Here is a 57,671-nt window from a genome sequence, read left to right as displayed (position 1 = left end):
CGGCCAGTTGGACGCCCTGCCGGTGGCCGTGTCGCTGCGCGCCTTCTACCACGTCACGGTGTCCGGTGAACCGGAATGCGCCCGCTCCACCGCCCGCGCGCTGGTGGCGCAGGCGGTCACCCTGCACTCCCCCGACGACCTGGTCGTGGCCGTGGTGGCCGCGCCCGCGGCGGTGGAGCGCTGGGACTGGACCAAGTGGCTGCCGCACAGCCAGGTGGCCGGGCAGGTGGACGGGGCGGGCACCCGGCGTCTGTTCGGGGACGACCTCGGCGAGTTGGAGGCCCTGCTCGCCCCCCGGCTGGAGGGCCGGCCGAGGTTCAGCAGGGAGGGCCGCCCGCTGCTGGACCAGCCGCACGTGCTGGTGGTGCTGGACGGCGGCATGGTGCCGCCCACGTCGGCGTTCGCCGCCGCGGAGGGCCTGCAGGGCGTCACCGTGGTCGAGGTGGTCGCCGGTGAGCTGGACCAGCCGCGCGGCGACCTCTCGGTCGTCGTGCGCCCGGACCGTCTGTGGCTGGACTCCGGTGGCGGCATCGCCTACGAGGGCACGCCGGACGGCATGCCGCCGACCGCGGCCGAGGCGCTGGCCCGTCAGCTCGCGCCCCTGCGCATGGGTGGCGGTGACGACGACGAACCCCTGCTGTCCAACCTGGACTTCACCGACCTGCTCGGACTGGGCGACGCCGCCTCGGTCGACGTCCGGCGCACCTGGCGCCCCCGCTCCACGCCCGAGCGGCTGCGGGTGCCGATCGGCGTCGGCGAGGACGGCCGGCCGGTGATGCTGGACCTGAAGGAGGCCGCCCAGGACGGCATGGGGCCGCACGGCCTGTGCGTGGGCGCCACGGGTTCCGGCAAGTCCGAGCTGCTGCGGACCCTGGTGCTGGGACTGGCCGTCACGCACTCGTCCGAGACGCTCAACTTCGTGCTGGCCGACTTCAAGGGCGGCGCGACCTTCGCCGGCATGGCCCAGCTGCCGCACGTCGCCGCGGTCATCACCAACCTGGCCGACGACCTGACCCTGGTCGACCGCATGGGCGACGCCGTACGCGGCGAACTGCAGCGCCGACAGGAGCTGCTGCGGTCGGCCGGCAACTACGCCAACCTCCACGACTACGAGAAGGCGCGCGCCGCGGGCGCCCCGCTCGAACCGCTCGCCTCGCTCGTCCTGGTGATCGACGAGTTCAGCGAACTGCTCACCGCCAAGCTCGACTTCATCGACATGTTCATCCAGATCGGCCGCATCGGCCGGTCGCTGGGCGTGCATCTGCTGCTGGCCTCCCAGCGGCTGGAGGAAGGGCGGCTGCGGGGGCTGGACACCTACCTGTCGTACCGCATCGGCCTGCGTACGTTCTCGGCGGCCGAGTCCCGTGCCGCGCTGGGTGTTCCGGACGCGTACCACCTGCCGTCCGTGCCCGGCTCCGGCTATCTGAAGTTCGGCACGGAGGAGATGGTGCGGTTCAAGGCCGCCTATGTGTCGGGCGTCCACCGCACGGGCGGGCCGGACGCCTCGGCGAGCCGGCTGTCCGTGGAGCGGCGGCCCGCGCTGTTCACGGCCACGCCCGTGCCGGTGACGTACGCGGCCCCCGAACCGGGCCGGGACCCGCAGCCGCGGGGGGAGGACGACGCCCTCGCCGACACCGTGCTGGACGTGATCGTGCAGCGGCTGGAGGGTCAGGGGGTGCCGGCGCACCAGGTGTGGCTGCCGCCGCTGGACCGGGCCCCGGCGCTGAACGATCTGCTGCCGGCCCTGGCCGTCACCGACCGGCGCGGCGCGCACGCCGCCGAATACACGCGGCTCGGCGGGCTGACGGTCCCACTCGGACTGATCGACAAGCCGTACGAGCAGCGGCGCGACGTCCTGTACCAGGACTTCTCCGGCGCCGCGGGGCACATGATGGTGGTGGGCGGCCCCCAGTCGGGCAAGTCCACCCTGCTGCGCACGCTCGTCTCCTCGTTCGCACTCACCCACACGCCCCACGAAGTGCAGTTCTACTGCCTGGACTTCGGCGGTGGCGGCCTCACCGCGGTGAACGACCTGCCGCACGTCGGCGGGGTGGCGTCCCGGCTCGATCCCGAGCGGGTGCGGCGCACGGTCGCGGAGGTGGCGGGCATCCTCAACCGGCGCGAACGGTTCTTCCGCAGCCACGGCATCGACTCGATCGCCACCTACCGGCGCCGCCGCGCGGCCGGTGACCTGCCCGGCGAGGTCTGGGGCGACGTCTTCCTGGTCGTCGACGGCTGGGGCACGTTCCGCAACGACTACGAGGGGCTGGAAGGCGTCGTCCACGACATCGCCGGGCGGGGCCTCGGCTACGGCGTGCACGTGGTGCTCTCCGCGTCGCGGTACATGGAGGTGCGCGCGGCGCTCAAGGACCAGATCCTGGGCCGGCTGGAGCTGCGGCTGGGCGACGCCATGGACTCCGAGTTCGACCGCAAGGTCGCGCTGAACGTCCCCGCGGGCGTGCCGGGACGCGGCCAGGTCCCGCAGAAGCTGCACTTCATGACCGCGCTGCCGCGCATCGACTCGCAGTCCGAGGTCGACAGCCTTCCGCAGGCGACGGCCCAGCTCGTGCGGACGGTGAGCGGCGGCTGGCAGGGACCGCCCGCCCCCGCGGTGCGGCTGCTGCCGCGCAAGCTGCCCGCCGACCAGCTGCCCAAGGGGTTCGAGTTCCCGCAGCACGGCATCGCCATCGGCATCGACGAGGCCGCTCTGGAACCGGTCTTCGTCGATTTCGACACGGACCCGTTCCTGCTCGTGTTCGGCGACAGCGAGTCGGGCAAGACCAACCTGCTGCGGCTGATCGCCAAGCAGATCGCCGAGCGCTACACGCCAGCCGAGGCGCGCATCGTGGTCGGCGACTACCGGCGCACCATGCTGGAGGCGGTCTCCGAGGATCACCTGCTGGAGTACGCGCCCATGGCGTCGGCCATGCAGGTGCACATGGACGCCATCGGCCAGTTCATGGAGCGGCGGGCGCCCAAGCCGGACATCACCCCGCAGCAGTTGCGCGACCGCAGCTGGTGGAGCGGCCCGCAGCTGTTCGTCGTCGTCGACGACTACGAACTGGTCGCGTCCGGCTCCGGCAACCCGATGACCCAGCTCGTGGAGCACCTGCCGTTCGCCCGGGACGTGGGCGTCAAGTTCATCGTCGCGCGCAGCTCGGCGGGCGCCTCGCGGGCCATGTACGAGTCGTTCCTGCAGCGGCTGAAGGAGCTCGGCGCGCAGGGCGTGATCCTTTCGGGTGATCCGAGCGAGGGCGACATCCTGGGCAGCGTACGGGCGCGCCCCATGCCTCCCGGACGTGGCGTGTTCGTGTCACGCAAGCGCGGGACGCCGCTGATTCAGGTGGGCTTGCTTCCGCAACGCCACTAGGGTGATCGGACCCGGACGCCGAAACGGGGGCGTGCGGAGAGAACGGGGAGGTTGCAGCGGTGAGTTCGCACGGGGGCGGCGGCGCGCCGGACACGGGCAGGGCGTTCGACACGTTGTCGGGGGTGAACCCCGCGATGGCGCTGGACATCCAGCACAAGGCCATGGCGGGCTTCAAGAAGCGCGTCGACGACCTGCTGCGGGAGCTGGGCGAGTCGGAGGCAGCACCGGCCAAGGTCGGCCGGGACCGCCTGCAGCGGGCCCAGTTGGGCTCCGCGGAGTTCAAGGAGGCGCAGTTCCTCTACGACTCGTACGCCGTCGTCCACGACGAACTGGAGAAGCTGTCCAAGGCCCTGGGCACGCAGATCGAGAGCATGGGGCTGGCGGTGCACGCCTCGCGGGTGGGCTACGAGAACCTCGACGCGGACATCAAGGCGCGGATGAGGGCGGTCAACGCGGAGGCGGAGAAGTACTACGTGGCGGGCCGGGACCCGTACGCGGAGCGGCCGGCGGGTACGACCGATGCGACCGGTGCGACCGGTGCGACGGGTGAGACCGGTACCGGTGGTACGAGAGGCGCTGCCGGCACGCCGGAACCCTCCACCACCGAGGCGGGAGAGTACTGATGGCCGGGCAGACAGGCCGCGGAACACCGCAGCCGGGGCGTACGGACTTCGAGTCCATGACGCACGAGCAGTTGGCGGCGCTGCTGGACTCGGCGAGCTCGGCTGGCGCGTCCCAGCTGGCGACGAAGCTCGCCAAGGCCTCGTCGACGATCACGAAGATCGGCGACGACCTCATGACGTACGTCAAGGGCCTCGAATGGCAGGGCGAGGGCGGCGACGCCTTCCGCGACTGGGGCGGGCAGAGCGCGGCGGCGACCCTGCGTCTGGGCCAGTACGCGGAAGTCGCCTCCCGCTGGATGGCGACGGTCGCCCAGGCGGTGGCAGAGGCGAAGGCGTCCATGCCGGCCACGTCCGAGACCACCCGGGCCGAGGCGGACCTGGCCAACGCGCGCAAGGCCTTCGCCACGACGCAGGAGCCGGGCGCACGGAACGACCCCGACGCCCGCAAGCTGGCCCAGACGGCCCAGTCCGACGCGGCGGCGGCACAGCAGCGCATGGAGGCGACGCGGGCGGAGGCGATCCAGCAACTGCGGAAGCTGGCGCAGACGTATGAGTACTCGGCGCAGCAGGTGAACAGCGTGGAACCACCTACGTTTGCGCCGCCGGCCAACCACTTGCCTCCTGGCGCTTGGCAAACTCCGGAACACTACGTCCCCCTGGAGGCAGGCGGCCCCGGTTCGACGACCGGGGCAAGCTCCCATCCCGCCGGCAACGTCCAGAAGAGCGAAGTACCCAACCCGACGGGCACAGGCACTACTGACAGGCAAACAGCCCTTACCTCCTCGTCTAGATCGCAGCATGCTCAACCACAGCCCGCTGCCATGAATATTGATGGTGTCACTTCCCTAGCCGAGACGCCGAACACTGCGCCTCTCAGCACAACTGTGCCGCAGAACGGAAGTGGGCCGCGTCTGGATGGCTCTTATCCCGTACAGCCGGTCCTCGGCCAGCCGATGAGGACCGGCCAGGTGAGGGTGCCGGGGCCCCAAAGCCCTCCACGGACTCCAGCACAAGTCCGTCCCTCCCTCCTTCCGGGACAGACAGGCGCCAACGGTAGCTTCCCCCGTCATCCGCGCGAAACCGGCATCATCGGTGGCCGCCCGGTATCCCCCAACGCCGGTCGGCCCTCAACCGGGCTACCACGAGGAACGGTCATTGGTGGGGACCCAAGTCAAGGACGCATGCCGCTTGGGCCTGTGGCCTCTCCCAGCAGCAACATGGGCGCAGGCAGTGCCTCGGGGCAGAGCACAGCACATGGACCTCGGCGACTTGCTGAAACCGGTGGCGTCGTGGGCAGTAGACCGGTTCAACCGGGCGGCACCAGCCCACGACCTTTTGCCGCCGGTGGCGCCGGTCTGGTCCGCCCACAGAAGGCCACGGATCCAAGTAACGGTTCAGTTGCCGGTCGGGCCGGAGGCACTGTGAACTCGATTCCAAAATCTGCCTTCCGTCGCGACATCCAGCAGGGTCAGAGTCAGCGGCGGCCGGATTACCTCGTTGAAGACGACGAGACTTGGGCCAGCACTCTCCGCCGCACCGTTCCTCCCGTCGTTGACTGAGCCGTCGGGGCACCTCGTTCAGGGAAGGCACATGTACAGCAGGAATCGCGCACGGCGCCCCTTTTCAGCAGCATCGGCAGCTCTCGGCCTGCTGCTGGTCGGCGTTGCCGCTACGCCCGCCCACGCTGAGTCGGTACGCGACAGGCAGTGGCACCTCGACGCCATGCACGCCGACGAGATGTGGCAGGTCAGTACGGGACGTGGCATCACCGTGGCAGTCATTGATTCCGGTGTCGACGACACCGTCGCCGACCTGACAGGCCAGGTCCTAGCTGGGAAAGACTTTTCCGATCAGCAGGGCGACGAGCATACCGACATCGACAATCACGGAACAGGCATGGCTGCACTCATCGCGGCCACTGGAGAGCGCGGCTACCTACACGGTTCTCACGGCTTGGCGCCAGGATCCAAAATCCTTCCCGTCCGGATGCGTTACAGCACGGAGGACTACGGGCAAGTCGACAGCCGTGCGCAGTACGCCCATGTGCTGAGTGAGGCAATTCGTTACACCGCGCACTCTGAGGCCCGAATTATCAACATCTCAATGGGAGTCGCAAACACCCCCGGCAGGCAGAACGCCGGAACACCCGAACTCGCCTCGGCTGTCCGATACGCAATTGCCAAAGGGAAGCTGATTTTCGCCGCCGTGGGAAACACCGGCGATAAGGACAACTCCATGCTATTTCCTGCAGCCACTCCCGGCGTCGTAGGCGTGGCGGCAACCGACAAGAACGGTAGGTCTCTGCAGCAATCCCAAAAGGGCCCCCAGGTCGACCTCGCCGCCCCTGGCGATGGCATCATCAACGCATGTACGGGAGGCACTCAGCTTTGTACAGGTAGTGGTACGAGTGCCGCCTCAGCGCTGGCGTCAGCTTCTGCCGCGCTTATCTGGGCCCAGCACCCCGACTGGACAAACCACCAGGTGCTGCGAGTCTTGTTGAATACCGCCGGAAAGCCGAAGAGCGGCGCTAACCGCACAGACTCCATCGGCTACGGCATTGTCCGTCCGCGAATCGCTTTGAAGACCCCTGGCAACTTGGGGCCCGCGGACGAGTACCCAATGGCCGACTTGGCTGCGGCAGCCTCTCAGGGACCGCCGAACGAGGCTTCACCGTCCGCGGGCCTGGGAGGCGACCGCACCGCGATCGTCAAACCGAAGCCAACGAGTACCGCCTCCGTTGAAGGTGACGGCGTCGACAGTTCGTGGCTGGCTCTGGGCATGGCAGCAGCCGCACTTCTCACAGCCGCAGTCACAATCCCCACTCTTCGAGCCCGGCGCCGACGTTCGGCCTCGGTACGGGTGGACCCGGCGCCCCCTCCTCTCACGCCGCCGTATCAAAGCCACACCTACAGCCCTTCGCTGGGGCACGGCTCATCGTCTTCGCCCGCCAGCGGTAGCGAACAGAGCCAGCGCCCTTGAAGCAAGGGGCCTAGCAGGATCAACTGTCAGTGACAGCACGCAAGGGATCAACGTGTCATTCGACGAGATGTGGGGCCAAGCCCGAAGCGACGCACTTGCGCGACAGAGAAGCAGCATGCGACTCAACCAAGTATCGAGCTCCGGGCGCGGTGGAGAAAACGGCAGCGACTACACGGTGACTTCTCCCGACCTGAAGTCCGTCGGTAACGAGGCGCAAGAGCTTTATCACGGCTTTGAGAGAGATGCGTTCCACGCAGGAGCCAACACCTACACAGCCGCGAACAACCTCAACGAGGATAACTTCAAGATCGGCTCGGCCTTGTGGACTGCGTGGGATACCTGGCGCAGCCAGGCGGAAGCACTACTGAGCGCCTGCGGTCACATCCATAATCACCTTGAGGTTACGGTCTCGACGCATGTGAGAGGCGAAGAGGCGCTAGTCACAAACCTGTCCGCCGAACAAATCGACAAGCACTTCAAGTAGGTAGGGCTGCATTGTGCTGACCTTCGAGCACCTTTTGACCGTCCGTCTAGGCAGCCTCCAAGAGTCGGTCGACGACTGGACTGAGACAGTGGCAAAGCTCGAAAAATTGGAGGAACAAGCAAGGAAAGGACTCCTCAGAAAGGCTGGCAAAGCGGACTGGAAAGGCGAGAATGCTGGCGTCACCCTGCCCTTCGTGAGGAAGACCGCGAAGGAATTCAGTGATGCAACGTCGGAGGCTCGAAGCATTCGAAACATCCTTCGTGACGCTCTGGCCGAGTTCGAGAAGGCGAAGAAGACCCTTAAAGAGGTCGTCGACGGGGCAAGCGGAAAGGGACTGCGCATCACCCCGGACGGCAACGTCGAGCACCTGATCCATCCCGAGCGCCGGGAAAAAGACTTCACAGGCCCGGAACCCTCCGAAGAGGACTTCGGCAAGGTGCGGAGCGACATCAAGACGGCCATCGCCAAAGCCAACGAGGCCGATGAGACTGCCTCGCGGGCCCTGCTCGCCCTTGTAGGCAAGGACAAGCACAACTTCGCCGGCACCAACTATGACTCCCTCAAGCAAGCGGGCAGGGCGCAGGATGCCCAGGACGCCACGGCGGCCGCCAAGATCGTCGCCAAGGGAGACGACGCCAGTCCCGGAGAAATCGCCCGCTTGAACAAGTACTTCAAAGAGAACAGGGGTGACCAATACTTCGCCGAGCGCTTTGCCCTCGAGGTCGGAGTCAAGGGCAACCTGGAGTTCTGGGCCGACATGGGCGACCCGAGTGACGGTTCCAGGCTAGCTATGGAGCACCCCAGAAGGATCAGAGAACTTCAGGAGAACTGGAGCCTGACGCTGGCCGCTGCAACGCACTCCGACAGCACAGAGATGACACGATGGAAGTCGGAGATGATCAAGGTCGGCGGTGACGTCATTCACACCCGGGGGACATCGGCGTACGGTTTTCAGGTTATGAGCAACCTCATGCGCGAGGGAACGTACGACAAGAGGTTCCTCCATGACTTCGGCCATGCTGTCGTTGTTACCGAACGACGAATTACCGGCGATGGAGGGATTTCGCCGAATCAAGCTTGGAATTCAGGGCCGGCTATGAGCCCGAAACTGAATTGGGCCGGTAAAGATACGGGTTCAGATCCTATGGCTGGCTACCTGGAGGCGCTCGGCCATAATCCCGAGGCATCACTACAGTTCTTCAACGGTTCAACCAAGATGGAAGGTGAAAAACTAAGCAACTGGGACTATTTCTTGGGTGATGGCAAACAGGCCCGCGACTGGCCAATAGGAGTGGACGGGAAGGCAACAGGATTCGACAACCTCGGTCACGCCCTTGAGTCAGCCACCCTGGGTTACGCATATGACGAGAAGAACCCAGGTGTCCCACCCACGAAGACAGCAGAACAGATAAGCGAGCGCGAGGCACGTACAGCACTGGTCTCGAAGATCGTAGAAAACTACAGCTCGGCAGATTCAATCGACAAACATTCGGGAGTGCGCGACAGCCTGGCGAACATTGCGGCCGGTCACATCGACAGCCTCAGTTACTCCATGGCTAACTGGGGTGGTAGTGGTGAGCTGACCGATAGAGACAGTCTGTTCAATCAAGACGACAAGCACCTTCGGGACATAGGTGAGTCCAGTACGGCCAACTTCCTGAGGTCCCTTGCCTCCGACAAGGATTCCTACAGCACCGTCTCAGCGGCACAACAGACTTATGGCGCAAGCCTCATGGCAGCACAGGGAGACCATCGGAGTAATGCGCTTGATGCAGGACTTCACAGCGTCTCAATGCACGGACTCCTGGATCAAGCAAGGTCTGAAAGCATCGGGGAGGAATTCGCTGAGAAGGCGAAGGAACGAAACAAGGAATTGGAAAAACAGGGCGAATGGCGCAATTTCGCGGCTGGCGCGACCGTAGGTGTGGTTGTAGGCGTAGCGTCCGAACTCATCATTCCCACAAGAGCAGCTGCCGCTATCGCTGTCCCGCTGGCTTTCGAAGTTGCTGGTGGCGCCGCTGAGACATACATGGCAACGCAGACAATCGATTGGCTTGATGAGAATGAGTTCAAGAATGACCAACAAGCTGTGGAAGGCATTCAAAAGGCCAGACTGGATGGACAGCGCAACGCCATGACTCCTCTTCTTAACTATGCCGATCAGCACGATATGTCACCAACGGAGGTGCGGGAATTGGTCCGCCGAGCTCGCGGAACTTACCACGATGGCGGAGAATATGCCGACACCGATGATGTTCGGGGGTGGTGATGATGCGGAGAATGTTCTCTTCTTTCCTATCGCTATCTGTCTTGTTCAGCCTTGGGGCATGCACCGTGGAGAATTCCTCCGAACAAGAAGACCGAGAAGCAACTGCATGCAAGAAACTCCTCGGCGCATCCGGCGTAAGTTGGGTACAAAGTAGGACTCGCGGAGAAACGGGCGTTTCATCTTCGACCGAGAGCTTGGGGAGCGCCAAGTCCCTGTTCCACAAGCAGGCGAAATCCTGGGTATCCTCAAGCGAGAGAATCCCCGTCTTCGCTGACTCCGAACTGTGTCGGATTGTGGAAAAGTCACAGCCCTCAGCAGGCAGCCTTTCGATTAGGTACGGCGCTTCCGTCACGGCGTTTGATCACTCCTTCGGCGGAGCCGAAGTCGTGACTCTCATCAACAGCGACGTCAAGCTAGTGCACGGCAAGGGCTCATCCGGAAAGCGCAAATACTTCGTATATGTGAGATGCCAGGTAGAAGGCGCGTCGGCCGATCAGAAGGACGAAGTCCCTCTGGAAGGGGTTTTGACGGACACCCTCACCAGCTCAGGTAGCGCTGACGAACACCTGAAATATCTCTTGCGCTCCGCTAGTGAAGTGCTTCCAGCATTCCAGTGCCAAAACAATCCGCATGTACCAACAACGGTTCCTCCCCGCACCGAGTGAGGCTGCAACCCCGGCCACTCCACGGCCGCCTGGAGCGCCGGCTTCGACACTCGGCCGCTGCCTCCGTCACCGTTCGATGCGGCCATTCAGTGTCTAATGCTGGTCTGTCAAGTCTGAGATGCGTAGGGGGCGAGTCCCAACTACAGGCTCGCCCCCTCCACGTTCCGCGCTGTGAACCGTGTGTCAGCTCATCAGCATGCGGAAGCGGGCCGCGTTGCCCTTGTCCGTGTCCTGGTAGCCGAGGACCGAGTCGTCCAGGAGCTGGGCGATGCGGGCCAGCTTCTGGCACATCTGGTCCATCTCCGTGCTGCTGCTGCGCTGGATCTCGCCGTAGGCGGTCTTCGCCTCGCCTTCCCACGTCTCGGCGACGGCCTTGACCTTGCGCATGAGGGTCTCGAGGCCCTCGTTCAGCTCCCGCGCGGTCTTGCGGACGTCGATCGCGGCCTGGGTGACGGTGTCGTAATTGACGGCGGTGCGGTCGTAGTTGACGCTCATGGTGCGTACTCCTCGAAGGCGTTGGGCGCGCTGGTCAGGCGAGGTCGGTGATGCGGCTGGAGACCTGGTACGAGTTGTCCACCTTGCGGATCTCCGAGACGCGCGACTGCTCGTGCTCGCTGAAGCCCTTGACGCTCATCCGCATGACGTCCTCGAGGTCGACAAGGTTGTCCTGGAGCTTCTTCAGGTGCTGGTTCACACCGCGCTGCACGGCGTCGAACTCCTTGCCGGCCGCGCCCTGCCAGCCCGACTGGATCATGTCCACGACCGTGTTGAGGGAGGTCACGCGGCTGCTCACGTCCCGGTGGAAGTCCCGGATCTTGTCTGCGAGGTCGGTCAGATCCTGGTCGCTGTAATCGACACTCATGGTCTCTTGCCCTCCTGTAGAAACACCGCCTGGCGGGCAAGACTCGCTCCGAAACCCCGCGCGACGCGTGGTCGCAGCGTCGCACCGCCCCCGTGCCGTACCACACTTGTGGCACGTGGGAGCACTCTAGTCACTCGGTTCGAGGGTTCCAACTGCAAAGCCACTCAGGGGTAGTTCGTGGCCAGTATGGTGACTGGCGATCGTTGCTGAGCAGTCGAAGGGATCTCCGCCATGGCCGGTGTGCCGGACGAGGACGTCAAAGCACGCAAGGAGCGGGAGCGGGACGAGCTGTACGGGCTCGACATCTCGGGCGTGGAGTGGCATTGCGCTCCGGGAACGGAGGAGCACGAGGAACGCGTGGAGATCGCCTACCTCCCCCACGGAGCCGTGGCCATGCGCTCGTCGCTCGACCCGGACACCGTGCTGCGGTACACGGAGGCCGAGTGGCGCGCCTTCGTACTCGGGGCGCGTGACGGCGAATTCGATCTGGAGCCGGCGCCGGGCGGCGGCGTCACCGCCTCCTGACGACGCTTGTCGCCCTGTGGTGCGTGAGGGGCATCAGGGGCCGCCGCGGCGGCGCCGGTGCAGATCTCGCAGGACCACGGCCGCGCCCGTGACCACCACGACCAGGGTCACGGCGACGCCCAGGGCGTAGGCGGCATACCGCTCGTCGCGTTCCGCCGGGGTCTCGGCCAGGGAGAACGGCGCCACATCCGGCGCCTCGGCCCTGGCCACCCCCGGGTCGGGGGCCGGGGACGACGGCGGGTCGGCCAGGTCGGGCTCCTGGACGGCGCGGACCGGGTCGACCACGCCCCAGCCGACGAAGTCGTCACGGCCGTTGACGGACCGCTCGGCCGTGCGCTCGATCTGCGTGACGATCTGCGCCGGTGACCACGTGGGGTGCTTCTCCTTCAGCAGGGCCGCCACCCCGGCGACGAACGGCGCCGAGAAGCTCGTACCGCTGTCGGTGCACTGCCCGCCACCGGGGACGGTGGAGACGATGTCGACGCCCGGTGCGGCGACCCCGACGAAGCTGCCGGGCTGCGAGAAGGCCGCGCGTTCGTTGTTCCGGTCCGAGGACGCCACGGCGAGGACGCCGTCGAAGGCCGCCGGGTACGTCTCCTTGGGCTTGCCGTCCAGGCCGTCGTTGCCCGCGGACGCGACCACGACCACGTCTTTGTCGAGGGCCTCGCGCACGGCCCGGGCCAGTCCGGACGACCCGGACAGGGGCTGGGTGGTGTCCTGGGAGATGTTGATGACGTCGGCGCCCTGGGCGACCGCGTGGGTGATGGCCTGGGCCATCGTGTCGGAGTCGCCGTTGCTGTCGGCGTCGTTCTGGCGGATGGGGATGATGGTGGCCGCCGGGGCGAGGCCGACGAAGCCGGTGCCGTCGGCCGGGCGGGCGGCGATGATGCCGGCCACCTTGGTGCCGTGGCCCACCTCGTCCTCGGTCGGGTCGCCGCCCTTGTCCAGCAGGTCGCGGCCGGCCGCCTTGTCGACGGCTCCGGCCAGCTGCCGGTTCGTGTCGTCGACGCCGGTGTCGATGACGGCGACCCGCACCCCCTTGCCCTTCTCGGTGCCCTCCCACAGTTCGTCCAGCAGCACGCGCTGCAACGACCAGGGGCGTGCCGTGAACTTCTGCTTGCTGGGGAACGTGCACGCCCCGCTGCCCGCCAGCCCGGTGGGCGCTCGCAGTCCCTCCGGCGCCGGAGCGGCGGGGTCGGGCGTGGGCGGGCAGGCGCTCAGGGCCGTGAGCGCGAGCGCCGCGGTGAGCAGCACGGTCTTCGTCGGGCGCACCGGTGCGGAGCTCCTGTTCTTCGGTGCCCGGCAGGAGGGCACGCCGTCGGGGCGGGACGGCACGGGTCACGAACCCTGGGGCTGGCGGGCGCTGTTGGTGTCGAGCCGCGGGCCCTTGGCCAGGAACTCCGACCACACGAGCGGCACCTTGGCCGGCCGGACGTTCTGGTAGCCGAGCTTGACCTGGGCCTCGCTCGGCTCCGGGCTTCCGTCCGACGGCTTCCGGTCGCCGTCGGCACCGATCTCCGACGTGTCGGCGTCGCTGTCCCCGTTGGCCTGGACGGCGTAGCGCAGACCGGTGTCGGTGACCAGGAAGAGGGCACCGGACTCGGTGGCGGACCCCTGGATCTGCGTGTACAGCAGCCCTGTTCCGGGCGTGGCGTAGGTGCTGGTGCCGTCCGATGTGATCCGGGCCGGGTAGTCCTTGCCGGCCCAGGTGCTGAGCGTGGTGGCGCCGTTCTCGTCCACCGCGCGCAGGACGCTGCACACCGTGTCACGCCCGTCCCCGGACGCGGAGTTGACCTGGTGGAGGCGGCGGTCCGGCCAGTCGGCCCGCTGGCCCTCGAAGGGCTCGGGGTCGGCCGTGAAGTCCTGCAGGCCGACGCTGCGGGCCTTGCCGTTCATGTCGAGCCGGGCGGTCTGAGGGGAGTTGATGAGCAGCCAGGCGGTGAACTCGCTGACGGGCTGCACCTTGCCCGGCAGGACGACGTGGAACCTCGTCCCCTCGCCCGTCTCGGTCTCCAGTACCGTGCCGACGCGGTTCTCGTCGGCCGACAGGGCGCCCGGGACGTTCGCGGGGGAACCGACACCGGGCGGCAGCTGCGGGAAGGCGATCGCGTCGCCCGTGTGCAGGGTCGCCAGCCACTCCTTGGTGACGAGCTGCGGCTCGCGCGACCCGACGAGCGTCTCGGTGAGCGGGTCCGACTCGGTGCCCGTCACGGGGTAGGCGCTTCCCCCGGATTCCACCAGGTAGCGCCGGCCCGTCCGGGTCTTCACGTACAGCGCCTCCCCGCCGGTCAGCCGGTCGCGGCCGTCGGTCTTCGCCGCCTCCCCGGACGCCAGGACGAACGTCGCCTCCTGGACGGTGTCGCCCTTGCCGCCGGGCTGTTCGCACACCGCCCAGCGCTTGGCCCGGCCGGCCTCCTCGGGCGAGGGCAGCCGGTCGGGTGCGTAGGGGATGCCGAGGATGGGGCCGCGCGGTGGCTTGCCGGCGTCGAGGATGTCGTCGCTCACCTGGATGACCTGGTAGCTCGCGTCGTTCATGAGCAGCCGGGCGGAGGCCAGGTTCAGGACGGGGTGCAGCCGGGTGGTGCCGTCCGTCTTCAGGACGACGTACCGGGTGGTCGACTGTTTGCCCACGATGACCCGGGTGCCGGGCTTGTCCCAGCCGGAGGGCGCGGTGGGCTGGAACATCCCCCAGGCGCCGAAGGCGGCCAGGGTCAGGGCGCCGGCGACCAGGCTCGGCACGACCGCTCGCAGCGGTTTCGGAGCGCCCTCCTCCGTCCCGGTCGGGGAGGGCTGGAGGAAGGCCGCCAGCAGGCGCCGCTTCGCGAACGTGTAGGCGTTGAGCTCGTCCCGCCGTGATGCCATCAGTGACCGTCTCTCCCCGTGTCGGTCCCGGAGGTCGTCGTCCCCACCCTGCGTTGTCGGACCGGGCCCCTACTATGCCTGGTGATCGCGCGGGCTGTCGGAGCGGGTACGGTGGCCGGACCGTCAAGAGCCCGGCGCGGTGCCGTCATTGCTGCCGACGCGAGGAAAACGGGGGACTCGGGGATGGCTTCCACAACACGGGTGCGTGCGCGTGGCCGCGGGCGCCCCCAGGCGACCCCGGCGGCGGGCGCCGCGCCCGGTCCGGGCGCTTCCGCGACGGTGGCGCCCGCTTCCGCGCCCGGCGCGCATCAGCTCCGCCTGCGCCGCGGCCCCGGCGGATCGTCCCGGCTGCAACGGGTCGTGCTGGTCGAACTGGCCTCCGCTGCCGTGCTGGCCGGCTGGGTCGTCGGCACCGCGGGGCTCGTGGTGGCCGCCGTGCTCGCCGCGGGGCTGCTGGGCCTCGCCTTCGTGCGGCGTCGCGGCCGTTCCGTGCCCGACTGGTGCGCCACCGCGTGGGCGCTGCGGAACCGGCAGAAGCGTGCCGACGCCCTGGAGATCCCGCCGGGGACCGAGCCGGGCCTGGTGCCGGCCCTGGAGTGCGAACCGGCTCTGCGCACCGGGGCGTTCGCGGTGCGCGACCGGCGTCCGGTCGGCATCGTCGGGGACGGCACGTTCGTGACGGCGGTCGTGCAGGTGGAGGCCGCCCCGTCCGCCCTGCGTGCCGAGCGGGGCCGTCAGCCGCTGCCGCTCGGGCTGGTCCGCGACGCCCTGGAGGTGGACGGGATCGCGCTGGAGTCGGCGCAGGTGGTGCTGCACACCCAGCCCGCTCCCGCCCTGCACCTGCCGCAGCAGTCGGTGGCCGTGGCCAACTACGCGCCGCTGCAGGCGCAGACGGGTACACCCGCGGTGCGCATCACCTGGATCGCGCTGAAGCTCGATCCCGAGCTGTGCCCGGAGGCCGTGGCCGCGCGCGGGGGCGGGGCGACGGGGGCGCAGCGGTGCGTCGTCCGCGCGGCACACCACCTGGCGAGCCGGCTGACGGGGGCCGGATTCCGGGTCACCGTGCTGGACGAGGACGAGCTGGTCGCGGCGCTGGCGACGTCCGTGTTGGCCAACCCGCTGGTCACCGCGGAGGCGGGACGGACCGAGGTGCGTCAGCGGCGGACGCGCGAGTCGCCGCGCAACTGGCGCTGCGACAACCGCCGGCACACCACGTACTGGGTCCGCTCCTGGCCGCGGCTCTCCGGCGCCGACGGTCACACGCTGCCGCAGTTCGTCGCCCGGCTCACCGCCGTGCCCGCTCTCGCCACGACCTTCAGCCTCACCCTGGCGAAGGGCGACGGCAAGGAGGTGTCACTGACGGGACACGTACGGGTGACGGGCCGCAGCGACGACGAACTGGTCGCCGCCCGGCGGGCGTTGGAGGAGGCAGCGCGAGAAGCCGGCGCGGGGCTGAACAGACTGGACCGCGAGCAGTTGCCCGGCGTACTCGCCACGCTCCCCCTCGGAGGTGCCCGGTGACGTACTCGCTTCCGGGGTCCGGGCAGACGCCGGCACCCGCTGGTACGCCCACACCCGCGGGTGGCCCGCCACCCACCGGTTCGCCGTCACCCACCGGTTCGCCGTCACCCGCCCGTGTGCCGTCATCGGTCGGTACGCCGTCCCCTGCCGGTACGCCTTCACCCACCGGCGTGACGGCAGCCGGCGGCGCGACGGCTGCGGCCGGCGGGGTGGTCCCTGCCGGTGGGGCGGCCCCGGCCGGCGTCATCGGGGGCGCGGGCGCCGTCGCCGGTGCGCCCGGCCGGTCCGGCGGCAGGCCCTCGGCGACCGGCCAGGTCGTCGACCGCCTGCGCAAGGGCTTCGGCCTGGCCGGGCCCCGGCACGGGCGCCACACGATCGGCGTCGAGCACCTGGACGCACTCGCCCTGCCCCTCGGGGACGACGGTGTGGTCGCCGGCGTGGACGGCGCGGGGCAGCCGGCGGTGCTGGGGGTCAACCGGCCCACGCCGTACGACGTGGTGCTGATCGGCGGCCTGTGGACCGCGCAGGTGCTGGCGTTGCGAGCCACGGCGACCGGCGCGCACGTCGCCGTGGAGACGGGCCGCCCGCAGGCGTGGCAGCAGATGGTGCACGCCATGGGTGGGGCGCAGAACGGCCTCTCGGTGCACGAGGTGGGGCGGGTCCCGCCGCAGGGCGCCTCCGCCGGCACCCCGGTGCTGGTGGTCCGCGACTGCGGCATGCGTCCTCCGCGCGGGCGGGTCGTCTCCGGCCCGTGGCAGTCGGTGCTGACCCTTCTGCCCTATCTGAGTCCGGTGGCGCCTCGGCTGCTCCGGCAGGCGCGGCTCGTCGGAATCCAGAGGGTCTCCCCGGACGAGGCGGCCGAACTGGGCCGCAGCATGGCCCTGACGCACGAGCAGGTCGAGTCCCTGCCCACCCTCGCCGACGGCATGACCCTCTGGTGCGCGGACCGGGACCGTCGCTATGTGCTGACCCGGCCCACGGACGCGGAGGTCGGGCTGCTGGGGACGCCCCGGCGGATGGACTGAGAGGGGCGGGCCCGGTCGAGGTACCGACTCTGCGCGCTCGGGGCGGTTTTCCGACCGTTCCGTCACCGTCGCCGTCTGAGGTGTTTGTCGGCGCCGTGTGAAAGTCCTCCGGTTCCGTGCGGTTTGTGACCTGAGAGGCCCGAGGCGGCCGACGGGCGGGGCTGCCGGGGCGGGGCATGTGGTGATTAGGCTGGGTCCGGGCACGACGTCACGACCCGTGGCCCGGCGTTGGTGTTGCAGGGGAAGAGCGGGGGAGCCGATGCACCGTGCTGCCCCGGACGACCGCGGAGTCGTTCGAACCACTGCGGACGACACAGCAGACAGAAGCAACGGTCGCCCCAGCACGGCATGAGGGTGCTCGACCACACCAGGAGGAACACTGTGAGCAGCGATCGGGACGGGATCCGCGGGGGCTGGGCGACACCCGGCGATGACCAGCCCGACGCGGAGTCCTCCATCGAGATGACGGGCGAGTTCACCATCGACTACGCGCCGCCCGCCTGGTACACGCAGAACGCCTCGGGGAGTTCCGGGTCGGGGCAGGGTCCGGAGGGATCCGGCGGGGCCGCCGCCTCGGCGACGCCGGAGGGGCAGGCTCTGTCCGACGGCCCCTCGGCAGCACCGGAAGGGCCCGGGGTGTCCGGTGGTCCTGCGGGTCCCGGGATCCCCGCCGGGCCGGAGGGGCCCGTGCCGCCGCACGCCGGCCCCGCTCCCACTCCCCCGCAGCATGCCGCCGAGCCGTTCGGGCAGCCCTCTCCCTTCGCCCCGGCGTCCGGACAGGCTCCGGCGCCCGGCGTCCCTCTCACGCCTCCCGGGCCGCCGCCCGCTGCTCCCTTCACGCCGCCCGCTGCTCCGTTCGCTCCTCCCGTTGCTCCGCCGAGCGCGCCCTTCGTGCCAACGGTGCCGCCCGCCGGGTCGGAGGCGTCGTCGGGAATGCCCAAGCTCCCGTCGGGCAGCGGCTTCGAGCCGCAGGAATCCCGTCCCGGGGTGCCGCCGCAGGGACAGTGGCCGTCCCAGGGCACGCCGGATCCCGCGCCGGCCGCTCCCGTCACGCCCCCCGCTTCCCCCGCTCCTGCTGCCCTCGCCCAGGACGAACCCGCGAACGGTGACCTGGAGAGTGGCGCCACCATGCGCTTCTCCGCGGTCGCTGTGAAGCGCGAGATCGCCGAGCGTGCGGCCGCGGCCCAGGAGCGGACGCAGGGCGCGGAAGAGACCCGCCCGCAGGGCGCGGAAGAGACCCGCCCGCAGGGCGCGGAGGAGACGCGCAACGTCCCTGAGGGCGCGGACGTCCCGACGGCCGCCGATCCGAGCGACATGGCCGGGCCGCACCGCGCATTGGGCGGGGAGGGCGGCGCCTCGTCGGCCGACGAGGCTGCTGACTCGGGAGTGCCCGGAGAGTTCACTCCTTCTGATGACGAGGGTCGTGACGCGGCTGCCGCGGACACCGCGCAGAGCGGCGAGCCGGCGCGTGAGGACGCGGCTTCCGAGTCCGGGTCCCCGCAGGGCGCTTCGCGGGAGGGTGAGCCCGTCGACGCCGCGGACGCGCTTGCTGCGGGTGACGCCCCGGCGGTGAGCGAGTGCGCCGATGACGCGGCCGTGGACGCCGGCGAGCCGGAGCAGCCAGTCGCGGAGGCCCCCGCAGAGGATCCACGACCCACCGAGACCGCCGAGACCGGAAAGCCCACCGAGCCCGTCGAGCCCGTCGACCAGGTGCCGTCCGACGCCACGCCGTCCGGAGACGGAACCGGGGGCAGTGACGCTGGGGACAGCGCTCCCCAGGGCGATGCCGGGTCCGCTGTCGCCGACCCCGGTGCCGCGGGCGGTCAGCCGGCTTGGACTCCCCCGGCCCCGCAGGGCGTGCCGCCCCTGCCGCCGTCGTACCAGCCGGCCGCACCCGCGCCCGCCGACCAGTGGCCCGGGCAGCCGGTGCCCCAGCCCGCGGTCCAGGCGCCGGCCCCGACACCGGGCCCTCACCCGTCACCGGCCCAGCCCCCGGCTCAGCCCGTGGATCCGAACGCCCAACCGCATCCCGCCGCCGCTCAGGGACAGCCGCCGTTCCAGCCGCAGGCTCCGCAGCCCGCGCCCGCCGCCTGGAACCAGCAGGCCGCTCCCGTGCCGCCGCAGCAGCCGACCGCCCAGCCCGGACCGCAGCAGCCCGCACCCCAGCTCGGCGGTTACGGCTTCCCGCAGCAGGGAGCCCCCGGCACCGAGCCGCAGGGCACCCCCGCCCCCCACCCCCAGGCCGGCTACGGCTTCCCGCACCCCGGGACCCCGAGCCCCCAGGGCGGCTACGGCTTTCCGCACCCGGGTGCTCAGCCCCCCGCCGCCCCCGCCCCCGCCCCCGATGCCCAGGGCGGCTACGGCTTCCCCCACCCGGGAGTCCCGCCGCAGGCACAGCCCCCGCAGGCGCAGCCCCCGCAGGGACAGCCTCCCCAGGCCCCGCACCACCCGCAGGGACAGGCCGGCCCCGGACAGCCCCCTCACGCGGGGCAGCCGGGACAGTCGCAGCCGCAACCACAGCCACAGCCACAGCCACAGTCACAGCCCCCGGTCGATCCCCGCACCGGTGCCGCCTGGCCGCAGCCCATCCAGCACGACCAGCGCCAGCCGACCAACCCCGGGGCCGCACCCCTCGGTTACACCGCCGCCGTGGAGCTGTCGTCCGACCGCCTGCTCAACAGCAAGCGGCAGAAGGCCAAGAGCAGCCGCCCGGCGACCGGCGGCGGGCGCTTCAAGCTCGGCGGGAAGAAGGAGGAGGCCGAGCGGCAGCGCAAGCTCGAACTGATCCGTACGCCCGTGCTGTCGTGCTACCGGATCGCGGTGATCAGCCTCAAGGGCGGTGTCGGCAAGACGACCACCACCACCGCCCTCGGCTCGACCCTGGCCACCGAACGGCAGGACAAGATCCTGGCGATCGACGCCAACCCGGACGCGGGCACCCTGGGGCGCCGCGTGCGGCGGGAGACCGGGGCGACCATCCGCGACCTCGTCCAGGCGATCCCTTACCTCAACTCGTACATGGACATCCGGCGGTTCACCTCGCAGGCCCCCTCGGGGCTGGAGATCATCGCCAACGACGTCGACCCGGCGGTGTCCACGACGTTCAACGACGAGGACTACCGGCGCGCGATAGACGTGCTCGGCAGGCAGTACCCGGTGATCCTCACCGACTCGGGCACGGGCCTGCTGTACAGCGCCATGCGCGGCGTGCTGGACCTCGCCGACCAGCTCATCATCATCTCCACTCCGTCGGTGGACGGGGCGAGCAGTGCGAGCACGACACTGGACTGGCTGTCCGCGCACGGGTACGCCGACCTCGTCTCGCGGTCCATCACCGTCATCTCCGGGGTGCGCGAGACCGGCAAGATGATCAAGGTCGACGACATCGTGTCGCACTTCGAGACGCGCTGCCGGGGCGTCATCGTCGTGCCGTTCGACGAGCACCTCGCCGCCGGTGCCGAGGTCGACCTCGACATGATGCGGCCGAAGGTGCGCGAGGCGTACTTCAACCTGGCCGCCATGGTCGCCGAGGACTTCGTCCGGCACCAGCAGTCGCACGGCCTGTGGACCTCCGACGGCAACCCGCCGCCGGTCGCCGCACCACCCCTGCCCGGCCGGCAGATGCCGGGTCAGCAAATGCCCGGTCAGCAAATGCCCGGTCAGCAGATGCCGGGTCAGCAGATGCCCGGCCATTTCCCGGGCCAAGTCCCCGGCCAGGTCCAGGCTCAGGCACCGGGCCCGTACCCGGGCCAGGCTCCCTTCCCCGGGCAGCCGCACCAGCCCGTCCCCGGACAGCAGGCCCAGGGGCCCGGCCAGTTCCAGCAGCCACCCCGACAGCCGCAGCCGCAGCAGCCCCAGCCCGGGCAGCCGTACCCCGGCGGCGGGCAGTACGCCCATCCGGGCCAGCCTCCGGCCCAGCCGGGACAGCCGTACCCCCAGGTCGCGCCGCAGCAGCCCTACGCCCAGCCGGGGCAGCCGGGGCAACCGGGTCAGCAGCCGCAGCCTGGGCACCCCGGGCAGCCCTACCCGCAGCAGGGCCACCCCGGCCAGCCGCCCGCCGCTCCCCCGCAGCCGGCGTACGGCTACCCGCAGCCGGACCGGCCCGGCCACCCCGGGCATCCCGCCCACCCCGGTGACCCCGACGGCCAGACCCCGCCGTCACCGTCCCCGCCCACGCCTCCTACGCAGTAACCGTCTCACCCGATCGGCCCCTTTCGAGGGGCCGTTCCCCTGTCGGGCCCGCGCCGTTCCCCTTCGGCGCGGGCCCGGCGCGTTCCGGGGCGAAATCCGTTGCCAGGCCCTGGCCAGCGGTGCGTCAGTGGTCTCGACCAATGGGCACGAAACGCTCGCCAATTCGTTATTTCCGCAGGCCACATGGGGTGAACGCGCCGTTGACGGGCGGAGAGGGCCGCTGATACACACACATCAACCCCCTGACAGCTGATCAACCCGTCCTACCCGTCCGAGCGATGACGCGAGGTCCGTCCATGGGCACGAACGATCAGAAACGCAGCCTCCCGCGCGGCCTCCGGCTCGTCGCCGTCGCCGGAGCGGCCGCGCTCACCCTCACCGCGGGTCTCGCGACCCCGCTCGACCCCGCTCCCCGGCAGGCGCGGGCGGCGGACGACGGCAAGCAGGTGCTGACTGTCGCGGTGGCGCAGAGCGTGGACTCGCTCAGCCCGTTCCTCGCGGTCCGGCTGCTCAGCACGAGCATCCACCGGCTCATGTACGAGTACCTGACCAACTACGACCCCAAGGACAACCGCGCCATCCCGGGTCTGGCGACCAAGTGGGAGTCCTCGCCCGACAAGCTGACCTGGACGTACACGATCCGCTCGAACTCGAAATGGTCCGACGGCGAGCGGGCCACCGCCGAGGACGCGGCGTGGACGTTCACCAAGATGATGACCGACGACGGCGCCGCCACGGCCAACGGCAGCTACGTCGGGAACTTCGAGAAGGTCACCGCCCCGAGCCCGACGAAGCTGGTCATCGAGCTGAAGAAGCCGCAGGCTACGATGGCGGCCCTGGACGTGCCGATCGTGCCGAAGCACGTGTGGGAGAAGGTCTCGGACTTCTCGGAGTTCAACAACGACAAGGCCTTCCCCGTCGTCGGCAACGGCCCGTTCGTGCTGACCGGGTACAAGGCCGACAGCTATGTACGGCTGAAGGCCAACAAGGACTTCTGGCGCGGGGCGCCCAAGTTCGACGAACTCGTGTTCCGCTACTACAAGGACCAGGACGCCGCCGTGTCGGCGCTGCGCAAGGGCGAGGTGTCCTTCGTCGCCGGGTCGCCGTCCCTGACGCCCGCTCAGGCGGAGTCCCTGAAGGGCGCGGAGAACATCCAGGTCAACGACGCGCCCGGCCGCCGCTTCTACGCCCTGGCCACCAACCCGGGCGCCCGGGCGAAGAACGGGAAGAAGTTCGGCGACGGCCACCCGTCCCTGCTCGACCAGCGGGTGCGCAACGCGCTGTTCATGGCGGTCGACCGCGAGGCCGTCATCGACAAGGTGTTCCGCGGCCACGCCGTCGAGGGCGAGGGCTACATCCCGCCCCGCTTCCAGGACTACTTCTGGAAGCCGTCCGCGCAGCAGAAACTGGCGTACGACCCGGCGAAGGCGGCGCGGCTGCTCGACGAGGCGGGCTACAAGAAGAACGGCGACGGCAAGCGCGTCGGCAAGGACGGCAAGCCCCTCACCTACCGCGTGCTGTGCCACGCCACCGACCCGAACGACAAGGCGGTCGGCAAGTACCTCCAGGAGTGGTGGGGCGACCTCGGCATCGGCGTCCGGCTCGACTGCCTGGACAACGTGACCGACCCCTGGCTCGCCGGCAAGTACGACCTGGCGTTCGACGGCTGGTCGGTCAACCCCGACCCGGACTTCGTGCTGTCGATCCACACCTGCGGTGCGCTCCCGGCCACCCCGAAGGACACGGGCGCGACGGACAACTTCATCTGCGACAAGAAGTACGACGAGCTCTACGCCCGGCAGCTCACCGAGTACGACCCCGCCAAACGGGCGGACATCGTCAAGCAGATGGAGTCGCGGCTGTACGACCTCGGGTACATGAACGTCATGGCGTATCCGAACGCGGTCGAGGCCTACCGGACGGACCAGATCAAGTCGATCACGACCATGCCCGCGAAGGCGGGGAACATCTACGGGCAGGACGGTTACTGGAGCTGGTGGTCGGCGGTGCCGGCCGACGCGAGCGGCTCCTCGGACAACGCGTCCTCCACGGGTGTCGTGGTGGGGATCGTCGCGGGGGTCGTGGCCCTCGTCGCGCTCGGCGGTTTCGCGGCCGTGCGCCGGCGGGCCACCGCCGAGGACCGCGAGTAGACGGGCGAACGGGCACTCATGACCGCTGACGCGACCCCCGCGCTGGTCGAGGACGGGCGGACGGCGGCCGGGCCGCGGGTGCGCCGGGGCTCGGCGTACCCGCGGTACCTGGCCGGCAAGGTGGCCGGGGCACTCGTCTCGCTGCTGGCCGTCCTCGTGACCAGCTTCTTCCTCTTCCGGCTGATCCCGGGCGACCCGGTGAAGACCATGACGGGCGGCCGCCAGGTCTCCGCCGAGCAGCTGGCCGCCTACCGCGAGGAGTTCGGACTCGACCTGCCGCTGTGGCGGCAGTTCACCGACTACTGCGCCAAGGCGCTCACCGGCGACCTCGGGACGTCGTACCAGTTCCGCACCCCCGTCGTCGACAAGATCACCGAGGCGCTGCCGAACACCCTGCTGCTGACGGTGACCGCGTTCGTCCTGTACACCGTCCTCGGCATCTTCCTGGGGACCCGCTCGGCGTGGCGGCGCGGCGGGACGGGCGACCGGGTCAACACCGGCCTCGCGCTGACGCTGTACTCCATCCCGTCCTTCTGGCTCGGACTGCTGCTGATCATCGTGCTGTCGGTGGGCATCGGCCCGGTCCCGGGGATGTTCCCGACCGGCGGCATGGAGTCCGGCGGCAAGGAGGGCTTCGCGTACGTCCTCGACGTGGCGCACCACCTGGTGCTGCCGGTGGTGACGCTCGTGGCGGTGGAGTACGGCCAGACGCTGCTGGTCACCCGGTCCGCGCTGCTGGACGAGATGGGCAGCGACTACCTGACGACGGCCCGCGCCAAGGGCCTGCGCGACGACCTCGTGCGGCGCCGGCACGCCGTGCCGAACGCGCTGCTGCCGACCGTGACCCTGATCTTCATCAACCTGGGCAGGACGGTGGCGGGCGTGATCCTCGTGGAGACGGTGTTCTCCTGGCCGGGCCTCGGCGGGCTGTTCTACCAGGCGCTGAGCGTGCCGGACCTGCCGCTGGTGCAGGGGCTGTTCTTCGTGTTCGCCGCCGCGGTGATCGTGATGAACACCCTCGCCGACCTGGTCTATCCCCTGCTGGACCCCCGGGTGGCCCGATGACGACGACGACCGGACCGGCCGCGGACCCGCGGGCCCTCGCCCGGCAGCGCCGCCGGGCCTCCGCCGCCCGCTTCTGGCGGTCCTACCGCACCGAGAGGGCGGGCCTGTACGGCCTGGCCGTGCTCGGCCTGTGTGCGCTGCTGGCCCTGTTCGCCCCGCTGTTCGTCGGCTCCGACGTGAGCAGCGTGACGCAGGCCCCGGGGCGTCCCATGCAGAGCCCGAGCACCGGGTTCCCGCTCGGCACCGACCAGTTCGGACGGGACCTGCTGGGCCTGGTGATCTGGGGCTCGCGGGTGTCGCTGCTGGTCGGGCTGCTCGCGGCCGTGCTGTCGGTGGCGATCGGCACGCTGATCGGCGTGACGGCGGGGCACTTCAGAGGCTGGTACGCGACGGTGATGATGCGGATCACGGACTGGTTCCTGGTCATGCCGACGCTCGTGCTGGCGATCGCCCTGGCGACCGTGATGTCCCGCTCGCTCACCACGACCGTCGTCGCGATCGGCGTCACCACCTGGCCGACCACGGCCCGCCTGGTGCGGGCGCAGACCCTGGCGGTGGAGACCCGGCCGTACATCGAACGGGCGAAGGCGCTGGGCGGCGGCCACTGGCACATCATGTCCCGGCACGTCCTGCCCAACGTGATGCCGCTGGTGCTGGCCCAGACGACCCTCATCATCTCCTCGGCCATCCTCGCCGAGGCGACCCTCGCCTTCCTCGGCCTGGGCGATCCGACGGTCGTGTCGTGGGGTGGCCTGCTGCAGGATGCCCGGGAGGCGGGCGCGGTCAGCGCCGGCGACTGGTGGTACCTGGTGCCGCCGGGCATCGCCATCGCCGTGGTGGCGCTGGCCTTCACACTGTGCGGGCGGGCCGTGGAGTCCGTCCTCAACCCCAGGCTGGGGGTGTCGCGTTGAGTCTGCTCGACGTCAGGAACCTGACGGTGACGTACCCGGGCGGGGCGGCCGCCGTGCGCGGGGTGGACCTGCGCCTGGACGCCGGCCGGAAGCTCGGCATCGCCGGCGAGTCGGGCTGCGGCAAGTCCACGCTGGCGCTGGCCCTGCTGCGGCTGCTGCCCGCCGGCACCCGCACCACCGGGGAGGTGCTCCTCGACGGCGAGGACGTGCTGACCATGAAGTGGGGCCGGGTGCGGGCGGTGCGCTGGGCCGGGGCCTCGGTCGTCTTCCAGGGCGCCATGCACTCCCTGAACGCCGTGCACCGCATCGGCGACCAGATCGCCGAGCCGATCCTGCTGCACGGGAAGGCGACACCGGCCGGGGCGCGGAAGAGGACCGGCGAACTGCTGGAGCAGGTCGGCCTCCCCGCGGCCCGGGCGCACGCCTACCCGCACGAGCTGTCCGGCGGGCAGCGCCAGCGCGTCATGATCGCCATGGCGCTGGCCTGCGACCCGCGGCTGGTGATCGCCGACGAGCCGACCACCGCGCTGGACGTGATGATCCAGGCGCAGATCCTCCGGCTCATCGAGCAGCTGGTCGCGGACCAGGACCTCGGCCTGATCATGATCAGCCACGACCTGGCGGTGCTGGCCGACACCTGCGACCGGCTCGCGGTGATGTACGCGGGGCGGGTGGTCGAGGAGGGCCCGGCGGCCCAGGTGTACGCGGACGCCCGGCACCCGTACGCCCGGGCCCTGTCGGCGGCGTTCCCGCGGATCGGCGACCCTGCGTCGCGGTTCGCGCCGCAGGGCCTGGCGGGCGACCCGCCCGATCCGGCCGCGCTGCCGTCCGGCTGCACGTTCCACCCGCGCTGTCCGGTGGCCCTGGACTCCTGCGCCGAGCAGGACCCGGGGCTGCGGGAGGCGGGGGCGGACCGGCGGGCGGCCTGCGTGCTGGCCGGCCCGGCGGGAGCGGGCACCGGCGAGGAGCGGCCCGCCGACCGCACGGGCCAGGCTCCGGGAGCGCCCACCACCCCCACCGGACCGGCCCCGCAATCGCCCGGCGAGCGTGCGGCCGACGACCCGGAGGCCCTGGAGGAAGCGAGGCCCGGCACACCATGACCATCTCCCCCACGGCCCCCGGCACCACGACCGCGCCCCTGCTGAGCGCCCGGGACCTGTACGTGACCTTCCCCGGCCGGCACGGCGGGCCCGCGGCACGCGCGGTGGACGGCGTCGACCTGGACATCCGCCCCGGCGAGATCGTCGCGCTGGTCGGCGAGTCGGGCTGCGGAAAGACGACCCTCGCCCGCAGCCTGCTGGGCCTGGTCGAACCGACATCGGGACGGGTCTCCTTCGACGGCCGCCCGCTGCGGTACTCGGGCCGCTCCCTGAAGGCGTACCGCAAGCGCGTCCAGCTGGTCCTGCAGGACCCGAGCGGCTCCCTCAACCCCCGGCACACGGTGTACGACGCGGTCGCGGAGGGCCTGCGCATCCACGGTCACGGCGGTGACGAGCGCGCGGCGGTCGCCGAGGCGCTCTCCCGGGCCGGTCTGCGTCCCCCGGAGCGCTTCTTCCTGCGCTATCCGCACGAACTGTCCGGCGGGCAGCGCCAGCGCGTGGTCATCGCGGGTGCCCTGGTCCTCCGGCCCGAGTTCCTCGTCGCCGACGAGCCGGTGGCCTCCCTGGACGCCTCCGTGCGGGGCGAGATCCTGGCCCTGCTGCTGCGCCTGCGCACCGAACTCGGCCTGTCCGCGCTGGTCGTCACGCACGATCTGGGCCTGGCGTGGAACATCGCCGACCGGGTCGCGGTGATGTACCTGGGGCGGATCGTGGAGACGGGCCCGGTGGAGCAGGTCCTGACGGCCCCCCGACACCCGTACACCCAGGCCCTGTTGTCCGTCCTCCCCAAGGCCCCGGGCGACCCGGTGGTCCTCACGGGCGAGCCCCCGGACCCCTCCCGGGTCCCTTCGGGCTGCCGCTTCCACGTCCGCTGCCAGATCCTGGCGAGCGGCGAGGCGGAGCGGGCGGGCGTGGCGGACGCGTGCAGGGGCAGTGATCTGCGGGTGCTGAGCGGCAGCGGGGAATCGCAGGTCGCGTGCCACTGGGCGGCGTCCCGCTAGGGGAGCTGGAAGCGCGCGGCCGGCCTCCCGCGGACCTGCGGACGGCCCTCAGGAGGACGGGGCGGCCTCTTCGGCCGCCACCAGCTCCCGGCACTTCTGCACGTCCCGCCCCATCTGCTCCAGCAGCGCGTCCAGCGTGTCGAACCTGGCCTGCCCCCGCACGAACGCCAGGAAGTCGACCGCGACGTGCAGGCCGTACAGGTCGAGCCCGACGCGGTCGATGGCGTACGCCTCCACCGTGCGCTCGGTGCCCTCGAACTGCGGGTTGGTGCCGACGGAGATCGCCGCGGGCATCGCTTCGCCCTGGGCGTGCAGCCAGCCGGCGTACACGCCGTCGGCCGGGATCGCGGTGTGGGGCAGCGTCTCGACGTTGGCGGTGGGGAAGCCCAGCTCGCGCCCGCGCTGGGCGCCCCGCACGACGACGCCCTCGACCCGGTGCGGACGGCCGAGGATCTCCGCGGCGCCCTCGACGTCGCCCTCGGCGACCAGCCGCCGGGTGAGCGTGGAGGAGAACGGCTCGCCGCCGCCCGCCTCGCCGGTCACGTACAGGTCGACGACCTCGACCTCGAAGTCGTAGGTCTTGCCCTGGGTGGCCAGGAACTCCACGTTGCCCGCGGCCTTGTGGCCGAAGCGGAAGTTGGGGCCCTCGACGACGGCCTTGGCGTGCAGCTTGTCGACGAGCACCTTGACGACGAAGTCGGCCGGCGACAGCTTCGAGAACTCGGTGGTGAAGGGGAGGATCAGCACCGCGTCCACGCCCAGGTCGGCCATGAGTTCGGCACGGCGGTGGTGGGGGGCGAGCAGCGGCGGGTGGCTGCCGGGGCGGACGACCTCGCTGGGGTGCGGGTCGAAGGTGACGACGACGGCGGGCACGCCCAGCTCCCGGGCCCGGTCGACGGCATGCCGGATGATCAGCTGGTGTCCGCGGTGGACTCCGTCGTAGGAGCCGATGGTGACGACGCTGCGCCCCCAGTCCTGGGGGATGTCCTCCAAGCCACGCCAGCGCTGCACTGTGCCTGCTCCTTGTCGAAAGCTCGTCGAACCCGTGTCGGTCGGTCGTTCGTTACTGCCTCGTGCGCAGGTCTAAGGGTGCCATGCCGGGTGCCTCCTGCCCGCATCGGCATGGGCGCTGTGACAGGGCGCACGGCACGGTGTTCCGGACCGGTGGCCGGGACCGCGCTCAGGCGGGTACGCGCACGCCCGCCAGGCTCTCGAGCGTGCGGCGCGCACTGGGTCCGACCAGGGCGGCCCACTCCCCCGGCTCCTCGGCCAGCCAGCCCGCCACGCGCACGGCGAAACCCGGCACGTGCCGGCCCAGGTCGACCAGGGCGCGGTCGAAGCGGGTGGCGCCCTCCGGGGTGCGGGTCAGGCGCAGGCCGATCCGGTGGGCGAGGTCGCGCAGGTCGTCGCCGCCGTCCCGGGCAGCGGCGTGCAGCAGTGCGTCCAGGACGTCGGTGTCCTGCTCGCGGGCCAGCAGCGCGTCGCGCAGCTCGCGGCGCAGTGGACGGGAGGCGGGGATGCCGGGCGGGGTGAGGACGGCTGCCAGGGCGCAGCGCAGCCGGACCCCGCCGGTCTCCAGCAGTGCGGTGACCAGGGGCAGGAGCGCGGCTCGGGCGGCGGCTCCGCGGTCGAGCCGCCGGTCGACGCAGGCGGCGAGGGGTCCGGCGAGGTCCGGGCGGTCCTCGGCGGCGTCCCGGAGGAGGGCGGCGACCCGGCGGGCGAGGCCGGGCGGGGCGGCGTCGGCCAGGGCCCGCAGGGGCTCCTCGGCGTCGGGGCGCTCCAGCCGCCGGGCGAAGGCGCCGAGCACCGGCTCGGGGTGGCTGACCAGGGCACCGGCGAGCGCGTCCGGCGGGAAGCGGGGGTCGCCCGCGGCGAAGTGCTCCAGTGCCCGGGGCAGGTGGCGGGCCCTGGTCTGCGGGTCCTGGACGAGCAGGGCGAGGGCGCCGCCGTGCAGGGCGGCGTCCGCGGGGCGGTCGAGGAGGGTGAGGGCGGTGAAGCGCAGCAGGGCGCGGTCGCCCGCCTTGGTGACCCGGGGCGCGACGCGCAGGCCCTGCTCGACCGCGGCGATCCTGCGCTCGGGCCGCCCGTCGCGGGCCCACCGGTCGACGGCCCGGCAGATCGCCGAGGGTTCCTCCTCGGCCAGTACGGCGAGCAGTTCGTCGGCCCGCCGGTGGGCGCGGTCGGCGAGGACGTCGGTGAGTTCGTCCGGGGCGCGGTGGCGGTGGGTGTGCAGCAGGGCCTGGGCGGCCGTGGCGACGGTCGCGTGCGGGGTCGCGGGCAGGGGCTGCTCGTCGTCGAACCAGCGGGCGAGCTGCGGCTGCACGGCCGCCGGGTCGGCGGCGAGCAGCGCGGCGACGGCGTCGAGGAACCGCGGTCCGGCCTCGCACGGGGGCCCGTCGGCGTGCACCAGCCGTCTGAGCAGGGCGCACCGCACGTCCTGCGGCAGCCGCAGGCCGGTCCAGAAGCCGGGCCCGGCCTCCGCGGGCAGCGGCCTCTCCTGCCGCCGCCAGGCCACGATCCGGTCGGCGAGCAGCCGCAGCACCTCGGTGTACGGCGTCGCGTCGGGTACGGCCGCGAGCGTGCCGGCCAGGAGCCGCGCGGCCCACCAGGAGTCCGGGTCGGCGTCCAGGGCGTGCATCAGGTCGGCCAGCCGGGAGGCGAGCCGGTCGCTGCCGTGCTGCCGGGACAGGTGCAGCAGAGCCTGGACGACGGGCCCGGCGCGGTGGTGCGGGACCGGGTCGGACGGTCCCTGCCCGCCTCGGTGGACCAGGGCGTGGAGCGCCTCGTCGAGGTCGAGGTGGAGGCCCTGGAGCCAGTCGGCGAGCTCCTCGTGGGCGAAGCGGTAGCCGGACCCGGCCGGGACCAGCAGGCCCTCGGCGAGCACGGCCGACGCCCAGCCGGTGACGCCGGCGAGCCGGGCGGGGGCAGGGCCCCACGGGAACACCGCTTCGAACGCCGCCCGGTCCAGTTCCCCGTGGCCGGAGAGGCTGCGCCGGGCGGCCTCGTGCACCTGCCCGGCGACCCGCGCGGCCAGCCGCCGCACCGCGGTGCCGTGCAGGCCGTTGCCGGCGGCCAGGCGGGTGGCGATGCGCAGGGACATCAGGTCGAGGTGGGCGCAGAGGACCTCGTGCCGGTCGAGGGCGGCCCCGGCGAGGTCCGGGGTCCCGGGGAGGGCGTCCCGGACCTCGGCGAGCAGGCGCAGGGTCAGCGGGTGCCGGGCGTCGGCGGCGGCGAGGGCGCCGTCGGCGACGCCGTGCCGCAGGCGGGCCTCCCGGGCCTGCGCCGCGGTGAGGTCGCCCAGGCGGACGCACGCGGGTGAGTCCAGCAGGGGTGAGGTGTCCTCCCAGTACTCCTGGCGGCAGGCGACCACCATGCGCGCCCCGGTGTCGCGCAGCCACCGCACCGTCGCCTCGGCCCAGCCGGCCGCCCGGCGGGCCAGGGCGGGCGGCATCTCCTGCGGGTCGTCGAGCACCAGCAGCAGGGGCCGGCCGAGGCCGGCCGCGAGCCGGGCGAGCCGCTCGGGCGTGGTGTCGCCCAGGCCGGCCGGGAGTGGGGCATGGGCCGCGGCCACGGCGGGGGCGGAGCGGTCGAGCGCCCGGCGGGCCGCGTCCGCCACCGAGGTGTCGCCGTCGCGCAGGTCGCAGCCGCGCAGCCACAGCGTGGGGTGGCGGTCGGCCTGGCGGCGGGCCGCGAGGGCGGCGAGTTCCGTGGTCCGGCCGCTGCCGGGCGCTCCCACGAGACCGAGGACGGTCGCCGAGCCGGCGGCGAAGGCCCCGAACGCGGCCAGGGCGTCCGGCCGTTCGACCGGCTCGGGGACACCGGTGCCGCCCGGCGGGCCGTCCAGGCCCGCAGCCGTGCCCGTCAGGGCCAGCACACCGGCCAGGTTGAGGTCGGCGCCGTAGGCGGGCACCGTCGCCGCGTTCTCCGCCAGGAGCGCGCCGAGCGGTCCGGGCGGGCCGGGGACACCGGCGTGCAGCGGCACGGCGAAGCCCACCTCGCGGTGGCCGGAGCTGAGGGCGGTGCCGAGCACGCCGACCACGGCTCCGGTGGCGGCGTCGAGGACCGGGCCGCCGGCCGCTCCCCCGCCCAGCCGCAGCGCGTCCCTGCCCGCCGTGCCGACGGCGAGCTCCAGCGCCCGGTCGAGCCGGTGGAAGCGGTCGGTCGCCGCGTACGTCACCGGCGTGAGGTCCAGGACCCGGGCCTCGCGCCAGCCGCCGGCGGGGATACGCACATAGGCACCGGTGCCGGTCTCCTGCCGCACGGTGACGGGCAGCGGCGGCACTCCGAGCCCCTCGGTGCGCACCAGGGCCAGGTCCAGGGCGGGCAGCGGCGTGACCGCGCCGGCGTCGACGACCCGGCGGCGGTCCCCGGCCCCGTGCAGGACGAGCCGGGGCAGGCCGTCGACGGCCTCGTGGCTGGTGATCAGCGTGCCGTGGTGGTCGGCCAGGAAGCCGGTGCCGCGGGGGCGGCCGGCCAGGTCATGGATGCGGACCAGGGCGTCCCCGGGGAACGCCGAGTCCTCGTGCCCGGCTGCGCCGGGACGCTCCCGGGAGTCCCGTGAGCCGTCCTCCGCCTCCCGGGACCGGTTTCGCGACGCCATCGTCCGAGCCTCCCCGCCGTACACCCGTGCCCTCGTGTTCGACGGTAGGGCGGTGAAGATCGGCGGGACAGATCACCGCGTGAAAGCGCCCCCTTCCGCTCCCCCGGTTCACTCCGAGCGCTGGCACGGACGGGTGAACGCAGGGGGGTGGGTGGATACACCCTAGGGGTGGGGGAACCGAGGGGGGACCGTGGAGCGGCGGAGGTGGAGGTACCCCGTGGCCGCCGCTCCACGGGCGGGCGCCCGTCGGCGGGCCGTCAGGCGAAGACGGCCAGGCTCCTGGCCTTGCCGCGCTGCTCCTCGACGAGGGCGAGGAAGCGGCCCTCCGGGTCGAAGACACCGACCGGGCCGGAGCCCGCGTACTCGTCGGGCATCTCCAGCCGCACGCCGTTGGTGAGCAGCTTGGCGCGCCGGGCGTCGACGTCCCAGCGGGGGAAGGCGGCCGCGGCGGCCTCCGCGACCGGCATCACGGTCAGCTCCTGCTGCAGCTGGTCGAGCGTGCGCGCGGCGTCCAGCTTGTAGGGGCCGACGCGGGTGCGGCGCAGGGCGGTGAGGTGCCCCCCGACGCCGAGGCCGGCACCCAGGTCGCGGGCCAGGGCCCGGATGTAGGTGCCGGAGGAGCAGACGACCGAGACGACCAGGTCGAGCACGGGCGTGCCGTCCTCGGCGACGGCCTCGCGGACGTCGTACACGCCGAAGGAGGAGACCCGCACGGGCCGGGCGGGGATCTCGAACTCCTCGCCCTCCCGGGCGCGCTTGTACGACCGCACGCCGTTGATCTTGATGGCGCTGACCTTGGACGGCACCTGCATGATGTCGCCGGTCAGCTCGGCGATGCCGGCGTCGACGGCCTCGCGGGTGACCCCGGAGGCGTCGGTGGAGGAGGTGATCTCCCCCTCGGCGTCGTCGGTGAGGGTGTTCTGCCCGAGCCGGATGGTGCCCAGGTACTCCTTCTCGGTCAGTGCGAGGTGGCCGAGGAGCTTGGTGGCCTTCTCGACGCCGAGGACGAGGACGCCCGTCGCCATCGGGTCGAGCGTGCCGGCGTGCCCGACCCGCCGCGTCCGGGCGATGCCGCGCATCTTGGCGACCACGTCGTGCGAAGTGAAGCCCGACGGCTTGTCGACGATGACGAGGCCGTCGGGCGTGGTGTGCTTCTGCGTCATTCGGCGGTGTCGTCCGTCTCGTCGTCCTCGTCCGGCTTGCGGTACGGGTCGGCGTCGCCGGCGTACTTCGCCCCGGCGGACGCCTCGCGCACCTTCTCGTCGGACTGGCGCGCCTTGTCGAGGAGGTCCTCGATGGTGCGCGCGGTGTCCGGGAGGGCGTCCATGACGAAGGTGAGGGTCGGCGTGAACTTCACGCCGGCTGCCCGGCCGACCTCGGAGCGCAGGACACCCTTGGCGCTCTCCAGGCCGGCGGCGGCCGCCGCGCGCTCCTCGTCGTCCCCGTACACCGTGTAGAAGACGGTCGCCTCCCTGAGGTCACCCGTCACCCGGGTGTCCGTGATGGTGACGTGCGAGCCGAGCCGCGGGTCCTTGATCCCGCGCTGCAGCTTCTGGGCCACCACCTCTCGGATGAGGTCCGCCAGCCTTTTAGCCCGCGCGTTGTCGGCCACTGGTCCGTCTCCCGTTCTTTCCTGTCCGGTTCGTTCTGGGTTCGTCAGTCGTCTTCGCCGTGGAAGCGCCGCCTGACGGACAGCAACTCCACCTCTGGGTGCCCGGCCACCAGCCGTTCGCACCGGTCGAGCACGTCGCTGAGGTGCCCCGCGTCGCCGGACACCAGCGCCAGGCCGATGACGGCCCTGCGGTGGAGGTCCATGTGGTCCACCTCGGCCGCGCTCACGGCGTGCTTGCGCTGGAGCTCGGCGACGATGGGGCGGACGACGGAGCGCTTCTCCTTCAGCGACCGTACGTCGCCGAGAAGCAGGTCGAAGGACAGAGTCCCCACGTACATGTGTGTCCGGATGACCCGCCGGTACGGGATCGATGGCCCTGCGCTGTCGGGACGGCAGGAACACCAGGAACGTTACCGCGAACGGGCCGGGGGCTCGATCGGGTTTTCCGGTGCGCACGGCGCCCCAACGGCCAGCCGGCCGACGCGGCGGTGCCGCGTCGGCCGGTCAGGACACCGTGGGCGTTACGCCCGCGGCTTCTCGCGCATCTCGTACGTCGCGATGACGTCGTCGACCTTGATGTCGTTGAAGTTGCCGAGGTTGATACCGCCCTCGAACCCTTCGCGGATCTCGGTGACGTCGTCCTTGAAGCGACGCAGGCCCTCGATGTTGAGGTTCTCCGCGACCACCTTGCCGTCGCGGATGAGGCGGGCCTTGGTGTTCCGCTTGACCTCGCCGGAGCGGATGAGCACACCGGCGATGTTGCCCAGCTTGGACGACTTGAAGACCTCGCGGATCTCCGCCGTACCGAGCTCGACCTCTTCGTACTCCGGCTTGAGCATGCCCTTGAGGGCCGCCTCGATCTCCTCGATCGCCTGGTAGATGACCGAGTAGTACCGGACGTCCACGCCCTCGCGCTCCGCCATCTGCTGGGCACGTCCGGCGGCGCGGACGTTGAAGCCGATGACGATGGCGTCCGAGCCCATGGCCAGGTCGATGTCGGACTCCGTGACCGCACCGACGCCGCGGTGCAGGACGCGGATGTCGACCTCTTCGCCGACGTCCAGCTGGAGCAGGGAGGACTCCAGGGCCTCGACGGACCCGGAAGCGTCACCCTTGATGATGAGGTTGAGCTGCTGGACCTCGCCGGCCTTGAGCACCTTGTCCAGGTCCTCGAGCGAGACGCGGCGCGTGCGCTTGGCGAAGGCCGCGTTGCGCTCGCGGGCGGCGCGCTTCTCCGCGATCTGACGGGCCGTACGGTCCTCGTCCACCACGATGAAGTTGTCGCCGGCACCCGGGACGTTGGTCAGACCCAGGACCTGCACCGGCGTCGAGGGACCGGCCTCGGCGACGCTGTTGCCGTTGTCGTCGTGCATCGCCCGGACGCGGCCGTACGCGTCGCCGACCACCATGGTGTCGCCGACCCGCAGGGTGCCGCGCTGGACGAGGACCGTCGACACGGCGCCACGGCCGCGGTCGAGGCGGGACTCGATCGAGATGCCCTGCGCGTCCTGGTTCGGGTTGGCCCGCAGGTCGAGCGAGGCGTCCGCCGTCAGGATCACGGCCTCCAGCAGGGAGTCGATGTGCAGACCCTGCTTGGCGGAGATGTCGACGAACATGGTGTCGCCGCCGTACTCCTCGGCCACCAGCCCGTACTCGGTGAGCTGGCCGCGCACCTTGGTCGGGTCGGCGCCCTCGACGTCGATCTTGTTGACCGCGACGACGATCGGGACGTCGGCCGCCTTGGCGTGGTTGAGCGCCTCGACCGTCTGCGGCATGACGCCGTCGTTGGCCGCGACGACCAGGATCGCGATGTCGGTCGACCGCGCACCACGGGCACGCATGGCGGTGAACGCCTCGTGACCCGGGGTGTCGATGAAGGTGATCTTGCGCTCTTCGTCGTTGACCTCGGTCGCGACCTGGTAGGCACCGATGTGCTGGGTGATGCCGCCGGCCTCGCCCGCGATGACGTTCGTCTTGCGGATGGCGTCGAGCAGTCGCGTCTTACCGTGGTCGACGTGACCCATGACGGTCACCACCGGCGGACGGACCACGAGGTCTTCCTCGGTGCCCTCGTCCTCGCCGAACTCCAGGTCGAAGGACTCGAGCAGCTCGCGGTCCTCCTCCTCGGGGCTGACGATCTGAACCGTGTAGTTCATCTCGTCGGCGAGGAGCTGCAGCGTCTCGTCGGAGACGGACTGCGTGGCCGTGACCATCTCGCCGAGGTTCATCATGACCGCGACGAGCGACGCCGGGTTGGCGTTGATCTTCTCCGCGAAGTCGGTGAGCGAGGCACCGCGCGACAGGCGAATGGTCTCGCCGTTGCCGCGAGGCAGCATCACGCCGCCGACCGACGGGGCCTGCATGGCCTCGTACTCCTGGCGCCTCTGCCGCTTCGACTTGCGGCCACGACGCGCCGGACCGCCGGGACGGCCGAACGCACCCTGCGTGCCACCACGGCCGCCGGGACCGCCGGGACGGCCACCGAAGCCGGGACGGCCGCCGCCACCGGGACCACCCGGACGGCCGGCGAAGCCGCCACCGCCACCGCCGCCACCGGGACGACCGGCGAAACCGCCGCCGCCACCGCCGGGACGACCGGCGAAGCCGCCGCCGCCCGGACGACCGCCGCCACCGGGACGACCGGCGCCGCCGGGACCGCGGCCGCCGGGGCCGCCGCCACCGGGACGCGGGCCGGCAGCGGGACGCTGCGGCATCATGCCGGGGTTGGGACGCGGGCCGCCGGGACCGCCGCCGGGACGCGGGCCGCCCTGCGGACGGGGCATGCCGCCCGGGGTCGGACGCGCGCCACCCGGGGCCTGCGGACGGGGACCGCCCGCCGCACCCTGGGGACGGGGACCGCCCTGGCCCTGGCCCTGCGGGCGCGGGGCGCCGCCGGGGGCACCGGGGCCGCCCGGACGCGGGGCGCCGCCGGGACGGGGCGCCTGCGGGCGCGCCATGCCGGTGGAGCCGCCGGAGGTGAAGGGGTTGTTGCCCGGACGGGGACCCGCCGGACGGGCGCCGGGACGCGGGGCACCGCCACCCGGACGGGGGGCGCCGGGACGCTCACCGCGACCCTGGCCGCCCTGGCCGGAACCGGCCGGACGGGGAGCACCCGGACGCGGCGTCTGACCGGCCGGACGCGGGGCGCCCGGACGCGGGCCGGAGCCCTGGGACGGCGCGGCGGGGGCCGACGGCGGCGCGGTGAACTCGGGCGCGGCCGGAGCCGGGGACGCCGGGGCGGGCCGCGGCGCGGGCTTCGGGCCCGGGGTGGGACGGGGGCCGGGAGTGGCCGGCGCGGCGGGAGCCGCGGGCTTCTCGGCTGCGGCCGGCTTGGGGGCCGGCGGGCGCGGGGCGGCCGGACGGGCGGCCTGCGCCGGGGAGGGGGCTGCCGGCTTCGCCGGAGCAGCCTTGCGGGCGGGGGCGGACTTGCCGCCGCCACCCTGCTGGAGGGCGTCCGTCAGCTTGCGTACAACGGGCGCTTCGATGGTCGAAGACGCCGAACGGACGAATTCACCGAGTTCCTGGAGCTTGGCCATGACGACCTTGCTCTCGACACCGAACTCCTTGGCGAGTTCGTAGACCCGGACCTTAGCCACTTCGCTCCTTTGAGGTCCGGGTTGCGTCCGGACCGTCGCTAGTTCATGGGCGTACTCATCGCGTACTCATCGAGTGCTCATCGCAATCTCGACCTGCTTTCGACTCGCGAGGTACCTAGCCGCACGGGGTTCCGTACGGCACGTCTTACGGTGTTGCCTGCTCGGCAACTGTCGTCTGCTCCACGTAGTGGCGCAACGCCTTTGTGTCGAGCGCTCCCGGGGCGCGCAGTGCCCTCGTGAACGCCCGGCGGCGTTCCGCCTGGTCGAGACAGACCGTCACGGGGTGTACGTACGCACCCCGGCCGGGCAGCGTACCGCGATGATCGGGGACGCATTCACCCTCGATCGCCACGATCCGCAGCAGTTCGGCCTTGGCCGCTCGCTCCCGACACCCCACACAGGTGCGTTCAGGGCATGCGCGGGCGCGCGTCCGGCCAGACACTGCTAAGTCTACCTCCCCGTACGCTCCTCACCCCTTTGGGGCAGGATTCGAACAGTTGCCGCGCACAAACCTGTCGTGAACTGAACGACGCGCGGCCTGGATCTATTCCCCGGAGCCCTCGCCGGCCGGTTCGGTGTCCGGGCGGATGTCGATCCGCCAGCCGGTCAGCCGGGCCGCGAGGCGGGCGTTCTGCCCCTCCTTGCCGATGGCGAGGGACAGCTGGTAATCCGGCACGGTGACCCGGGCCGAACGGGTGGCCAGGTCGACGATCTCGACCTTGGAGACCCGGGCCGGGGAGAGGGCGTTCGCCACCATCTCGGCCGGGTCCTCCGACCAGTCGACGATGTCGATCTTCTCGCCGTTCAGCTCGCCCATCACGTTGCGCACGCGGCCGCCCATGGGGCCGATGCAGGCGCCCTTGGCGTTCAGGCCGGAGCGGGTGGAGCGGACGGCGATCTTGGTGCGGTGACCGGCCTCACGGGCGATCGCGGCGATCTCCACGGACCCGTCGGCGATCTCCGGCACCTCCAGGGCGAAGAGCTTCTTCACCAGGGCGGGGTGGGTGCGCGACAGCGTCACGGACGGGCCGCGCACGCCCTTGGCCACCCGGACGACGTACGAGCGCAGCCGCATGCCGTGCGGGTAGGTCTCGCCCGGCACCTGCTCCTGCACCGGCAGGATCGCCTCGAGCTTGCCGATGTCGACGAGCACGTTCTTCGGGTCGCGGCCCTGCTGGACCACTCCGGTGACGATGTCGCCCTCGCGGCCGGCGTACTCGCCGAGCGTCGCGTCGTCCTCGGCGTCGCGCAGGCGCTGCAGGATGACCTGCTTGGCCGTGGTGGCGGCGATGCGGCCGAAGCCGGACGGGGTGTCGTCGAACTCGCGGGGCTCCTGCCCCTCCTCGAGGTCGTCCGGGTCCTCCTTCGCCCACACGGTCACATGGCCGGTCTCCCGGTCGAGCTGCACGCGCGCGTGGCGACGGCTTCCCTCGGTGCGGTGGTAGGCGATGAGGAGGGCCGACTCGATCGCCTCGACCAGCAGGTCGAAGGAGATCTCCTTCTCCCGAACCAAGCCCCGCAGGGCACTCATGTCGATGTCCACGGCTACGCCTCCTCTTCCTTCTTGTCCTTGCGGCTGAACTCGACCTGCACGCGGGCCCTGACGATCTCGTCGAAGGCGAGCCTGCGTGCGGTGGGCTTGCGGCCCTTGACCCCGGGCACCTCGGTGTCGACGCCCTCGTCGTCGACCTGCAGGATCCTGGCGACCAGTTCGCCGTCCTCGGCCAGCTGGAACTTCACCAGCCGGCCCGTGGCGCGGACGTAGTGCCGGTGTTCCGAGAGGAGGCGTTCGGCGCCCGGGGTGCCCACCTCGAGGGTGTACTCCCCCTCGCCCATCGCGTCGTCCTCGTCGAGCTTCGCCGAGAGCGCGCGGCTCACCTCGGCGATCCGGTCCAGGTCCGCACCCGTGTCCGAGTCGACGACGACGCGCAGCACACGCTTGCGGCCGACCGAGTCCACTTCGATCTCTTCGAGATCCAGGCCCTGGGAGGCGACGAGCGGTTCCAGTAGCTCTCGCAGCCTCTCGCTCTGGGTGGTGCTCATCCGGGTGACTCCTCGGCCGCGTGTGCTGTTGTGGGATGGGGCGCTGTCTGGTCAAAGGGTATCCGGTCGCAGGGAGTGTTGCCGTCCACCCGGTCACGAACGGTGCCGCTGAGTGCCCGGGTGCCGGGGCCCGGGTACCGTGATCACGGGCGTGCAGCCCCGACGCCGCTTCTGTCCCGCCACGAGTCCCCGAGGACGTCTGACGTGCCGTTCCCCTCATCGCCGCGCGCCCGTTCCGGGCCGCGCAGAAGGAGCCTGCTCGCCGCCGGTCCGGCGGCCTTCGTCCTCGCGGGGTGCACCGCCGGTGACCGGACCGGCCCCGGCGACGGCACGACGTCCGCCGAGCGCACCGCACGCGCGCGTGCGGCCCGCGACAGCGAGGAGCTGGCCGCGCGCTACGACGCGGTGATCACCGCCCGCCCGGCCCTGGCGGAGCGGCTGCGGCCGCTGCAGGAGGAGACCGTGCGGCACGCGCGGGCCTTCGGCGGGGGCCGCGGGGCCTCCCCGTCCGGCTCGCCCGCCTCCCCCTCCGCGTCGCCGGCCGCGGCGAGCCCGTCCCCGGGGCCCGGGGTGCCCGGCAACGACAAGGACGCCCTGGCCGCGCTCGCGACGGCGGAGCGGGAGCTGGCCGACCGGCGGGCCAAGGCGCTGCTCGGCGTGCCCGGCGAGACGGCACGGCTGCTGGCGTCGGTGGCCGCGTCGGGCGCGGCGCACGTGTACCTGCTGACGGAGGGCAAGGCGTGAGCGAGTCGGAGGAGCGGGAGCTGCGGGCGCTGCAGGCGGCGCTGGCGGCCGAGCACGCGGCGGTGTACGGCTACGGCGTGGTCGGCGGGCGGATCGGCGAGGACCTGCGCACCGAGGCGCGGACCGCGTACGACGGGCACCGGGCCCGCCGGGACGCGCTGGTGCGGGAGGTGAGGGACCTGGGGGGCAAGCCGGTGGCCGCGGCGGCGGGCTACGCGCTGCCGTTCCAGGTGCCGGACGCGGCGGCGGCCGTGCGGCTCGCCGCCGAGCTGGAGGACCGGGTGGCCGCGGTCTACGCCGATCTGGTGCGCGCGGGCGACGGCGGGCGACGGGCCCTGGCCGCCGGGGCGCTGCGGGAGGCGGCGGTGCGGGCGGTGCGCTGGCGCGGCGAGAGCGTAGCCTTCCCTGGGCTCGCCGAGCGGGCCGGACAGGCCCCGCCCTCGGCGGCCCCCACGGCGTGACCCGCGGGGGCACGCACCGCGGACAGCAGGAAGGGAACGACTCGCGCATGGTTTTCGAACCGCCGCAGCGCCTGGTGAGGGCGCTCGGCGAGACGGCCCCGGACGGTGACGACTGGCTGGAGAAGCTGCCCGAGGCGGCCCGCCAGGCCGTCGCGCTGCGCGAGTTGACCGTGGAACGGGTCCAGCTGCCGGGCGGCCGCAGCAGCCTGGTGGTGCTGGTGCGCACGGCCGACGGCACACCCGCCGTGCTCAAGCTGGCGCCCGGGCGGGCCCGGCCGGAGGCGGAGCGGGCCGCGCTGGCGCACTGGGGCGGGCGGGGCGCGGTCCAGTTGCTCGAACCTCCGCCGTCGGCCGAGGGGGTGCTGCTGCTGGAGCGGCTGCACCCGGACGTGTCGGTGCGGTCGCTGCCGGAGGCGAAGGCGCTGCTGGAGGCGGCGGGGACGCTGCGGCGGCTGTGGGTCGAGGCACCGGCGGGCTTCCCGTTCGAGACCGTGGCCGAGCGCACCGGGCGGCAGGCCGAGGCGATGCTGGCGCGGGCCCGGGTCGACCCCGAGGTGGCCCCGCTGGTCGACACCGCGCTCGCGGCGCGCGCGGAGCTGCTGGCCGCGCCGCCCGAGCACCTGCTGCTGCACGGGACGTTCCGGCAGAGCAAGGTGCTGGCCGGGGAGCGCATGCCGTGGCTGGCGGTGGGGCCCGACCCGGTGGTCGGCGAAGGGGCCTTCGACCTGGCCCGGCTGGTCCGCGACCGGGTGGAGGACCTGATCGCGCAGCCGTCCGGGGCCGCCACGACCCGGCGCCGGGTGAAGCGGCTGGCGGAGTCGCTGGAGGTGGACCAGGACCGGCTGCGCGGCTGGACGCTGTTCCGGGCCGTGGAGTCGGGAGTGCGGGCGGGCCGTGTGGGCCGGCCCCGCGACGCGGAGCTGCTGCTGGAGTTCGCGGGCTGGCTGTGAGCGCCCCGGCCGCCCGGGACGCCCACGGCCGCCGCGGGTCCTACGCGGTGAGGCGGGCGACGGCCTCCTCGACCGTCAGCTCCTCGCGCTCGCCGGTGCGGCGGTCCTTCAGCTCGACCACGCCGTCGGCCGCGCGGCGCCCGGCCACCAGGATCTGCGGTACGCCGATCAGCTCGGAGTCGGTGAACTTCACGCCCGGGGAGACGCCGGGGCGGTCGTCGACGAGGACGCGGACACCGGCCGCGGCCAGCTTCCCGGAGATCTCCAGGGCCAGCTCGGTCTGCAGGGCCTTGCCGGCGGCGACCACGTGGACGTCGGCCGGGGCGACCTCGGCGGGCCAGCACAGGCCCTTGTCGTCGGCGGTCTGCTCGGCCAGGGCGGCCACCGCGCGGGAGACGCCGACGCCGTAGGAACCCATGGTGACGCGGACCGGCTTGCCGTTCTGGCCGAGGACGTCGAGCTTGAGGGCGTCGGTGTACTTGCGGCCCAGCTGGAAGATGTGGCCGATCTCGATGGCGCGGTCCAGGACGAGGCCGGTGCCGCACTTGGGGCAGGGGTCGCCCTCCTGCACGACCACGACGTCGACGTACTGGTCGACCTCGAAGTCCCGGCCCGCGACGACGTTCCGGGCGTGCGTGCCGGCCTTGTTGGCGCCGGTGATCCAGGACGTGCCGGGGGCGACGCGCGGGTCGGCGATGTACGTGACCTTGTCCAGGCCCTGGGGGCCGACGTAGCCGCGGACCAGGTCGGGGCGGGCCGCGAAGTCCGTCTCGGTGACCAGCTCGACGGCGGCCGGGGCGAAGTGCGCCTCGACCTTGTCCAGGTCGACCTCGCGGTCCCCGGGGACGCCCACGGCGACGATCTCGCCGTCGACCTTCACGAGGAGGTTCTTCAGCGTGGCGGAGGCCGGGACGCCGAGGTGGGCGGCGAGGGCCTCGATGGTCGGGGTGTCGGGAGTGGGGATGTCCTCGGCGGCCGGCACGCCTGCCGCGTCGACGGGCTTCAGCTCGTAGGTGATCGCCTCGGTGTTGGCGGCGAAGTCGCAGTTCGGGCAGTCGGCGAAGGTGTCCTCGCCGGCCTCGGCGGGGGCGAGGAACTCCTCGGACTTGGAGCCGCCCATGGCGCCGGCGGTCGCGGCGCAGATGCGGTAGTCCAGGCCGAGGCGCGCGAAGATGCGCTGGTAGGCCTCGCGGTGCAGGGCGTAGGACTTGGCGAGGCCCTCGTCCTCGGTGTCGAAGGAGTAGGAGTCCTTCATGAGGAACTCGCGGCCGCGCAGGATGCCGGCGCGGGGGCGGGCCTCGTCGCGGAACTTGGTCTGGATCTGGTAGAGGATCACCGGCAGGTCCTTGTAGGAGGACGCCTGGTCCTTCACCAGGAGGGTGAAGATCTCCTCGTGGGTGGGGCCGAGGAGGTAGTCGCCGCCCTTGCGGTCCTGCAGGCGGAACAGCTCGGGACCGTACTCCTCCCAGCGGCCGGTCGCCTCGTAGGGCTCGCGGGGCAGGATGGCGGGGAGCAGGACCTCCTGGGCGCCGATGGCGTCCATCTCCTCGCGGACGATGCGCTCGACGTTGGCCAGGACGCGCTTGCCGAGCGGCAGCCAGCTCCACACGCCGGCGGCGGTGCGGCGCACGTACCCGGCGCGGACGAGCAGCTTGTGGCTGAGGACCTCGGCGTCCGCCGGGTCGTCGCGCAACGTCTTCGCCATCAACTGGGACATGCGCTGGACCGGTGCGTTCGCCATGGTTCTTTCGCTCCTGCTGACGTGGGTCCCCCCGCCCGGGCGGGCCCGGGAGCGGGAGAGGGTGATGGCAGGAGGTTAGCCGGGCGGTGCGGGGCGGTGGAAATCGGTTAACGGCGGCGCAGCGGCAGCGGGGCGCCCATCACGGCGTACGGCTTGGGCGCGCTGGGGAACAGGACCTGCCGGGCCAGGTCCTGGTAGCCGAGGGAGCGGTACAGGGCGCGGGCCGGGCTCTCCGTGTCGATCGCGGAGAGGATCGAGCGGGGCTCGGCGGCGCTGTCGGTGATCGTGGTGATCAGGGAGCGGCCCAGTCCGCGGTTCTGGTGGCGGGGGTGGACGTGCAGCTCGGTGATGACGAAGGAGTCGTCGAGCCACTCGTCGTGGCCGTTCGCCCTGAGGTAGGGCTGGACGACGGTGGACCACCAGTGGGTGCGGTCGTTGGGCATGCCGTAGACGAAGCCGACGAGGGCCCCGTCGGCGGTGGCGCCCAGGGCGCGGGCGCCGGGGTAGGTCATGTGGCGCAGGACGATCTGGCGGCGGACGGCGACTTCGTCGGGGCCGAGGCCGAAGGCCACGGCTTGGACAGCCAGGGCCTCGTCCACGTGGGCGGACAGGTCGAGGGGGCCGATCACCAGGTCCATGGCGGGGAGCCTACAGGGGGGCGCCGGTCGCCGTCCGGGTGCCCGCGGCACGGCTCGGCCGCTCCGGCCGGGGCGATCGGCGGGAGGGGTCAGAACAGCACGCTCATGAAGGCGCCGACCTCTTCGAAGCCCACCCGGCGGTAGGTGCGGCGGGCGGCGGTGTTGAAGTCGTTGACGTAGAGGCTGACGACCGGGGCGACGTCGGCCAGGGCGTAGCGCAGGACGGCCGCCATGCCGGGGGCCGCGCGGCCGGTCCCGCGGTACTCGGGGGCCACCCACACGCCCTGGATCTGGCAGGCGCGGTCCGTGGCGGCGCCGATCTCGGCCTTGAAGACGACCTTGCCGTCGGAGCCGAAGCGGGCGAAGGCGCGGCCGGAGCCGACGAGTTCGGCGACGCGGGCCTGGTAGAGGAGGCCGCCGTCGCCGGCCAGCGGGGAGACGCCGACCTCCTCGGTGAACATCGCCACGCACGCCGGCATGACCGCCTCCATCTCATCCTTGCGGACGCGGCGGACGTACGGGTCGGGGGTGACGTCGGCCGGGAGGCGGTCGGCGACCATGAGGGGCTGGTGGCGGCGGACCTCGCGGGCCGGTCCCCAATGGGGTTCCAGCAGTCGCCACAGGTCGGCGGTGGCGTCGGCGGGTCCGACGATGGACGAGCAGCGGCGGCCGGCCCGGCGGGCGCGGTCGGCGAAGGCGCGGACGGCGCGGGGGGTCGCGCAGATCGGCACCAGGTTGGCACCGGCGTAGCACAGGGAGGTGAGGACGCCGTCCTCGTACCAGCCCCACATCTCGCCGCCGAGCCGCCACGGGTCGAGGCCGGCGATCTGCACCCGGGACGTCACGAAGGCGTTCGCGACCGGCTCGCGGTCGAGCACGGCGAGCGCGGCGTCCAGGTCGCTCGGTTCGAGGACCCGTGAGGTGGTCTGGGTCAACACGTGCGGGGCCTCACACACTGGGGTCGGCTGTCCCCGCACTATAGCTGCGCTGCTGGGGCGGGGCGCCTGGGAGAAGGGGAGAGACGATTCGCCGGCGGGTGCGGGTCCGTGGCGGACCGCCGCGCCGGGCGGGGAGCACGGCCGGCGGTGCCCCCGCCGGACGCGGGGGCACCGGCGGCACGGGAAGGCTCACCGGCCCGCTCCGGACCGACGCGGGGGCTGCGGCGGGGCGGGACTCGTGACCCGCTCCTGACGGGCGGGAGGGCGCCGCCGGCTCGGGAGGGCTCAGCCGGCGACGGCCACCGACGGCTCGCCCGAGGCGACGCCGTCCTTCTCCATCTGCTCGGCCAGCTTCATGGCCTCCTCGATGAGGGTCTCCACGATCTTGGACTCGGGAACGGTCTTGATGACCTCGCCCTTGACGAAGATCTGGCCCTTGCCGTTGCCGGAGGCGACGCCGAGGTCGGCCTCGCGGGCCTCGCCGGGGCCGTTGACCACGCAGCCCATGACGGCCACGCGCAGCGGGACCTCCATGCCGGTGAGGCCGGCGGTGACCTCTTCGGCGAGCTTGTAGACGTCGACCTGGGCGCGGCCGCAGGACGGGCAGGAGACGATCTCCAGGCCGCGCTGCTTGAGGTTCAGCGACTCCAGGATCTGGATGCCGACCTTGACCTCCTCGGCGGGGGGCGCGCTCAGGGACACCCGGATCGTGTCGCCGATGCCCTGGGAGAGCAGGGCGCCGAAGGCGACCGCCGACTTGATGGTGCCCTGGAAGGCGGGGCCGGCCTCCGTGACGCCGAGGTGCAGCGGGTAGTCGCACTGCGCGGCGAGCTGCTTGTAGGCCTCGATCATGACGACCGGGTCGTTGTGCTTGACGGAGATCTTGATGTCGCGGAAGTCGTGCTCCTCGAAGAGGGACGCCTCCCACAGGGCCGACTCGACCAGCGCCTCGGGGGTGGCCTTGCCGTACTTCTGCAGCAGGCGCCGGTCGAGGGAGCCGGCGTTGACGCCGATGCGGATCGGGGTGCCGTGGTCGCGGGCCGCCTTGGCGATCTCCTTGACCTTGTCGTCGAACTGCTTGATGTTGCCCGGGTTGACGCGGACCGCCGCGCAGCCGGCCTCGATCGCGGCGAAGACGTACTTCGGCTGGAAGTGGATGTCGGCGATGACGGGGATCTGCGACTTGCGGGCGATGGTGGCGAGGGCGTCGGCGTCGTCCTGGGTGGGGCAGGCGACGCGGACGATCTGGCAGCCGGAGGCGGTCAGTTCGGCGATCTGCTGGAGGGTGGCGCCGATGTCGGAGGTGCGGGTCGTGGTCATCGACTGCACGGAGACGGGGGCGTCCCCGCCGACCGCCACGGACCCGACCTGGATCTGCCGGCTCTTGCGGCGCTCGGCGAGCTTGGTCGGAACGGACGGCATGCCGAGAGAAATCGCAGTCATCTGCTGTGCAACCCCAAGTCGTGGATCAAGGTCCGGTCCCGTGAGCAGCGGGCTCCGGCCTTCGAGATTACGGCACGGGCGAGGGCTCGGGCACATCCCACCCGCAGCACCACCCGTTGGGGGGCGGCCCGGCCGAGAAGCTGCCGGGCCGCCCGCAACGCCGTGCGGCTAGGAGATCTTCACCGGGTTCACCACGTCCGCGACCAGGACGAGGATCGTGAAGCAGATGAAGATCCCGGCGACGACGTACGCGACCGGCATCAGCTTGGCCACGTCGAAGGGGCCCGGGTCGGGGCGGCGCAGCAGCCGGGCGAGGTTGCGGCGCAGCGACTCCCACAGGGCGCCCGCGATGTGGCCGCCGTCGAGCGGCAGCAGCGGGAGCATGTTGAACAGGAACAGGGAGAGGTTGAAGCCGGCGACCAGCATCAGGGCCATGGCCAGCTGCTGGGTGGGCGGGATGTCGAGGGTGAAGATCTCACCGCCGACGCGGGCGGCGCCGACCACGCCCATCGGGGAGTCGGCCTCGCGTTCGGCGCCGTCGAAGGCCGCGTTCCACAGGGCCGGGATCTTGCCGGGGAGGGCGGCGAGGGAGTCGACGGCCTCGCCCATCCGGTCGCCCATCCACGTCACGGAGTCGCCGAAGTCCTGTTTGACCACGCCCGTGGCGGCGCTGAAGCCGAGGAAGCCGGCCTGGACGTACTGGCCCTCGACGATCCGGCCGCCGGAGTCCTTCTTGGCGACCTGGTTGGTGGCGATCTTCGCCTGGAGGGTGACCTCGCGGCCGTCCCGCTCGACGACGATCGGCACCTCCTTGCCGGGGTTGGCGCGGATCAGGTCGGACAGCTCGTTCCACTCGTCGGTGCGGGTGCCGGCGAAGGAGACGATCGTGTCGCCCGCCTTGAGGCCCGCGGCGGCGGCCGGGGCGGCCGGGTCGCCCTTCTCGCACTTGTCGCGGTTCTCGCTCTGGGCGATGACGCACTGGGAGACGGAGCTGACGGTGGTGGTCTGCTGGGTGATGCCGAAGCCCATCAGGACGGTGAGGAACAGCGCCACCGCCAGGACCAGGTTCATGAAGGGCCCGGCGAACATCACGATCACGCGCTTCCACGGGGCGCGCGTGTAGAACATCCGCTTCTCGTCGCCCGGCTGCAGTTCCTCGTAGGCCGCGGAGCGGGCGTCCTCGATCATGCCGCGCCACGGGGAGGTGGAGCGGGACTCCAGGCGGCCGTCGGGGCCGGGCGGGAACATGCCGATCATGCGGATGTAGCCGCCGAAGGGGATGGCCTTGATGCCGTACTCGGTCTCGCCCTTCCGGCGTGAGAAGAGCGTCGGGCCGAAGCCGACCATGTACTGCGGCACGCGGATGCCGAAGAGCTTGGCGGTGGACAGGTGCCCCAGCTCGTGCCACGCGATCGAGAACAGCAGGCCGACCGCGAAGAGGACTATGCCGAGGATGAACATCAGGGTCGTCATGCACGGGCCTCCGCCGTCTGTGCCGCCAGTTCCCGGGCCCGGGCCCGGGCCCAGGTCTCCGCTTCGAGGACGTCCGACACGGTGAGCGAGGTTCCCGCGCGCGGGGTGCCGTGCTCCTCGACGACCCGCGTGACGGTGTCCATGATCCCGTTGAACGGCAGTGCGCCCCGGCGGAACGCCTCCACGCACTCCTCGTTGGCCGCATTGAACACCGCCGGGGCGGTGCCCGCGAGCCCGCCGACGTGCCGGGCGAGGTTCACCGAGGGGAACGCCTCGTTGTCCAGCGGGAAGAACTCCCAGGTGGAGGCCTTGCTCCAGTCGAAGGCCGGGGCGGCGTCCGGGACGCGCTCGGGCCAGCCGAGGCCGATGGCGATGGGCCCGCGCATGTCGGGCGGGGTCGCCTGGGCCAGTGTCGATCCATCCGTGAACTCAACCATCGAGTGCACATACGACTGGGGGTGCACGACGACCTCAATGCGGTCGAAGGGAATGTCGTAGAGCAGGTGCGCCTCGATGACCTCCAGGCCCTTGTTCACCAGGGTCGCGGAGTTGATCGTGATGACCGGGCCCATGGCCCAGGTGGGGTGGGCGAGGGCGTCCTCGACGGTGACGTCCGCCAGCTCGGCCTTCGTACGGCCGCGGAAGGGGCCGCCGGAGGCGGTGACGACGAGTTTGCGGACGTCGGCGCGGGTGCCGGCGGCCAGGGCCTGGAAGAGGGCGGCGTGTTCGGAGTCGACGGGGATGATCTGGCCGGGCTTGGCGAGGGCCTTGACCAGGGGGCCGCCGACGATGAGCGACTCCTTGTTGGCGAGCGCGAGGGTGCGGCCCGCCTCCAGGGCGGCGAGGGTCGGGGCCAGTCCGATGGAGCCGGTGATGCCGTTGAGGACCGTGTGGCAGTCGGAGGCGGCGACCTGGGTGGCCGCGTCGGGGCCGGCGAGGATCTCCGGGAGGGGCTCGCCCGGGCCGTACTGCGCGCTGAGCGCCTCGCGCAGGGCCGGTACGACGTCCTCGCGGGCCACGGCGACGGTGCGCACGCGCAGCCGGTGGGCCTGCTCGGCGAGGAGGGCGACCCGGCCGCCGTTCGCCGACAGGGCGGTGACCCGGAAGCGGCCGGGGTTGCGCAGCACGAGGTCGATGGCCTGGGTGCCGATGGACCCGGTGGAGCCGAGGATCACCACGTCCTTGGGTCCGTCGCCCGCGACGGGGTCGTAGACGAGGTGCGGATCGGCGAGGGGGGCTGGACTGTCGCTCATGCCTCCATTGTTGCCGTAAGCGCCGCGTGTGAGGACGGCGCATCCCCTCCATGGGGGCGCGCGCCGTGTCGGTTCGCGCCCCCAGGGGGCCGGGTCAGCGGATCGGGCGGTGGACGTTCTCCCGCTGCGAGGGTCCCGGTGCCGCGTCGGCGATCCAGGGCCCGTCGGTCGACGGGTCGACGATCCCCTGCTCCAGCCACGCGTAGGTGCCGGACAGGACGCCCTTGACGACCGTGCGGTCGAGGTCGTCGGTGTTGGTCCACAGCCGGGTGAAGAGCTCGTCGATGCGGATGCGGGCCTGGCGGCAGAAGACGTCGGCGAGCTGGTAGGCCTCGCGGCCGTTCTCGCCCCGGGCGCGCAGGTGCTCGGCGCGGACGCAGGCCGCGCTCATGGCGAACAGTTCGGCGCCGATGTCGACGATCCGGCCGAGGAAGCCCTGCTTGGACTCCATGCGGCCCTGCCAGCGGGACATGGCGTAGAAGGTGGAGCGGGCCAGTTTGCGGGAGGTGCGTTCGACGAAGCGCAGGTGCCCCGAGAGGTCCACGCCGTGCTTGAACCCGGCGAAGGAGGTGGGCAGCTGGCCCGGGCCGGCGACCAGCTTCGGGAGCCACTTGGCGTAGAAGGCGCCCGCGTTCGCGCCGGCCTTCGCCTTGTCGCCCAGGGACTTCTCCGGGTCGATGAGGTCACCGGCGACGGAGAGGTGGGCGTCGACGGCCTCGCGCGCGATCAGCAGGTGCATGATCTCGGTCGAGCCCTCGAAGATGCGGTTGATGCGCAGGTCGCGCAGCAGCTGCTCGGCCGGGACGCCGCGCTCGCCGCGGGCCCGGAGGGATTCGGCCGTCTCGAAGCCGCGGCCGCCGCGGATCTGGACGAGTTCGTCGGCCATCGTCCAGGCCATCTCGGAGGCGTACAGCTTGGCGAGGGCGCCTTCGATGCGGATGTCGTTGCGGTCCTCGTCGGCCATCTGCGAGGCGAGGTCCGTCACGGCCTCCAGGGCGAAGGTGGTGGCCGCGATGAAAGAGATCTTGGAACCGACCGCCTCGTGGTGCGCGACCGGCTTGCCCCACTGCTCGCGGGCCGCCGACCACTCCCGGGCGATCTTCAGGCACCACTTGCCGGCCGCGACGCAGGACGCGGGCAGCGACAGCCGTCCGGTGTTGAGGGTGGTCAGGGCGATCTTCAGGCCCTGGCCCTCCTCGCCGACGCGGTGGGCGGCCGGGACGCGCACCTGGTGGAAGCGGGTGACGCCGTTCTCGATGCCGCGCAGGCCCATGAAGGCGTTGCGGTTCTCGACCGTGACGCCCGGCGAGTTCGTCTCCACGACGAAGGCGGTGATGCCGCCCCGGTGGCCCTCGGACCTCGGTACCCGGGCCATGACGACCAGCAGGTCCGCGACGACGCCGTTGGTGGTCCACAGCTTCACGCCGTCCAGGACGTACTCGTCGCCGTCGGGCACGGCCGTGGTGGCCAGGCGGGCCGGGTCGGAGCCGACGTCGGGCTCGGTGAGCAGGAAGGCGCTGATGTCGGTGCGGGCGCAGCGCGGCAGGAAGCGCTCGCGCTGCTCCTCGGTGCCGAACAGCTTCAGCGGCTGGGGCACGCCGATCGACTGGTGCGCGGAGAGCAGCACGCCGATCGCGGGGCTGGCGGAGCCCGCGAGGGCCAGGGCCTTGTTGTAGTAGACCTGCCCGAGGCCGAGGCCGCCGTACTTGGTGCCGATCTTCATGCCGAAGGCGCCGAGTTCCTTGAGGCCGTCGATCACCTCGTCGGGGATGCGGGCCTCGCGTTCGATGAGGGCGCCGTCGACCTTCGTCTCGACGAAGTCGCGGAGCTTGGCGAGGAACTGCTCGCCGCGCTGGACCGCCTCCTCCTCGGGAACGGGGTGGGGGTGGATCAGGTCGAGACGGAAGCGGCCGAGGAACAGCTCCTTGGCGAAGCTGGGCTTGCGCCAGTGCTGTTCCCGGGCGGCCTCCGCCACCGCGCGGGCCTCCCGCTCGGTGACGGCGGGACGGGATGAGGGGGTGGTGGAAGCGGACATGAGGGGCACCTCGCCGCATCTAGGTGGAGGAAGGACCGTTTCGTTACCGACCAGTGCTACGGGATCGTTCGTACCCGAAAGCGGACGTCCTCACCAGTCCTCACGCGTCCGTTCGGCCGAAGGGGGCCGGGGCGGCGCACGAAGGGGCCCGGCACCGGAAGGCATCGGTGCCGGGCCTCTTCGCAGAGCCTATGTGAAAATGGTTCCCATGAGCCAGAGGGGGCCCGGGAAGGCCCGGTTCAGGCCGGAGCGGGTCAGAGGCTGAGGCCGGTGAGGCCGGAGCGGGTCAGAGGCTGAGGCCGGTGAGGACCATGACCCGCTCGTAGGTGTAGTCCTCCATGGCGAAGCGCACGCCCTCGCGGCCCACGCCGGACTGCTTGACGCCGCCGTAGGGCATCTGGTCGGCGCGGTAGGAGGGGACGTCGCCGACGACGACGCCGCCGACCTCCAGGGCCCGGTGGGCGCGGAAGGCGGTCTGCAGGTCGTGGGTGAACACGCCCGCCTGCAGGCCGTACTTGGAGTCGTTGACCGCGGCGAAGGCCGCCGCCTCGCCGTCCGCCTTCTGCACCGTCAGGACCGGCCCGAAGACCTCCTCGCAGGAGATCGTCACCTCGGCCGGGACCTCGGCCAGGACGGTCGGCGCGTAGGTGGCGCCGTCCCGCTCGCCGCCGGTGAGCAGCTGCGCCCCGGCGTCGACGGCCTCGCGGACCCACGTCTCGACGCGCTTCGCGGCGTCCTCGCTGACGAGCGGGCCGACGTCCGTCTTGTCGTCGCTCGGGTCACCGGTGACCTGGGCCTCGACGGCGGCGACGATGCGCGGCAGCAGCCGGTCGTACACCGAGGCGTCGGCGATGACGCGCTGGACGGAGATGCAGGACTGGCCGCCCTGGTAGTTGGAGAAGGTGGCGATGCGGTTCGCCGCCCAGTCCAGGTCCTCGTCGCTCGCCCAGTCGGCGAGGACGACGGCCGCGCCGTTGCCGCCCAGCTCCAGGGTGCAGTGCTTGCGCGGCACCGAGTCCATGATCGCGTAACCGACCTTCTCGGAGCCGGTGAAGGAGATCACGGGCAGGCGCTCGTCCTGCACGAGGGCGGGCATCTTGTCGTTGGCGACCGGCAGGATGCTCCAGGAGCCGGCGGGCAGCTCGGTCTCGGCGAGCAGGTCGCCGATGATCAGGCCGGACAGCGGGGTCGCGGGGGCCGGCTTGAGGATGATCGGGGCGCCGGCGGCGATGGCCGGGGCGACCTTGTGGGCGCAGAGGTTCAGCGGGAAGTTGAAGGGCGCGATGCCCAGCACGACGCCCTTGGGGAAGCGGCGCGTGAGGGCGAGCCGGCCCTGGCCGCCGAGGTCGGTGTCGAGGCGCTGGGCCTCGCCGCCGTTGAACCGCCGGGCCTCCTCGGCCGCGAAGCGGAACACCGACACGGCACGGCCGACCTCGCCGCGGGCCCACTTCATGGGCTTGCCGTTCTCGGCGGAGATCAGCTGCGCGATCTCCTCGGTGCGCTCGGCGAGGCGCTTGCTGACGTGGTCGAGGGCGGCGGCCCGCACGTGCGCCGGGGTGGCGGCGAACTCGTCGCGCACGGCGTACGCGGCGGCGACGGCCTCCTCGACCTGCGCGTCCGTGGGGATGCTCACCTTGCCGACGAGCCGCCCGTCCCACGGGGAGCTGACGTCGAAGGTGTCCTCGCCGGTGGCCTGGCGGCCGGCGAGCCAGAAGGCGTGGGTGGAGGTCATGTGGGTTCCGGCCCTTCGGCGTCGGGGGTGGTCCTGTGACGGATCAACGGTAGGCGCGGAGCGGCCGAACAGGGGTTGTCCGGCGCGTAGCACTGGTGGGCCGGGACACTACGGATTGGCTATTCCGTGGAGGTCGCTTTGAGGGCCAGCCACAGCTCCATCCGGGCGTCCGGATCGTCCAGGGAGCGGCCGAGGATCTCCTCCACGCGGCGCATGCGGTAGCGCAGGGTGTGCCGGTGGACGCCGAGGTCGGCCGCGGCCGCGTCCCACTGGCCGTGCTTGGACAGCCAGGCGCGCAGGGAGGCGACCAGGTCGCCGCGGCCCGTGGCGTCGTGCTCGTACAGCGGGCGCAGCATGCCGTCGGCGAACGCCCGTACGGCGTCGTCCGCGAGCAGCGGCAGCACGGACCCGGCCGCCATCTGCTCGTGCTCCACCAGCACCCGCCCGCGGCGCCGTGCCACCGACAGGGCCTGCTCGGCCTGCTTGTACGCGGCGGACGCGGCGATCGGCCCGGCCGGGGCCGACAGGCCGACGACCAGGTCGTCCTCCTCGCCGCCCGGCACCTTCTCGCGCCCACCCGAGCGGGCCGTCTCCAGGGCCCCCGCGTACTCCGCGCAGGCCGCCGCGGCGGCGCCGCCGTCCGCGGCCAGCACCACCAGCCGCTCCCCCTCCGGCACGACCAGCACGGCCTCGCCGGCGCGGGCGGCCGCGGACTCGACGACCTCGGCGAGCGCGGCGAGCGGGTCTCCGCCGGTGTCGGCCGCGGCGAGCGCGGCGGCCGACGGCCGCTCGGCCGCGGGGGCCGCCGCCCGGGCCTCGGCCCGCGCCAGCGCGGCCGACGCGGAGACCGGCACCCGCTCGGCGACCACCATCCGGAACGGCGCGTCCAGCAGTCCGCCGTAGAGGTCCCCGGCGACGGCGCGGGCGTGGTCCGGCTCGCCGGCCAGCAGCATGCGCAGCACCGCCGTGCCGACCCGCTGCTCGGCGGCCTGCAAGGAGCGGGAGCGTTCGGTGGTCAGGGTCAGCAGCGCGACGGCCGAGTGCACGGCGTACCGCTCGGCGGTGCCGGGGGCGGCGGCGGTGCCCACGGCGAGGGCCGCGCGGGGGCGGCGGCCGGTGCCGATGGTGTGCAGCTCGACCCGGTCCTCGTTCTCCGGGCCGCCGACCACGGACGAGGCGGGCGCGGGCCGGTCCCGCAGCCGCTGCACGTCGGCGGTGAGCCGCGCGGCGCGCCGGCCCGCCCACTCCGGTGCGGCGGCGACGACGGCGCCGGAGGCGTCGTACAGGGCCGCCCAGCCGTCGACCTGTGCGGCCAGCGCGGCCAGCAGCCCTTCCGGGCCCCCGGTCTGGGCCTGCCGGGTCAGCTCCCGCTGGGCGGCGAACCCGGCCGTGACGGCCCGGTACTGGTCGGCGGCGATCGCGGCGGACACGGCCTTGCTGATGGCGAGGAACGGCGTCCGGCGCGGCACCTCCAGCAGCGGCAGGCCCTCCTCCTCCGCCGCGTCGACGAGCGCCTTGGGGATCTCCTCGTAGTTGACGCCGACGGCGAAGCCCAGCCCGACCACCCCGGCACCGGCCAGCCGGCGCACGTAGCGCCGCATCGCCTCCGGGTCCTCGGCGTCCAGCTTGAGGGCGGTGATCAGCAGCAGCTCGCCGCCCTCCATGTAGGGGACGGGGTCGGCGAGCTCGCTGACGTGGGCCCAGCGCACCGGCACGTCCAGGCGGTCCTCGCCGGCCCGCACGGTCAGCTTGAGGGCGGAGTGGTGGACGAGCGAGGCGAGCGTCGGGGGCATGGGGCCTTCTGCGTCGGGGCGGTGTGATCACTGTGGTCATTTGGCCGCCGCGTATGAACGACCTGTGACGATTCTGCCTCACCGTACGGTCCCGGCGTACCGGAACCGGTGGGTACGGGCAGCCCCGACCGGGGCCCGGGCGCGGCCGCCCGTCCCCTCGGCCGTCCTCAGCTGCGCAGATCCACCAGCAGCGGGGGCGCGTGCTCGCCCTGCACGGTGGTCAGGGACAGCACCGCGTGCCCGGCCGGCACGCCGTGCGCCAGCTCGGACGCCGACCAGCGCTCCCGCTCCACCTGACGCACGGTCACGGCCCGCGCGGTCGGGGCCTTGCCGGTGATCACCCGGCGCACCGCGTGCAGGGCCTTGCCCGCCGGGGTCTCGGCGATGATCTGCCGGTCGGTGACGTCCCGCGCCTCGGTCCACTCCTTGCCCCACACCTCGGCGAAGTCCTGGCCGTCCCAGGGCGTGACCCCCGCCAGCGCCATCCGGCACCCGGTCGCCCCGAGCAGCGGCCCGCGCAGCGGCCGGGCCACGTCGTCGAGGGTCCGCAGCGTCAGCACCACACCGGCGTTGCCGGAGCGCAGCCGCTGGATGCCGCGGACGGCCTCGGGGGTCACCACCCCGGTCGCGTCGTCGAGCACCAGGCAGGCGAACAGCGACCGGTCCTCCCGCACGGCGACGCTGGCCGTGAACTGGGCGAGCACCAGCCGCGCGAGCATCCGGGAGGCGTCGGCGTGCCCGCGCTGGGGCAGGTCGATGCGCACGCGCACGGGGTGGTCGAGCGCCTTCAGCGTGAACGGCCGCGACTGCCCGGAGGTGTCGAAGAAGCCGGCGAAGGCGGGCCGGTCCAGCAGCGCGACCCGGTCCGCGAGGACACCGGCGACGTCCCCGGGCCGACCCATCTGCCGCTCGCGGGCGTCCAGTTCGCGCAGCAGCGACTCCTGCCCGGCGTCCTGCAGCCCCTGGCGCAGCGCCGCGAAGGGCCCGGGCGAGCCGTCGAGGAGCTGCCGCAGCTCCGGTACGGAGGGGAAACGCCCGTGCACGGCCCGGAACGGCCCGAGCAACTGGGCCAGGACGGTGGTCGAGCGCCGGGTGTCACTGCCCGGGTGCGGGTCGGCGAGGTCCCCGACCAGCGCCTCGGCGAGCACGGCCGCGGCCTCGTCCGGGTCGGCGCTCCCGCCGTACAGGTCGAGGTCGTACTCGGAGTCCGGGTTCCCGATCCGCACGACGACGTCATAGGCGTCGGCCGGCCCGAGCCCGGCCCCGGCCGCCCCGACGACCACCACGGCGGCCCGCCCGGCCAGGGCGTGCAGGCAGAGGGACTCGGCGAGCGGCCGGACGATCATGCCGGTCTTGCCGGAACCGGCGGGGCCCACGGCCACGAGCGAGGTGCCGAGCAGGTCGGTGCCCAGGGCGAGCCCGGCCCCGCGGTAGGCGTAGGGGTTGCGGGCGTCGTCCACGGTGGTGCCGAGCCGCACCTGCCCCGTGAGCAGGTCGTGCCGGGCCAGCCGGGCGGGCAGGTCCCGTTCCCCCGAGGGGTGCAGGCAGGCGGCCGCACCGTCCTTGAGCACGGCACCGCTGAAGGTGGCGAGGCTGTGCCGCCCGGTGCACACCCCCTGCCAGGCGCGCAGGATCCGGGCGTGGTCCACGTCCCGCATCAGCCCGGAACGCGCCTCGGCGGCCAGCCGTTCGGCGGCGTCGACGGCGCCGGCGGCGCGCAGCTCGTTCCACTGCGCCGGGTCGTCCTCGGGGCCCGTCTGCGCGGCGGGCGACTGCGGACGCCGGTGGAGAGGGGTGACGAAGCGGCGCCACACCTCGCCCCAGCGGCCGAGCCGGGCCACCGCGACCATGATGGCCAGGGCGACCAGCAGCTCGTAGCCGCGGTAGACGACGAACGTCCCCGTCTCGCCGAGGTCGCTGTCGCCGCCCCGCCAGGCGTCCGGGACGATCAGGTCGAACGGGATCCACCACCAGCTGCCCAGGTAGTCGTTCTGCAGCAGGGACCAGACCAGCCACCCCACCAGGAAGGCGATCAGCGCCCCGCTCAGCAGCTGACGGGTGGGCACGGCATCGGGTTCCTCGGCGGGCCGCGGCCGGTGCCCGAACCGCCACACGCCCGGGGCGGCCTCGGGGCGCGGCGCGCGCAGCCAGGTGAGGAAGGACGACCCGTCGGGCAGGGGCGGCGCCGGCGACCGGGGCGGGCGCGGCGGCATCGCCGGCACCTCCGGCGGCCCCGCCGGGCGCGGCACAGGATTCGCATGCGTACCCCGCGCGTCCCGCATCCCGTCGCTGTCCATCGCCCCTGCCCCCTGACCAGCCGCTCCGTCCACCATCAGCGAGCCAATCTAACGCCCTCCCCCGGGGAGTTCACCGCTTACGCGGCCGGGTCGTGGACACCGGTCCGGGGGGCTGCCATGTCCACCCCGGACAAGCGGCGCCGCCGACAACGCCCACATGGAGCATGCCCACCCTCCTCCGCCCGCCCTAGCCTGCGAGAAAAGAAGTCAACGGTCTGTACAAGTCCTCCGCACCACCCCCAGGAGCCCCGCATGAGCGCACTGCCGCAGGAGCGTCGCGTCGTCACCGCCATCCCCGGCCCGAAGTCGCAGGAGCTGCAGGCCCGCCGCACCGCCGCGGTGGCGCAGGGTGTGGGCTCCGTGCTGCCCGTGTTCACGGCGCGCGCCGGCGGCGGCATCATCGAGGACGTCGACGGCAACCGCCTGATCGACTTCGGCTCCGGCATCGCCGTGACCTCCGTCGGCGCCTCCGCCGAGGCCGTCGTGCGGCGGGCGTCGGCGCAGCTCGCCGACTTCACCCACACCTGTTTCATGGTCACGCCGTACGAGGGTTACGTCGAGGTCGCCGAGGCGCTCGCCGAGCTGACTCCGGGCGACCACGCCAAGAAGAGCGCGCTGTTCAACTCGGGCGCCGAGGCGGTGGAGAACGCGGTCAAGATCGCCCGCGCCTACACCAAGCGCCAGGCCGTCGTGGTGTTCGACCACGGCTACCACGGCCG

Annotated in this window: 43 protein-coding genes (2 of these 43 cut by a window edge); 20 read left to right on the top strand and 23 right to left on the bottom strand. The window is 72.2% G+C overall.

Going from position 1 to position 57,671, the window contains the following annotated elements; all coding sequences use genetic code 11:
- The 7 genes from eccCa to ACFYWG_RS20975 all read left to right on the top strand — a co-directional run.
- On the top strand, positions 1–3,370 hold the 3' portion of the coding sequence (gene eccCa, locus ACFYWG_RS21005) for a type VII secretion protein EccCa (protein ID WP_389202729.1). 587 nt of this gene lie to the left of the window's left edge; only the last 3,370 of its 3,957 coding nucleotides appear in the window; the start codon falls outside the window, past its left edge; its stop codon occupies positions 3,368–3,370.
- A gap of 59 nt (positions 3,371–3,429) precedes the next feature.
- Positions 3,430–3,993: a hypothetical protein gene (locus tag ACFYWG_RS21000; protein ID WP_389202727.1), complete on the top strand. Its 564-nt coding sequence runs from the start codon at positions 3,430–3,432 to the stop codon at positions 3,991–3,993.
- Positions 3,994–4,049: 56 nt separating this feature from the next.
- Positions 4,050–5,552 carry a hypothetical protein gene (locus ACFYWG_RS20995; protein ID WP_389202725.1) on the top strand — a complete coding sequence of 501 codons (1,503 nt, stop codon included), beginning with the start codon at positions 4,050–4,052 and terminating at the stop codon, positions 5,550–5,552.
- 31 nt (positions 5,553–5,583) lie between these two features.
- Positions 5,584–6,972, top strand: coding sequence for a type VII secretion-associated serine protease mycosin (gene mycP, locus ACFYWG_RS20990; RefSeq protein ID WP_389202723.1), 1,389 nt, complete (start codon positions 5,584–5,586; stop codon positions 6,970–6,972).
- Between the two features lie 115 nt (positions 6,973–7,087).
- Positions 7,088–7,456 (top strand): hypothetical protein, encoded by a 369-nt coding sequence (locus ACFYWG_RS20985; RefSeq protein WP_389202721.1) that lies wholly within the window; start codon positions 7,088–7,090, stop codon positions 7,454–7,456.
- A 13-nt stretch (positions 7,457–7,469) separates the two neighbouring features.
- A complete protein-coding gene (locus ACFYWG_RS20980) occupies positions 7,470–9,725 on the top strand; it encodes a hypothetical protein (RefSeq protein WP_389202719.1) in 2,256 nt (751 codons plus the stop codon).
- A 386-nt stretch (positions 9,726–10,111) separates the two neighbouring features.
- A complete protein-coding gene (locus tag ACFYWG_RS20975) occupies positions 10,112–10,390 on the top strand; it encodes a hypothetical protein (protein WP_389202717.1) in 279 nt (92 codons plus the stop codon).
- 183 nt (positions 10,391–10,573) lie between these two features.
- On the opposite strand, the gene ACFYWG_RS20970 is transcribed toward ACFYWG_RS20975, so the two are convergent.
- Together ACFYWG_RS20970 and ACFYWG_RS20965 are read right to left on the bottom strand one after the other, a co-directional pair.
- Positions 10,574–10,885, bottom strand: a complete 312-nt coding sequence (locus tag ACFYWG_RS20970) for a WXG100 family type VII secretion target (RefSeq protein ID WP_369193424.1) — start codon at positions 10,883–10,885, stop codon at positions 10,574–10,576.
- 34 nt (positions 10,886–10,919) lie between these two features.
- A complete protein-coding gene (locus ACFYWG_RS20965; RefSeq protein ID WP_376332813.1) occupies positions 10,920–11,252 on the bottom strand; it encodes a WXG100 family type VII secretion target in 333 nt (110 codons plus the stop codon).
- 231 nt (positions 11,253–11,483) lie between these two features.
- Between ACFYWG_RS20965 and ACFYWG_RS20960 the strand changes: the two genes are divergently transcribed.
- Positions 11,484–11,777, top strand: a complete 294-nt coding sequence (locus ACFYWG_RS20960) for a DUF397 domain-containing protein (RefSeq protein WP_376332811.1) — start codon at positions 11,484–11,486, stop codon at positions 11,775–11,777.
- 33 nt (positions 11,778–11,810) lie between these two features.
- Here ACFYWG_RS20960 and mycP (ACFYWG_RS20955) read toward each other — a convergent pair whose 3' ends face one another.
- Entirely contained in the window at positions 11,811–13,049 is a 1,239-nt protein-coding gene (mycP, locus tag ACFYWG_RS20955; RefSeq protein WP_389202713.1) for a type VII secretion-associated serine protease mycosin, read from the bottom strand.
- A 66-nt stretch (positions 13,050–13,115) separates the two neighbouring features.
- Positions 13,116–14,639 carry a type VII secretion protein EccB gene (eccB, locus tag ACFYWG_RS20950; protein WP_389202710.1) on the bottom strand — a complete coding sequence of 508 codons (1,524 nt, stop codon included), beginning with the start codon at positions 14,637–14,639 and terminating at the stop codon, positions 13,116–13,118.
- A gap of 183 nt (positions 14,640–14,822) precedes the next feature.
- Between eccB and eccE the strand changes: the two genes are divergently transcribed.
- The 8 genes from eccE to ACFYWG_RS20910 all read left to right on the top strand — a co-directional run bounded on the left by eccE (position 14,823) and on the right by ACFYWG_RS20910 (position 27,603).
- Entirely contained in the window at positions 14,823–16,160 is a 1,338-nt protein-coding gene (gene eccE, locus ACFYWG_RS20945) for a type VII secretion protein EccE (RefSeq protein ID WP_389202708.1), read from the top strand.
- Positions 16,161–16,405: 245 nt separating this feature from the next.
- The gene (locus ACFYWG_RS20940; RefSeq protein WP_385420829.1) at positions 16,406–17,185 is read left to right on the top strand and encodes a hypothetical protein; all 780 of its coding nucleotides are present in this window, start codon (positions 16,406–16,408) and stop codon (positions 17,183–17,185) included.
- 381 nt (positions 17,186–17,566) lie between these two features.
- Positions 17,567–21,376 carry an SCO5717 family growth-regulating ATPase gene (locus ACFYWG_RS20935; RefSeq protein WP_389202706.1) on the top strand — a complete coding sequence of 1,270 codons (3,810 nt, stop codon included), beginning with the start codon at positions 17,567–17,569 and terminating at the stop codon, positions 21,374–21,376.
- 296 nt (positions 21,377–21,672) lie between these two features.
- Positions 21,673–23,526, top strand: coding sequence for an ABC transporter substrate-binding protein (locus ACFYWG_RS20930; protein WP_389202704.1), 1,854 nt, complete (start codon positions 21,673–21,675; stop codon positions 23,524–23,526).
- 18 nt (positions 23,527–23,544) lie between these two features.
- Positions 23,545–24,591, top strand: coding sequence for an ABC transporter permease (locus ACFYWG_RS20925; RefSeq protein WP_389202702.1), 1,047 nt, complete (start codon positions 23,545–23,547; stop codon positions 24,589–24,591).
- Positions 24,588–25,502 (top strand): ABC transporter permease, encoded by a 915-nt coding sequence (locus tag ACFYWG_RS20920; protein WP_389202700.1) that lies wholly within the window; start codon positions 24,588–24,590, stop codon positions 25,500–25,502. Before ACFYWG_RS20925 ends, ACFYWG_RS20920 begins: the two co-directional genes overlap by 4 nt.
- Positions 25,499–26,602: an ABC transporter ATP-binding protein gene (locus ACFYWG_RS20915; RefSeq protein ID WP_389202697.1), complete on the top strand. Its 1,104-nt coding sequence runs from the start codon at positions 25,499–25,501 to the stop codon at positions 26,600–26,602. The genes ACFYWG_RS20920 and ACFYWG_RS20915 overlap by 4 nt, the downstream gene beginning before the upstream one ends.
- Positions 26,599–27,603: an oligopeptide/dipeptide ABC transporter ATP-binding protein gene (locus ACFYWG_RS20910; protein ID WP_389202695.1), complete on the top strand. Its 1,005-nt coding sequence runs from the start codon at positions 26,599–26,601 to the stop codon at positions 27,601–27,603. Before ACFYWG_RS20915 ends, ACFYWG_RS20910 begins: the two co-directional genes overlap by 4 nt.
- Positions 27,604–27,651: 48 nt before the next feature.
- Here ACFYWG_RS20910 and ACFYWG_RS20905 read toward each other — a convergent pair whose 3' ends face one another.
- From ACFYWG_RS20905 to rimP, 9 genes are all read right to left on the bottom strand, one after another.
- Positions 27,652–28,614, bottom strand: coding sequence for a bifunctional riboflavin kinase/FAD synthetase (locus tag ACFYWG_RS20905; RefSeq protein WP_376332795.1), 963 nt, complete (start codon positions 28,612–28,614; stop codon positions 27,652–27,654).
- 169 nt (positions 28,615–28,783) lie between these two features.
- Positions 28,784–32,203 (bottom strand): trypsin-like peptidase domain-containing protein, encoded by a 3,420-nt coding sequence (locus ACFYWG_RS20900; RefSeq protein ID WP_389202693.1) that lies wholly within the window; start codon positions 32,201–32,203, stop codon positions 28,784–28,786.
- A 257-nt stretch (positions 32,204–32,460) separates the two neighbouring features.
- On the bottom strand, positions 32,461–33,366 hold the full coding sequence (gene truB, locus ACFYWG_RS20895; protein ID WP_376332791.1) for a tRNA pseudouridine(55) synthase TruB: 906 nt from the start codon (positions 33,364–33,366) through the stop codon (positions 32,461–32,463).
- On the bottom strand, positions 33,363–33,815 hold the full coding sequence (gene rbfA / locus ACFYWG_RS20890; RefSeq protein ID WP_376332789.1) for a 30S ribosome-binding factor RbfA: 453 nt from the start codon (positions 33,813–33,815) through the stop codon (positions 33,363–33,365). Before rbfA ends, truB begins: the two co-directional genes overlap by 4 nt.
- 44 nt (positions 33,816–33,859) lie before the next feature.
- Entirely contained in the window at positions 33,860–34,153 is a 294-nt protein-coding gene (locus ACFYWG_RS20885) for a DUF503 domain-containing protein (protein ID WP_376332787.1), read from the bottom strand.
- A gap of 183 nt (positions 34,154–34,336) precedes the next feature.
- A complete protein-coding gene (gene infB / locus ACFYWG_RS20880; protein WP_383510998.1) occupies positions 34,337–37,411 on the bottom strand; it encodes a translation initiation factor IF-2 in 3,075 nt (1,024 codons plus the stop codon).
- 145 nt (positions 37,412–37,556) lie between these two features.
- The gene (locus tag ACFYWG_RS20875; RefSeq protein WP_383510996.1) at positions 37,557–37,853 is read right to left on the bottom strand and encodes a YlxR family protein; all 297 of its coding nucleotides are present in this window, start codon (positions 37,851–37,853) and stop codon (positions 37,557–37,559) included.
- 102 nt (positions 37,854–37,955) lie between these two features.
- Positions 37,956–38,954, bottom strand: coding sequence for a transcription termination factor NusA (gene nusA, locus ACFYWG_RS20870; protein WP_376332782.1), 999 nt, complete (start codon positions 38,952–38,954; stop codon positions 37,956–37,958).
- Positions 38,955–38,956: 2 nt separating this feature from the next.
- Positions 38,957–39,454, bottom strand: coding sequence for a ribosome maturation factor RimP (gene rimP / locus ACFYWG_RS20865; protein ID WP_376332780.1), 498 nt, complete (start codon positions 39,452–39,454; stop codon positions 38,957–38,959).
- 204 nt (positions 39,455–39,658) lie between these two features.
- Here rimP and ACFYWG_RS20860 point away from each other — a divergent pair, with 204 nt between their 5' ends.
- Genes ACFYWG_RS20860 through ACFYWG_RS20850 form a run of 3 tightly spaced genes read left to right on the top strand, consistent with a single transcriptional unit; the run spans position 39,659 to position 41,609 of the window.
- Entirely contained in the window at positions 39,659–40,198 is a 540-nt protein-coding gene (locus tag ACFYWG_RS20860; RefSeq protein WP_389202687.1) for a hypothetical protein, read from the top strand.
- Positions 40,195–40,659, top strand: coding sequence for a ferritin-like domain-containing protein (locus tag ACFYWG_RS20855; RefSeq protein WP_376332776.1), 465 nt, complete (start codon positions 40,195–40,197; stop codon positions 40,657–40,659). Before ACFYWG_RS20860 ends, ACFYWG_RS20855 begins: the two co-directional genes overlap by 4 nt.
- A gap of 47 nt (positions 40,660–40,706) precedes the next feature.
- Positions 40,707–41,609 (top strand): aminoglycoside phosphotransferase family protein, encoded by a 903-nt coding sequence (locus ACFYWG_RS20850; protein ID WP_376332774.1) that lies wholly within the window; start codon positions 40,707–40,709, stop codon positions 41,607–41,609.
- A 40-nt stretch (positions 41,610–41,649) separates the two neighbouring features.
- Here the strand turns inward: ACFYWG_RS20850 and ACFYWG_RS20845 are convergent, their stop codons facing one another.
- The 10 genes from ACFYWG_RS20845 to ACFYWG_RS20800 all read right to left on the bottom strand — a co-directional run bounded on the left by ACFYWG_RS20845 (position 41,650) and on the right by ACFYWG_RS20800 (position 56,952).
- Positions 41,650–43,350: a proline--tRNA ligase gene (locus ACFYWG_RS20845; protein ID WP_389202684.1), complete on the bottom strand. Its 1,701-nt coding sequence runs from the start codon at positions 43,348–43,350 to the stop codon at positions 41,650–41,652.
- A gap of 107 nt (positions 43,351–43,457) precedes the next feature.
- On the bottom strand, positions 43,458–43,988 hold the full coding sequence (locus ACFYWG_RS20840; RefSeq protein ID WP_383510989.1) for a GNAT family N-acetyltransferase: 531 nt from the start codon (positions 43,986–43,988) through the stop codon (positions 43,458–43,460).
- A gap of 89 nt (positions 43,989–44,077) precedes the next feature.
- Positions 44,078–44,926, bottom strand: a complete 849-nt coding sequence (locus tag ACFYWG_RS20835; RefSeq protein ID WP_383510987.1) for a GNAT family N-acetyltransferase — start codon at positions 44,924–44,926, stop codon at positions 44,078–44,080.
- Between the two features lie 285 nt (positions 44,927–45,211).
- A complete protein-coding gene (gene ispG / locus ACFYWG_RS20830) occupies positions 45,212–46,369 on the bottom strand; it encodes a flavodoxin-dependent (E)-4-hydroxy-3-methylbut-2-enyl-diphosphate synthase (protein ID WP_094055830.1) in 1,158 nt (385 codons plus the stop codon).
- 168 nt (positions 46,370–46,537) lie between these two features.
- Positions 46,538–47,830: an RIP metalloprotease gene (locus tag ACFYWG_RS20825; RefSeq protein WP_376332847.1), complete on the bottom strand. Its 1,293-nt coding sequence runs from the start codon at positions 47,828–47,830 to the stop codon at positions 46,538–46,540.
- 8 nt (positions 47,831–47,838) lie between these two features.
- The gene (dxr, locus tag ACFYWG_RS20820) at positions 47,839–49,095 is read right to left on the bottom strand and encodes a 1-deoxy-D-xylulose-5-phosphate reductoisomerase (RefSeq protein ID WP_376332766.1); all 1,257 of its coding nucleotides are present in this window, start codon (positions 49,093–49,095) and stop codon (positions 47,839–47,841) included.
- Positions 49,096–49,189: 94 nt separating this feature from the next.
- Entirely contained in the window at positions 49,190–51,130 is a 1,941-nt protein-coding gene (locus ACFYWG_RS20815) for an acyl-CoA dehydrogenase family protein (RefSeq protein WP_383510955.1), read from the bottom strand.
- Positions 51,131–51,416: 286 nt separating this feature from the next.
- The gene (locus ACFYWG_RS20810) at positions 51,417–52,862 is read right to left on the bottom strand and encodes an aldehyde dehydrogenase family protein (protein ID WP_376332762.1); all 1,446 of its coding nucleotides are present in this window, start codon (positions 52,860–52,862) and stop codon (positions 51,417–51,419) included.
- Positions 52,863–52,981: 119 nt separating this feature from the next.
- Positions 52,982–54,655, bottom strand: coding sequence for a PucR family transcriptional regulator (locus ACFYWG_RS20805; protein WP_389202680.1), 1,674 nt, complete (start codon positions 54,653–54,655; stop codon positions 52,982–52,984).
- A gap of 167 nt (positions 54,656–54,822) precedes the next feature.
- Positions 54,823–56,952, bottom strand: a complete 2,130-nt coding sequence (locus tag ACFYWG_RS20800) for an ATP-binding protein (protein ID WP_389202678.1) — start codon at positions 56,950–56,952, stop codon at positions 54,823–54,825.
- A gap of 252 nt (positions 56,953–57,204) precedes the next feature.
- On the opposite strand from ACFYWG_RS20800, the gene gabT reads away from it, so the two are divergent.
- Positions 57,205–57,671, top strand: the start of a protein-coding gene (gene gabT / locus ACFYWG_RS20795; protein ID WP_376334626.1) for a 4-aminobutyrate--2-oxoglutarate transaminase. 868 nt of this gene lie beyond the right edge of the window; 467 of the gene's 1,335 nt are visible here — the first part of the coding sequence; it begins with the start codon at positions 57,205–57,207; its stop codon lies off the right edge, out of view.

It is taken from the genome of Streptomyces sp. NPDC003456, assembly GCF_042878735.1.
Lineage (GTDB): Bacteria > Actinomycetota > Actinomycetes > Streptomycetales > Streptomycetaceae > Streptomyces.
This window is presented reverse-complemented; position numbering and strand designations above follow the sequence as displayed.

Excerpts from the sequence above, each read along its gene's own strand:
- ACFYWG_RS20995 (WP_389202725.1), top strand. The coding sequence starts at position 4,050 with ATGACGCACGAGCAGTTGGCGGCGCTGCTGGACTCGGCGAGCTCGGCT.
- mycP (WP_389202723.1), top strand. The coding sequence starts at position 5,584 with ATGTACAGCAGGAATCGCGCACGGCGCCCCTTTTCAGCAGCATCGGCA.
- ACFYWG_RS20985 (WP_389202721.1), top strand. The coding sequence starts at position 7,088 with ATGCGACTCAACCAAGTATCGAGCTCCGGGCGCGGTGGAGAAAACGGC.
- ACFYWG_RS20970 (WP_369193424.1), bottom strand. The coding sequence starts at position 10,885 with ATGAGCGTCAACTACGACCGCACCGCCGTCAATTACGACACCGTCACC.
- ACFYWG_RS20965 (WP_376332813.1), bottom strand. The coding sequence starts at position 11,252 with ATGAGTGTCGATTACAGCGACCAGGATCTGACCGACCTCGCAGACAAG.
- ACFYWG_RS20960 (WP_376332811.1), top strand. The coding sequence starts at position 11,484 with ATGGCCGGTGTGCCGGACGAGGACGTCAAAGCACGCAAGGAGCGGGAG.
- eccB (WP_389202710.1), bottom strand. The coding sequence starts at position 14,639 with ATGGCATCACGGCGGGACGAGCTCAACGCCTACACGTTCGCGAAGCGG.
- eccE (WP_389202708.1), top strand. The coding sequence starts at position 14,823 with ATGGCTTCCACAACACGGGTGCGTGCGCGTGGCCGCGGGCGCCCCCAG.
- ACFYWG_RS20930 (WP_389202704.1), top strand. The coding sequence starts at position 21,673 with ATGGGCACGAACGATCAGAAACGCAGCCTCCCGCGCGGCCTCCGGCTC.
- ACFYWG_RS20925 (WP_389202702.1), top strand. The coding sequence starts at position 23,545 with ATGACCGCTGACGCGACCCCCGCGCTGGTCGAGGACGGGCGGACGGCG.
- ACFYWG_RS20920 (WP_389202700.1), top strand. The coding sequence starts at position 24,588 with ATGACGACGACGACCGGACCGGCCGCGGACCCGCGGGCCCTCGCCCGG.
- ACFYWG_RS20910 (WP_389202695.1), top strand. The coding sequence starts at position 26,599 with ATGACCATCTCCCCCACGGCCCCCGGCACCACGACCGCGCCCCTGCTG.
- ACFYWG_RS20900 (WP_389202693.1), bottom strand. The coding sequence starts at position 32,203 with ATGGCGTCGCGAAACCGGTCCCGGGAGGCGGAGGACGGCTCACGGGAC.
- truB (WP_376332791.1), bottom strand. The coding sequence starts at position 33,366 with ATGACGCAGAAGCACACCACGCCCGACGGCCTCGTCATCGTCGACAAG.
- ACFYWG_RS20885 (WP_376332787.1), bottom strand. The coding sequence starts at position 34,153 with ATGTACGTGGGGACTCTGTCCTTCGACCTGCTTCTCGGCGACGTACGG.
- rimP (WP_376332780.1), bottom strand. The coding sequence starts at position 39,454 with ATGAGCACCACCCAGAGCGAGAGGCTGCGAGAGCTACTGGAACCGCTC.
- ACFYWG_RS20850 (WP_376332774.1), top strand. The coding sequence starts at position 40,707 with ATGGTTTTCGAACCGCCGCAGCGCCTGGTGAGGGCGCTCGGCGAGACG.
- ACFYWG_RS20845 (WP_389202684.1), bottom strand. The coding sequence starts at position 43,350 with ATGGCGAACGCACCGGTCCAGCGCATGTCCCAGTTGATGGCGAAGACG.
- ACFYWG_RS20840 (WP_383510989.1), bottom strand. The coding sequence starts at position 43,988 with ATGGACCTGGTGATCGGCCCCCTCGACCTGTCCGCCCACGTGGACGAG.
- ispG (WP_094055830.1), bottom strand. The coding sequence starts at position 46,369 with ATGACTGCGATTTCTCTCGGCATGCCGTCCGTTCCGACCAAGCTCGCC.
- ACFYWG_RS20825 (WP_376332847.1), bottom strand. The coding sequence starts at position 47,830 with ATGTTCATCCTCGGCATAGTCCTCTTCGCGGTCGGCCTGCTGTTCTCG.
- dxr (WP_376332766.1), bottom strand. The coding sequence starts at position 49,095 with ATGAGCGACAGTCCAGCCCCCCTCGCCGATCCGCACCTCGTCTACGAC.
- ACFYWG_RS20815 (WP_383510955.1), bottom strand. The coding sequence starts at position 51,130 with ATGTCCGCTTCCACCACCCCCTCATCCCGTCCCGCCGTCACCGAGCGG.
- ACFYWG_RS20810 (WP_376332762.1), bottom strand. The coding sequence starts at position 52,862 with ATGACCTCCACCCACGCCTTCTGGCTCGCCGGCCGCCAGGCCACCGGC.
- ACFYWG_RS20805 (WP_389202680.1), bottom strand. The coding sequence starts at position 54,655 with ATGCCCCCGACGCTCGCCTCGCTCGTCCACCACTCCGCCCTCAAGCTG.
- ACFYWG_RS20800 (WP_389202678.1), bottom strand. The coding sequence starts at position 56,952 with ATGGACAGCGACGGGATGCGGGACGCGCGGGGTACGCATGCGAATCCT.